General features: G+C 39.6%; 47 protein-coding genes and 1 other RNA gene (2 of these 48 running past the window's edge). 22 read left to right on the top strand and 26 right to left on the bottom strand.

Annotated features, from left to right (window positions below; translation table 11 throughout):
* The 3 genes from H7U17_RS09625 to cas6 all read left to right on the top strand — a co-directional run.
* Window positions 1-128: the final stretch of an AI-2E family transporter gene (locus tag H7U17_RS09625; protein WP_186756491.1), read on the top strand. 955 nt of this gene lie to the left of the window's left edge; the window shows 128 of its 1083 coding nt (coding positions 956-1083); the start codon falls outside the window, past its left edge; it ends in the stop codon at window positions 126-128.
* Between the two features lie 13 nt (window positions 129-141).
* Window positions 142-1239, top strand: coding sequence for a redox-regulated ATPase YchF (ychF, locus tag H7U17_RS09620; RefSeq protein ID WP_186756490.1), 1098 nt, complete (start codon window positions 142-144; stop codon window positions 1237-1239).
* A gap of 111 nt (window positions 1240-1350) precedes the next feature.
* The gene (cas6, locus tag H7U17_RS09615) at window positions 1351-2217 is read left to right on the top strand and encodes a CRISPR-associated endoribonuclease Cas6 (RefSeq protein ID WP_186756489.1); all 867 of its coding nucleotides are present in this window, start codon (window positions 1351-1353) and stop codon (window positions 2215-2217) included.
* 74 nt (window positions 2218-2291) lie between these two features.
* Here the strand turns inward: cas6 and H7U17_RS09610 are convergent, their stop codons facing one another.
* Together H7U17_RS09610 and H7U17_RS09605 are read right to left on the bottom strand one after the other, a co-directional pair.
* On the bottom strand, window positions 2292-3551 hold the full coding sequence (locus H7U17_RS09610; RefSeq protein ID WP_186756488.1) for a type IX secretion system plug protein: 1260 nt from the start codon (window positions 3549-3551) through the stop codon (window positions 2292-2294).
* A 106-nt stretch (window positions 3552-3657) separates the two neighbouring features.
* Complete coding sequence (locus tag H7U17_RS09605; RefSeq protein ID WP_186756487.1) at window positions 3658-5583, bottom strand: ABC-F family ATP-binding cassette domain-containing protein; 1926 nt, start codon at window positions 5581-5583, stop codon at window positions 3658-3660.
* A gap of 99 nt (window positions 5584-5682) precedes the next feature.
* On the opposite strand from H7U17_RS09605, the gene H7U17_RS09600 reads away from it, so the two are divergent.
* Complete coding sequence (locus H7U17_RS09600) at window positions 5683-6867, top strand: PQQ-dependent sugar dehydrogenase (RefSeq protein ID WP_186756486.1); 1185 nt, start codon at window positions 5683-5685, stop codon at window positions 6865-6867.
* A 60-nt stretch (window positions 6868-6927) separates the two neighbouring features.
* Here the strand turns inward: H7U17_RS09600 and H7U17_RS09595 are convergent, their stop codons facing one another.
* Together H7U17_RS09595 and H7U17_RS09590 are read right to left on the bottom strand one after the other, a co-directional pair.
* Window positions 6928-8247, bottom strand: coding sequence for an ABC1 kinase family protein (locus tag H7U17_RS09595; RefSeq protein ID WP_186756485.1), 1320 nt, complete (start codon window positions 8245-8247; stop codon window positions 6928-6930).
* 3 nt (window positions 8248-8250) lie between these two features.
* Entirely contained in the window at window positions 8251-8916 is a 666-nt protein-coding gene (locus H7U17_RS09590) for a TetR family transcriptional regulator C-terminal domain-containing protein (protein WP_186756484.1), read from the bottom strand.
* Between the two features lie 157 nt (window positions 8917-9073).
* Here H7U17_RS09590 and H7U17_RS09585 point away from each other — a divergent pair, with 157 nt between their 5' ends.
* A complete protein-coding gene (locus tag H7U17_RS09585) occupies window positions 9074-10405 on the top strand; it encodes a S41 family peptidase (RefSeq protein ID WP_186756483.1) in 1332 nt (443 codons plus the stop codon).
* A gap of 95 nt (window positions 10406-10500) precedes the next feature.
* Here the strand turns inward: H7U17_RS09585 and H7U17_RS09580 are convergent, their stop codons facing one another.
* The 16 genes from H7U17_RS09580 to H7U17_RS09505 all read right to left on the bottom strand — a co-directional run bounded on the left by H7U17_RS09580 (window position 10501) and on the right by H7U17_RS09505 (window position 26270).
* Window positions 10501-11427 (bottom strand): DUF4249 domain-containing protein, encoded by a 927-nt coding sequence (locus H7U17_RS09580; RefSeq protein ID WP_186756482.1) that lies wholly within the window; start codon window positions 11425-11427, stop codon window positions 10501-10503.
* 5 nt (window positions 11428-11432) lie between these two features.
* A complete protein-coding gene (locus H7U17_RS09575; protein WP_186756481.1) occupies window positions 11433-13772 on the bottom strand; it encodes a TonB-dependent receptor in 2340 nt (779 codons plus the stop codon).
* 353 nt (window positions 13773-14125) lie between these two features.
* Window positions 14126-14731, bottom strand: a complete 606-nt coding sequence (hisIE, locus tag H7U17_RS09570) for a bifunctional phosphoribosyl-AMP cyclohydrolase/phosphoribosyl-ATP diphosphatase HisIE (protein ID WP_186756480.1) — start codon at window positions 14729-14731, stop codon at window positions 14126-14128.
* Window positions 14732-14780: 49 nt separating this feature from the next.
* The gene (gene hisF, locus H7U17_RS09565; protein ID WP_186756479.1) at window positions 14781-15536 is read right to left on the bottom strand and encodes an imidazole glycerol phosphate synthase subunit HisF; all 756 of its coding nucleotides are present in this window, start codon (window positions 15534-15536) and stop codon (window positions 14781-14783) included.
* Between the two features lie 7 nt (window positions 15537-15543).
* Window positions 15544-16263, bottom strand: coding sequence for a 1-(5-phosphoribosyl)-5-[(5-phosphoribosylamino)methylideneamino]imidazole-4-carboxamide isomerase (hisA, locus tag H7U17_RS09560; RefSeq protein WP_186756478.1), 720 nt, complete (start codon window positions 16261-16263; stop codon window positions 15544-15546).
* A 2-nt stretch (window positions 16264-16265) separates the two neighbouring features.
* Window positions 16266-16850: an imidazole glycerol phosphate synthase subunit HisH gene (gene hisH / locus H7U17_RS09555; RefSeq protein WP_186756477.1), complete on the bottom strand. Its 585-nt coding sequence runs from the start codon at window positions 16848-16850 to the stop codon at window positions 16266-16268.
* Window positions 16851-17088: 238 nt separating this feature from the next.
* Window positions 17089-17877, bottom strand: a complete 789-nt coding sequence (locus H7U17_RS09550; RefSeq protein WP_186756476.1) for a phenylalanine 4-monooxygenase — start codon at window positions 17875-17877, stop codon at window positions 17089-17091.
* Window positions 17878-18116: 239 nt separating this feature from the next.
* Window positions 18117-19136 carry a bifunctional 3-deoxy-7-phosphoheptulonate synthase/chorismate mutase gene (locus H7U17_RS09545; RefSeq protein ID WP_186756475.1) on the bottom strand — a complete coding sequence of 340 codons (1020 nt, stop codon included), beginning with the start codon at window positions 19134-19136 and terminating at the stop codon, window positions 18117-18119.
* Window positions 19137-19138: 2 nt separating this feature from the next.
* Window positions 19139-19915, bottom strand: coding sequence for a tryptophan synthase subunit alpha (gene trpA / locus H7U17_RS09540; protein ID WP_186756474.1), 777 nt, complete (start codon window positions 19913-19915; stop codon window positions 19139-19141).
* Between the two features lie 101 nt (window positions 19916-20016).
* Window positions 20017-21195 carry a tryptophan synthase subunit beta gene (gene trpB, locus H7U17_RS09535; RefSeq protein WP_186756473.1) on the bottom strand — a complete coding sequence of 393 codons (1179 nt, stop codon included), beginning with the start codon at window positions 21193-21195 and terminating at the stop codon, window positions 20017-20019.
* 43 nt (window positions 21196-21238) lie between these two features.
* Complete coding sequence (locus tag H7U17_RS09530) at window positions 21239-21865, bottom strand: phosphoribosylanthranilate isomerase (protein ID WP_186756472.1); 627 nt, start codon at window positions 21863-21865, stop codon at window positions 21239-21241.
* A gap of 3 nt (window positions 21866-21868) precedes the next feature.
* A complete protein-coding gene (trpC, locus tag H7U17_RS09525) occupies window positions 21869-22687 on the bottom strand; it encodes an indole-3-glycerol phosphate synthase TrpC (protein ID WP_186756471.1) in 819 nt (272 codons plus the stop codon).
* A gap of 9 nt (window positions 22688-22696) precedes the next feature.
* Window positions 22697-23707, bottom strand: coding sequence for an anthranilate phosphoribosyltransferase (gene trpD, locus H7U17_RS09520; RefSeq protein WP_186756470.1), 1011 nt, complete (start codon window positions 23705-23707; stop codon window positions 22697-22699).
* 83 nt (window positions 23708-23790) lie between these two features.
* Window positions 23791-24360, bottom strand: coding sequence for an anthranilate synthase component II (locus tag H7U17_RS09515; RefSeq protein ID WP_186756469.1), 570 nt, complete (start codon window positions 24358-24360; stop codon window positions 23791-23793).
* 219 nt (window positions 24361-24579) lie between these two features.
* Complete coding sequence (locus H7U17_RS20635; protein ID WP_230981343.1) at window positions 24580-24819, bottom strand: four helix bundle protein; 240 nt, start codon at window positions 24817-24819, stop codon at window positions 24580-24582.
* Between the two features lie 38 nt (window positions 24820-24857).
* A complete protein-coding gene (locus H7U17_RS09505; protein ID WP_186756468.1) occupies window positions 24858-26270 on the bottom strand; it encodes an anthranilate synthase component I family protein in 1413 nt (470 codons plus the stop codon).
* 360 nt (window positions 26271-26630) lie between these two features.
* Between H7U17_RS09505 and H7U17_RS09500 the strand changes: the two genes are divergently transcribed.
* On the top strand, window positions 26631-26858 hold the full coding sequence (locus H7U17_RS09500) for a hypothetical protein (RefSeq protein WP_186756467.1): 228 nt from the start codon (window positions 26631-26633) through the stop codon (window positions 26856-26858).
* Window positions 26859-26866: 8 nt separating this feature from the next.
* On the opposite strand, the gene H7U17_RS09495 is transcribed toward H7U17_RS09500, so the two are convergent.
* Window positions 26867-27160, bottom strand: coding sequence for a hypothetical protein (locus tag H7U17_RS09495; RefSeq protein WP_186756466.1), 294 nt, complete (start codon window positions 27158-27160; stop codon window positions 26867-26869).
* Between the two features lie 137 nt (window positions 27161-27297).
* Between H7U17_RS09495 and ffs the strand changes: the two genes are divergently transcribed.
* The 4 genes from ffs to H7U17_RS09475 all read left to right on the top strand — a co-directional run bounded on the left by ffs (window position 27298) and on the right by H7U17_RS09475 (window position 29310).
* An RNA gene (gene ffs, locus H7U17_RS09490) (signal recognition particle sRNA small type) lies at window positions 27298-27388 on the top strand.
* A 110-nt stretch (window positions 27389-27498) separates the two neighbouring features.
* Complete coding sequence (fsa, locus tag H7U17_RS09485; protein ID WP_186756465.1) at window positions 27499-28158, top strand: fructose-6-phosphate aldolase; 660 nt, start codon at window positions 27499-27501, stop codon at window positions 28156-28158.
* Between the two features lie 228 nt (window positions 28159-28386).
* Entirely contained in the window at window positions 28387-28590 is a 204-nt protein-coding gene (locus H7U17_RS09480; RefSeq protein ID WP_186756464.1) for a fructose-6-phosphate aldolase, read from the top strand.
* A 9-nt stretch (window positions 28591-28599) separates the two neighbouring features.
* On the top strand, window positions 28600-29310 hold the full coding sequence (locus tag H7U17_RS09475) for a cell division ATP-binding protein FtsE (protein WP_186756574.1): 711 nt from the start codon (window positions 28600-28602) through the stop codon (window positions 29308-29310).
* A gap of 1 nt (window position 29311) precedes the next feature.
* Here H7U17_RS09475 and H7U17_RS09470 read toward each other — a convergent pair whose 3' ends face one another.
* Complete coding sequence (locus tag H7U17_RS09470; RefSeq protein ID WP_186756463.1) at window positions 29312-30205, bottom strand: flavin reductase family protein; 894 nt, start codon at window positions 30203-30205, stop codon at window positions 29312-29314.
* A 158-nt stretch (window positions 30206-30363) separates the two neighbouring features.
* Between H7U17_RS09470 and H7U17_RS09465 the strand changes: the two genes are divergently transcribed.
* The 10 genes from H7U17_RS09465 to H7U17_RS09420 all read left to right on the top strand — a co-directional run bounded on the left by H7U17_RS09465 (window position 30364) and on the right by H7U17_RS09420 (window position 48837).
* A complete protein-coding gene (locus H7U17_RS09465; RefSeq protein ID WP_317172723.1) occupies window positions 30364-32247 on the top strand; it encodes a 7TM diverse intracellular signaling domain-containing protein in 1884 nt (627 codons plus the stop codon).
* 291 nt (window positions 32248-32538) lie between these two features.
* Window positions 32539-35622 carry a SusC/RagA family TonB-linked outer membrane protein gene (locus H7U17_RS09460; protein WP_186756461.1) on the top strand — a complete coding sequence of 1028 codons (3084 nt, stop codon included), beginning with the start codon at window positions 32539-32541 and terminating at the stop codon, window positions 35620-35622.
* 22 nt (window positions 35623-35644) lie between these two features.
* Complete coding sequence (locus tag H7U17_RS09455; RefSeq protein ID WP_186756460.1) at window positions 35645-37186, top strand: RagB/SusD family nutrient uptake outer membrane protein; 1542 nt, start codon at window positions 35645-35647, stop codon at window positions 37184-37186.
* Between the two features lie 28 nt (window positions 37187-37214).
* Complete coding sequence (locus tag H7U17_RS09450; protein WP_186756459.1) at window positions 37215-38306, top strand: LamG domain-containing protein; 1092 nt, start codon at window positions 37215-37217, stop codon at window positions 38304-38306.
* A gap of 143 nt (window positions 38307-38449) precedes the next feature.
* On the top strand, window positions 38450-40405 hold the full coding sequence (locus H7U17_RS09445) for a glucoamylase family protein (protein WP_317172722.1): 1956 nt from the start codon (window positions 38450-38452) through the stop codon (window positions 40403-40405).
* Between the two features lie 86 nt (window positions 40406-40491).
* Entirely contained in the window at window positions 40492-42786 is a 2295-nt protein-coding gene (bglX, locus tag H7U17_RS09440; protein WP_186756458.1) for a beta-glucosidase BglX, read from the top strand.
* A 36-nt stretch (window positions 42787-42822) separates the two neighbouring features.
* On the top strand, window positions 42823-43629 hold the full coding sequence (locus H7U17_RS09435) for a carboxylesterase family protein (protein ID WP_186756457.1): 807 nt from the start codon (window positions 42823-42825) through the stop codon (window positions 43627-43629).
* Window positions 43630-43641: 12 nt separating this feature from the next.
* Window positions 43642-45231, top strand: a complete 1590-nt coding sequence (locus H7U17_RS09430; protein WP_186756456.1) for a glucoamylase family protein — start codon at window positions 43642-43644, stop codon at window positions 45229-45231.
* Window positions 45232-45353: 122 nt separating this feature from the next.
* Window positions 45354-47159, top strand: coding sequence for a family 43 glycosylhydrolase (locus H7U17_RS09425; protein ID WP_186756455.1), 1806 nt, complete (start codon window positions 45354-45356; stop codon window positions 47157-47159).
* Between the two features lie 40 nt (window positions 47160-47199).
* On the top strand, window positions 47200-48837 hold the full coding sequence (locus H7U17_RS09420) for a sulfatase family protein (RefSeq protein ID WP_186756454.1): 1638 nt from the start codon (window positions 47200-47202) through the stop codon (window positions 48835-48837).
* 160 nt (window positions 48838-48997) lie between these two features.
* Here the strand turns inward: H7U17_RS09420 and fahA are convergent, their stop codons facing one another.
* Complete coding sequence (fahA, locus tag H7U17_RS09415) at window positions 48998-50242, bottom strand: fumarylacetoacetase (RefSeq protein ID WP_186756572.1); 1245 nt, start codon at window positions 50240-50242, stop codon at window positions 48998-49000.
* A 363-nt stretch (window positions 50243-50605) separates the two neighbouring features.
* Between fahA and H7U17_RS09410 the strand changes: the two genes are divergently transcribed.
* A complete protein-coding gene (locus H7U17_RS09410) occupies window positions 50606-53239 on the top strand; it encodes a valine--tRNA ligase (protein WP_186756453.1) in 2634 nt (877 codons plus the stop codon).
* Window positions 53240-53309: 70 nt separating this feature from the next.
* On the opposite strand, the gene H7U17_RS09405 is transcribed toward H7U17_RS09410, so the two are convergent.
* The gene (locus H7U17_RS09405) at window positions 53310-53972 is read right to left on the bottom strand and encodes a hypothetical protein (RefSeq protein ID WP_186756452.1); all 663 of its coding nucleotides are present in this window, start codon (window positions 53970-53972) and stop codon (window positions 53310-53312) included.
* A gap of 246 nt (window positions 53973-54218) precedes the next feature.
* Between H7U17_RS09405 and proC the strand changes: the two genes are divergently transcribed.
* Entirely contained in the window at window positions 54219-55016 is a 798-nt protein-coding gene (gene proC, locus H7U17_RS09400) for a pyrroline-5-carboxylate reductase (protein WP_186756451.1), read from the top strand.
* A gap of 332 nt (window positions 55017-55348) precedes the next feature.
* On the opposite strand, the gene ilvD is transcribed toward proC, so the two are convergent.
* Window positions 55349-57040 (bottom strand): dihydroxy-acid dehydratase, encoded by a 1692-nt coding sequence (gene ilvD / locus H7U17_RS09395; protein ID WP_186756450.1) that lies wholly within the window; start codon window positions 57038-57040, stop codon window positions 55349-55351.
* A gap of 307 nt (window positions 57041-57347) precedes the next feature.
* Window positions 57348-57671, bottom strand: partial view of an aminotransferase class V-fold PLP-dependent enzyme gene (locus H7U17_RS09390; protein ID WP_186756449.1) — the end only. It continues 1008 nt past the right edge of the window; 324 of the gene's 1332 nt are visible here — the last part of the coding sequence; the start codon falls outside the window, past its right edge; the stop codon is at window positions 57348-57350.

Genomic DNA, 57671 nt, shown 5'->3' with positions numbered 1-57671 from the left:
TCTTTGCGGGAGCAAAAGTCGGCGGTATCATGGGAATGATTTTTGCAATCCCTGTTTACACCATCTTTCGGGTTTCCTTTCAGGAATTCTACAAGGGGTATAAACAATACCGCATATTTAGAAATTAACATATAAAAATAAATGGCATTACAGTGTGGTATCGTTGGTTTGCCCAACGTAGGAAAATCAACTTTATTCAATGCACTATCCAGTGCAAAAGCAGAGGCTGCAAACTTTCCATTTTGTACTATTGAGCCAAATGTCGGGGTTGTAACTGTCCCTGATGAAAGGTTGAGTATTTTGGAAAACTTGGTCAACCCTGAAAGGGTTATGCCTACTGTTATTGAATTTGTGGACATTGCAGGCTTGGTTAAAGGAGCCAGCAAAGGTGAAGGTCTTGGAAATAAGTTCTTGGCCAATATCAGAGAAGTAGATGCTATCGTTCATGTAATCCGTTGTTTCAACGATGACAATGTAGTCCATGTGGCAGGCAGTGTCGACCCAATTTTTGACAAAGAAGTAATAGATACGGAGTTACAACTTAAAGATCTTGAATCAGTAGACAAAAAGATTCAAAGGTTAGAGAAAATAGCTAAGTCAGGAGATGCAAAGGCAAAAAAACATCTAGAAATCCTGCAAATATTCAAAGAAGGATTAAAAGCAGGCAAAAATGCACGTGCCATTGATGTAGAAAAAGAAGACTTAGAAGCCATCCAGGACATCCACCTTTTGACCATTAAACCGGTACTCTATCTAGCCAATGTGGACGAAGCCAGTATCCTTACAGGCAATGAGTATGTAGATAAGTTAAAAGAAAACGTGAAGGATGAAAATGCTGAAGTCATCACCCTTTGTGCAGCCATTGAATCCCAAATTGCTGAGTTTGATGATCCTGAGGAAAAAGAAATGTTCCTAGGGGAATACGGACTGGAAGAAAGTGGACTCAACAAGCTTATCAGAGGAGCTTACTCTCTACTAAACCTTATCACGTATTTCACCGCCGGTGTTCAAGAAGTTAGGGCTTGGACTATCCAAAAAGGCTGGAAAGCACCAGCTGCTGCAGGAGTAATTCACACTGATTTTGAAAGAGGGTTTATTAAATCCGAGGTCATCAAATTAGCGGATTATGAAAAGTTTAAATCAGAAGCTGCATGCCGTGAAAACGGAAAAATTTCCATAGAAGGTAAGGATTACGTAGTCCAAGACGGTGATATCATGCATTTTAGATTCAATGTTTAACATTATTCAGAATTTTATTGTAGTTTTGCCAACATACGGATTACTACGACGTTGTTAATAATATAGTAATCTTCAATATTAAATATTGTTTAACTTTTCATTTTTAATGCCGTGAGAATAAGATTAATATTTTCCTTAAAAAACAAAGGCGCTTATTTACCCTTTCACCACCAGTACATTTTGGCCCAATTCCTTAAAGGTCTAATTGTAAAAGGAGGACGTGAAGAGTTTTTCAACTACAATTACTTCAACTTCTCTGGTCTAAAAGGACAGACCAAAGTAAGTAGAAGCGGCTTACATTATTACTCAAGCTTAGTTACCCTAGTGCTTTCATCACCCAATGAAGACTTTCTTGACTATTTGCTAGAGCAAGTGTTTAAAACGCCTAAAATTGAGTTAGGAAATCTCATCATTTCACCTGAGTACACCGAAAAGGAAGCGGAACCAGAATTGGAGCCTTCAAACAAATTTGTTTGTATTTCTCCATTGGTACTGTTGACGCCAACTTTCAATGATGATTCTGGTAAGCGATTCATTAATCCGGACACGGATGAATTCTCTGATTTGCTTTATGAATCTACGTTGACAAGAATGGAACGTTCTGGTTGGTACACCCAAGAACAAATGGAATCTTTCTACAAGTTCCAGGTAGTTCCTGACATGAATTATGTAAATAAGCTGAAAGAACAGCAAAAGAAATTTGCTAGGATTTACTCTGTGTATGACATGGATGTCAAATATGAAGTAAGGGGTTACACCCTGCCATTTACTTTATACGCGGCTCATGAAGTACAGGACTTTGTGTTCAAGTGTGGGCTGGGAGCATTTACCCATAAAGGATTTGGCATGCTAGACCTTGCCAATAACTCCCCTAGTCAACGTACGGAACCTTATAAGTTCAAGAGAGAGGGTTTTGTCCCTTACAAATCTAAACAGCAGGATGCCTCATCCAAAGATGAGGAAGAAAGCGAAGATTAAGAAAAAGCCCTGATTTGATCAGGGCTTTTTTATTGTTCTGTTTTTTTCAACCAGCTTATCAATAAATCATTTTATTAAAACCTTTTTTTGTTCGCATTGACTGATATGTATCCCAAAAGCTCATCGTACCGGGAACCAAAATCTCTATAATAAACCAAAACATCATATTCGTTTTCAGTCTGGTAATGACTCCCCTCCACGGGCAATGTATCCCATTCCTCTCCTTTTTTAATGGCCAGAAGAAAATCATACCATCCCTGTTTGAGTAATACATCACTTTGATACATTCCCTTTTGGGCATCAAAACTCATTTTCGCTCCATCTGCTTTTCCCCAGTTGCTCAAAGAACCAAAAATATAGGGCTCACCTTCTATATCATCCATTTGAGCATTAAAAGTGACCAATATATATTCACTTTCCAATTTTGGATTTCCTCGCTCCATATTCTCGATAATATACTGCCCATTTAAATCCAAGTACTCCAAATATCCCACATGGGCCCTTGGACTGGCCAATGCCGTTTCAGCGTAAACAACATCATCTTCCATACTAACTGAAGCTAGATTCCTACCTGTTGTCCGCACATACCGAAGATCTACAAATCTAAATTCATTCCCAGCATCGAAGACATTATCTCCATTAAAGAATTGGTATTCCAAAACACTCCTGTCATCTCTAATAAAGGTTGGTTTAGAACCTGTCTTAATATTGTCCCATCGTTGATTTTGCCTAACTACCACCTTTACCGTCCTTGCAGGATCAACCAATTCCCTACCAGCGTAATTCACCTTTATGTCCACCTGTTGGCCTGTGCGTCGATCTGCAGTTTGACTTGGAGGCATCAAAGCTCCACCGACCTTCACCTGGCTATCATATACCATAAAGCGCTTGGTCAAGATCACTTCATCCTTATTCCTATTTCTATAAACCTTCAACAGGTAATTACCGGACTTTGTAACCAAAGGAACATTAAAAATAAAATGTATATACGGGATCCTGGTATTTATAGAATATTCATAATTATTGACATTAAACTCATTATACTGCTTAATATAATCCGCAGGTTTTAAACCGGATAAGGTCCAATCAGCATTACAGTGAATCAAAGCTGCAGAATATCTGTCCGGCTCATAAGCCAAATCATCGAATTCCAATACAAGCCCGGCACTTCCCAGTGGTATTACCGGAGCATTCATTTGCGCCCCTATTCCTTGTCCTTTTCTGTAAAGTTGAACAGACTTAATATTTCCCTCATACACCTTATCTTCTAAAACCTCCTGTGCATGTACCCAAAATGGGAATAGTAATAACAACAGGAACAATTTCTTATACATACTGAGCATAATCTTACTAACATTTAAAAACTTCAAAGCAATATAAAAAATAATGCCAAGTCTCTATTGAAGACTTGGCATATACTCAAGTTCAATGATATTCATCTTAGGAAAGGGCTCCCTGAAGACTTTCAATATCTTCAGCAAGTTTTTCCCAACTTTTGTTCAGTTTTACTTCTTTCTGTTTTAATTCCTCATATGCTGAATTAACCTCCTTCAATTTTCCATCATTTTGAAATATTTCAGGATCGGCAAGTTTTGACTCCAAAAGCACCTTCTTTTCCTCAAGATGCATGATATCTGCTTCCACACTCTCCAGTTCACGCTCTTTCTTTTTGATATCCTTTTTCACCTGATTCAGCTCATTATCATTCTTAGGAGCCTTTGGTTTAACCACCTTTTCCTTTTTAGGACTTTGAACTGGAGCTGCAGCGGCGTCTTGCTGAGATCTCCAATAGGTGTACTCGTCATAAGTCCCTAAATATTCCCTTATCTGATGATCCTCGATATACCATATCTTATTGGCCACACCTTTGATAAAATGCCTATCGTGAGAAACAGTAATAAAGGTCCCCTCAAACTGTTGCAGTGCTTGGATAAGAATATTCACAGATTGCATATCCAAGTGGTTGGTAGGTTCATCAAGTAGAAGAAAGTTTGACTCGGAGATTAAGGTTTTCGCCAAAGCTACCCTCGACTTCTCGCCTCCTGACAGTACCTTGATCTTCTTGAATACATCATCATTGGTAAACAAAAAGCAACCCAAGACATTTCTTAACTCTGTCTCTGACTTATCACTTCCAGCCTGCAGCATTTCCTGCAAAATCTCATTATTGACATTCAATGCCTCCAACTGGTGCTGGGCAAAGAAAGATTTAATAACATTATAACCTTCACTTCTCTCCCCTTCAATAGGCTCTGTTCCGTCAATTATCCTAAGCAATGTTGATTTTCCCTTTCCATTGGCACCGATCAAAGCAATCTTATCTCCTCTTTCTATTCGAGCCGTAGAATTTTGTAGAATCTTAATATCACCATAAGCCTTTGAGACATGCTCTAAAGTGACCACATCCCTGCCGGATTGCTTTGAAAACTTAAATTTAAAATTCACTGCAATCTCATCACTGACCACTTCATTTACCTTTTCCAATCTTTCCAAAGCCTTCACCCTGGATTGAACCTGATTGGATTTTGATGCTTTTGCACGGAATCGTTCAATAAACTTCTCCGTGTCCTTGATCATTTTTTGTTGGTTTTCATAGGCATTCTGCTGGATTTCCTCTCTTTCTACTTTTTCTTTTTTATAAAAGGAATAATTTCCTGCATATGGCGTCAAGCTTTGACGGGAAACTTCCACGGTAGTCTCAATACAATTATCCAAAAATGTCTGATCGTGGGAAACCACGATTACTGCTCCTTCATAAGTTTTCAGATAATTTTCTACCCACTGAATGGACGGAAGGTCCAAGTGGTTGGTAGGCTCATCCAGCATCAATAAAGAGGGCTTCTCCAAAAGCAATTTGGCCAACATCACCCTCATTCTCCAACCTCCTGAGAATGTCTTCAAAGGTCTTTTGAGATCCTCAGTAGAAAAGCCGATCCCTTCCAAAACCTCCTCAGCCTTCGCTTTGATACTATAGCCTTCATTAGCTTCAAACCTTTCCTGAAGATTGGCCAGTTTATTGATAACCTCCTCGGAGTAATCTGTCTCCATCTGCTTAAGTACAGCATCGATCTCATCTTGAAGCTTCAATGTCTCTTTAAAAGCCTCCAAGGCAACATCCAAGATACTATCCTCAGACTGATAGGAAAGCAAATCCTGGTTCAAAAAACCGATGGTACAGTCCTTAGCTTTTTGAATTTCACCTTTACTTGGCTGATAATCACCATTGATAATTTTCAGTAAGGTGGATTTACCTGTACCGTTTAGCCCAACAAGGCCCATTTTATCCTTTGGTTTAATATGCAGAGATGCATTTTCATACAAAGCCCTGCCGCCGATATAATACGATAAATTATTAATGGATAACATGCTGCAAAAATAAGGAATCTCCCGCTTATAAATCAATCTCAGGAAAAAATTCAGCAATTTGTTAACTTATAGCATTATTGAACAAATAGCATACTACTTATGACCTATCAAAAATCCATATTAGGGGCTTTGGCCCTTGGTTTATTGCTTTCCTGTTCTTCAGATGAAAACAAACTACAGCCTATTGATGCCGTCGATGGTTCCAACAGGGTAGATATTTCAAAAGACTCTGCAGAAGTTAAACTTGAAACCATTCAATTACCAGAAGATTTCTCCATCGAGGTTTGGGCCGCTAATGTACCTAATGCCAGGTCCATGACGATAAGCGAGGAAGGAATAGTCTTTGTTGGTAACCGACAAGAAAAACAAGTTTATGCCTTAATCGACGAAAATGGGGATGGTAAAGCTAACTACCGATATACACTTGCTGAAGGCCTAAACTCACCTAACGGAGTCGCCTATAAAGATGGTGACCTTTATGTAGCTGAAATCAGTCGAATCCTCAAATTCCCGGACATCAAAAACAACCTTTCAGACCCTAGTTTTGAAGTGGTATATGATGGCTACCCTACTGAAGGACATCATGGGTGGAAATTCATTGACTTTGGTCCTGATGGAAAATTATATGTTCCAGTAGGGGCTCCCTGTAATATATGCGACCCTGAGGAAGACGTATTTGCCACCATTACCAGAATCGATGTAAAAGCTACTTCTATTGAACCAGAAATTGTAGCACATGGTGTGAGGAATTCAGTAGGTTTTGATTTTCATCCTGACACCAAAAACCTTTGGTTTACAGACAATGGCCGTGACCAAATGGGGGATAATATTCCTGAGTGTGAATTAAATGAAATCACTGAAACTGGGCAGCATTTTGGTTATCCATATTGGCATGCAGGAGATGTAAAAGATCCTGAATTTGGAGATGCAGGAGATGAACAGTCGGCCTATATTGCACCAAAAGCTAAAATGGGACCTCATGTAGCACCATTGGGCATGCGTTTCTATGAGGGAAGTTTATTTCCAGCATCCTACAGCAAATCCATTTTTGTGGCCAAACATGGTTCTTGGAACCGAAGCAAAAAATCAGGCTATGTAGTGAGTAATGTACAACTCAATGGAAGCGAAGTAAGTGGAGAATCTGACTTTGCTTCAGGCTGGCTTGATGATGAAAGCCAAGAAGTTTGGGGCAGACCAGTGGATGTCCAGGAACTCCCTGATGGTAGCCTCCTTATTTCTGATGATATGGCTGGCTGCATCTATAGAATCACCTATAAACAATAATTTCTTTTAAACTAAAAAGGCCAGCAGATAACGAGCTTGTTGGCCTTTTTAGTTTTAACTCTATAATAACCAATCAGGTTTGGTAGTATCAACTTTTGCCCCAAGTTGGTTCAATAAACTATACAAGCCAAAATAGGTCCTGTTTACATATAAACCATGTCTGGAGCCTCTCGCTTGTCTGGATTTTTTGAACATCTTATCATTGGAAACCCTGTCACTCAATTCATAAATCTGGTCAAAATAATTATTGTCCGCAAAATCAAAGTTCTCTTCATGAAATGGCTTACCTATCAAGGAAATCATCTCCTTGAATATCGACTTGAAGAATCTTTTCTCTTCTTCAGTGTCTTGATCAGAAATAAACTCAAGACTATAAAAAATCTTGTCCAATTCTTCTTGATTGGCCACTAATTCCTTCTTAATAAGACTAAAGTATCCCTGATAAAAATCTTCTGGAATCACCTTAACACACCCAAAATCAATAATCCCAAGTTTCCCATCCTCCAAAATAATAAAGTTGCCAGGATGAGGATCTGCATGAACCTGTTTCAATTCATGTACCTGATGATGATAAAAATCCCATAAAGCCTGCCCGATCCTGTTTCTATCTTTTTGGCTAGGTTTTTTCAGAAGCCATTCCTTAATATGATTACCTGTCAGCCAATCCATGGTAATCACCCTTTCACAACTTAACTCCTCATAGTATTGGGGAAAGGCAAGGTTGGGGATATGGGCACATTCGGCAGAAATCTCCTTGGATCTTTTGACTTCCAGTTCATAATCAGTCTCCTCAATTAACCTTTCCTCCACTTCAGCCAAGTAATGACTCAATTCTTTTTCACTGATATTCAATAAACGCAAGGCAAAAGGCCTCACCAATTTCAGATCTGAACTGATACTGTCCGCTACACCAGGGTACTGAATTTTCACTGCCAGCTTTTTGTCTTTTAAAACAGCCTGATGCACCTGACCAATAGAAGCAGCATTGACGGCTGATCTGGTAAATTGATCAAATAAAACTTCTGGTGTTTTGCTAAAATATTTTTGGAAGGTCTTTACTACCAAGGGATAAGACAATGGTGGAGCACTATATTGCGCCATAGAAAACCTTTCTTGGTATGCCCTAGGGAGCATATTCCTATCCATAGACATCATTTGAGCCACCTTGAGCGCACTTCCTTTCAGTTGACTTAAAGAATCATAAATATCTGTGGCGTTATCATTATCCAGTTCTTCCCTGGACAATTTGGGGTCTGCTATTTTTTTTGCATAGTGTTTAATATAGTTTCCTCCTACCTTAGCACCTGTACTGATAAATTTAGCGGCACGCTGTACCTTTCCCACAGGAATCTGTCCCTGCTCTTTTCTTTCCTCTCTCATTTTTTACTTAGACTGGTGAAGAAACTTTGCAAAATCAATAAAGGTGTCCAAAGCACTTTTACCCATCAAATCAAAAGCAAGGTTGACAGATTTCTCTATAGCTTCATCGGTTTTCTCAAAACCTTCAGAGTGATCCTTGATCCAGAATCTAAATATAAAAAGTACCTGTAACCACAGTGCTTCATCATACTTTTCACTGATAAATGGTCTAGAAGCTATTTCTTCTGTTTCTTCTCCCACTTGAAGGATCTCATTTACATATTCCTTAAAATCCTGCCTAAAGCCTCCCAGCTCTTTTGGCAGACTGCTTTTGGGAAGCTTATCTGTTCCGTATAAAGTGAGCAAATAGCTCCTATTATTCTTCAACTCCTCTATCCAAGTATAAAAAAATGCCAAAAGCTTTTCTCGACCACTATACTCATTATACACCTCCTGATTATTCAGAATGGAAATAGTTTCTTTGAAAAAAGTCTGCCAAATAGCTCTTTTAATTCCCGTAAAGCTTGAGAAGAAAGCATAAAAATCCACCTCCTTCATTTTCAAGGACTGGGTGAATTTAAAAACAGAAACTGGCTCTTTTCCATTTTCCAACACATGGTTTTTAAACTGTTCAATGAGCTTGGCCCTTTTGTCTACCTTAGTTGTTTTCTTGGCTGCTGTTTTTTCCATAATTATTTTTGCTTAACTCTATTATTAACACTGAAAGGACTATTGTGGTTTTAACTTTTGTATATTATTCTAAAATTTAATAATCCTTTATCTTAAGGGCTTAATTAAACCAAGCAATAAGAGCGTTACGTTTATACTATTAGCACAGTCCATAGTTATGAAGAGAGTTTTCTATAAGTCTATCCAGTTTTTTTTGCTAGCAATGGTGTTATTTTATACACTGCCATCCTGTAATGAAATGGATGATCCAGTATATATTGAAGACACCGTTAAAACGGCTATTTTCGCCAGTATGCATGAATGGTATTTTTGGAACCGGGAACTCCCTGAGCAATTTTCCCTTGACCGTTCAGAATCTTTACAAGACTATTTGGAAAGCTTAAAATACAAACCCTTCGACCGGTGGTCTTATATTACAACTCCTGAAGATTTTGATAGAGCCTTTACTGGCCAAAATAGCGGTCATGGTTTTGGATGGGCACTTGACGCTGATGAAAACCTGTATTTGGCATTTGTTTATAGAGAATCTCCTGCAGGAATGGATGGCTGGCAAAGAGGCTGGAAAGTCTTAGAAATTAATGGAAAACCAGTTTCAAGTTACAAAGTTGGAAATGGTTATGACTTCCAACTTGGCCCAGGGGAGAGTGGTGTGAACAATAGTTTCACCTTTGAGCTTCCAGATGGAAGTATCACGACGAGGACCATTACAAAAGCGGCCTACCAAGCTAATTCCGTGCTTTATCAAAACATCTATGAAAATGCTGGAAAAAGAATCGGCTATTGGGTGTACAACAGTTTTAAAGCCACTGTTGGACAGTCCCCAACCAAAAGTCTTGAGGTCGAAGAGTCTTTGGATTATTTTGAGGAAGAAAACATCGATGAATTGATCATTGATCTCAGATATAATGGCGGTGGGTCTGTGGATGTGGCTGAACAAATCATGAACAGTCTTGTCCCCAATAGTGCTGATGGAATGACCATGTATACCAACCAGTACAATCATAACAAAACTAAATATGAAAATGCTACAAATTTCAAAAAGATGGGAAGCATTGATTTGGAAAGAGTTTACTTCATCACCTCTGGTGGGTCAGCTTCTGCGAGTGAGCTAACCATTAATTGTCTTACTCCTTATATGGATGTTTATTTGGTGGGGAGCAATACTTATGGCAAACCTGTGGGTGCTTTCCCCATTTCGAACTTCAATAAAATGCTCAAAAAGCATAATATTGAACTGGTACCCATAACTTTTTCTACTGCCAATGCAGATGGTAAAGCGGAATATTTTGAGGGTTTTCCAGTAGATTTTAAGGCAATGGACGAGGTCAACAAAAACTGGGGAGATCTTGAAGATCCTCGGCTAAACGCTGCCATTTACCATATCAGCAATGGAACTTTCCCTGCTGCTGACCGTAAATTGGTAAAGCAGCCTAGCTGGCTGATGATTGATGATTTTGAGGGACTTGAAAAAGAATTCCCAGTCTATTAAAACCAAACCACACATAAATATGATAAACACAGATGGTATTTTCTATCTTGTTAAAATCGTATCAAATTTATATAAAAGTTTTGATCTAATTTCATCTATTTGAATCGGTAACTGAATACACTTTGTCCAGTGACCACACCTAGGCCATTTTCAACATTCGTATAGACTTGAACAGGCTGAGCAAAGGGATCTCCATTATTATAAGACTGTAAACCAAAAGTATTATAAAAACGAAAATAAGATTCTGACACAGAGTATAGGATAAAATAAATTTCTTGATTAACCGCATCCCCTCCATTATGATCATATCCTCTCAGAAAACTGCCAGATAATTTCAAGTCAATTTTTGCGGTTTCCCCTGCAAAAAGTTGATCGTTAAACATAATTCCAGCACCTGAATTATATTCCTTTTGATATACTGGATTTTTCGGCTCCATATAAACAAATAATTCTTGGCTACCCGAGTTTCCATTTCCGTAATCATATTCCCTAATAATTCGTGTTAGAATAACGTAATAGTTATCTTCCTCCGCAGGATCATCAAATATGATAGTTACACCTTCCTGAGGGTCATTGTTTTCAGAACTTCCCTCCTCATTAAACTTCACTTCTGCTATCGGAACCATTTTGGGTACAACTACCTCACTAAATACTGGATCATATCCCTCTGCATTAACCCTAACTTGATAACGCTCATTTTCTTCTAATATAATATCATTACTAAAGTAAATTCCCTCTTCCTCTTTATACTTCAAAATTACTGTTTTGTCATTATTCGAAAGAATAACCTCTGCATCGGTAACCGGTTTAAAGTGCAAAGAGGTGTCCAGAATTGACTTACTGTAAGTAAGCCTAACCTTAGGGATACTGTCGTTGTATAAGTCAGCATGAACAACTAGATTGGCACTTTGCTCAGGTAAATCCCAGGCTATCTCTTTTTCACAACTCACCAAACTCACCCATAGCCCCAAAAGAATTGTTAAGCGGTCTATCTTTATAAATTGGAAAAATATTCTATTCATGATTCTTAAAATTTAATGCCGTACGTTACCGATGGAATCATTGGAAATAAACTGTATTGATATAGCTTTCTAACTCTTGCTTTATCATACCCAAAATCCATGAAGAAGGGATTCATTCTATTATAGGCATTATAAATAGCCAAGGTCCATTTTCTCTCGCCCCATTTTTTTGTTTTCCACCAGCTGAAGCTCAAGTCCAGTCTATGATAAGCGCGATTTCGGAAATTATTTCGAGACTCGTAATACCTTACTTCATTGGAATAGGCCCATCTTGAATAACTGGAACGAGGGGCTTCATACATTTGGGTAGGGAGAGATATAGCATTCCCTGTTCCGTATACCCAGGCTAATGAAAAATCTTTATTATCATTCCATTCATGCGTAATTGCTAGACTGACATCATGTCTTCGATCATATTTGTACGGAAACCACTCTCCGAAATTAATCTCATCCATACGTCTTTCACTTTTAGAAAGTGTATAACCTAACCAACCCGAAATCCTCCCTATTTTCTTTTGTATCAATAACTCTAAACCATAACTTCTTCCCTCTCCAACAGCTACCTTTTCTTGCCAATCTTGATCAACATTTAAATAGGTAGAGCCATCCTTATATGCTATCAAGCCATCCATATTTTTATAATAAGCCTCTATGCTTAACTCAAAACCATTAATATTTTTCACGGCTCCTAAGCCAAACTGCATCGCTTCTTGGGGGCGTATATTCTCTGTAGAGGGCACCCATAAATCCGTCGGAAGTCCTAAACCTGCATTGGTCAACAGGTGGATATATTGCCTCATCGTTACAAAAGAAGCTTTTATGGAAGTACTTGGATTCACTAAATACCTAGCAGCAATTCTAGGTTGTAGGGATTGATAGTTCTTTTTACCTGTTATAAAACCTGAATAATGCAAACCAAGATTTGCTTTTAATTTGCCAGAAAAGTTGATATCATCTTCCGCATATATGGCATATTCTGTCGAGTTCAGGGCAGTAGTGCCTTCTATAGTTGCTGGATCATTATTATCCTTCGTCACGTAAACACCTGGTGAAAACTTATGGAAGGTCATATTCCCTCCAAAACGGATATAGTGATCAGGATTCGGAACATAATCATAATCAGCCTTGAACGCCCAATCTCGAATACCAGAAAAATAATTTTCAGAATAAGTCAGCGAATTAGTCTCGTTATTTCCACTAACATCTTCTCTATAAAAACTAAATAAATCAAAATTGTATCTACTGAATGTAAAAGTATAATTACTGAATAAGCGCTTATTAATGATATTATTCCATCTCAATGCAGAAATTAAATTTCCCCACTTCAAGCCAAATTCATCTTCATGGCTTTCTTGAGTACCGCTATAAGTACTACCAGAATATTTATAATACGCCTTATCTTTTCCCCCGTAAACACTGAAATACAACCTGTTCTTATCATTGATTTTTCGATTGACCTTACCATTAAGGTCATAAAAATAGTATCCCGGATTTTCCTTTCCATTGCTTGATGCGATGATTAATGGTCTAGCCAAAAGGTCTAGATAGGTTCTTCTTGCTGACACCAGAAATGAGGATTTTTCTTTTTCTAAAGGACCTTCCACTGTAACTTTAGAGGATATCAGTCCTATGGAACCTTCCCCCTTTACTTTTTCCATATTCCCTTCTCTCATGGTAACGTCCACTACTGAAGACAACCTCCCTCCATACCTTGAAGGAAAGCCTCCTTTTATCACCTCTACATTGTTCAATGCGTCCGCATTAAATACCGAAAAGAAACCAAATAAATGGGAGGCGTTATAAACGGGCACTCCATCCAATAGAATCAAATTTTGATCAGGACCTCCTCCTCTTACATAAAGTCCACTAGCTCCCTCCGTTCCCGATTGAACACCCGGCATGAGTTGAAGGGCCTTTAAAACATCGACTTCCCCCATTAATGCAGGTAATTCCTTGATCTGCCTCACAGGAACATTGATGCTCCCCATTCTAGTAGTTTCCTGAATTTGGTCGACTTCTGCCGATACAACTACTTCATCTAAATCAGCTTCAGGAACTAATAAAACTTGAATTGTTGTATCCTGGACCTTTCCTAGCTGAATCCTTTGTGTTTTGAAACCTACATAACTTATGTACAAATCCACACTATCTCTCTCACTAGTGTAACTGAAGTAACCATATTTATTGGTTACTGCACCTTTTTGAGCAAGCTTGTCATAAATATTTACACCAATTAAATTTTCTTTGGAGCCACTTTCCCGGACCGAACCACTAATCGTAAAACCCTGGGAATAAACAACATGAACAAGAAAAAAAGCACACAAAAATGCATAAATTATTTTCATAACTATAAAAAACAATATTCTTCAATGACAAATATATCCACACTTGTAAAAGTTCAATAGACAATTTCAACTTAAGGCTTCTTTTTCCTTTAAATGAAAAAATCATTGCCACAAAAAAGAGAAGTCATCAAAATTGAACAAATGATTGAGTTCTATCAACTAAAAACTTTCCCAAAAGAAGAAAAACACAAACAAATACCCAAAAATTAAATGTTAAAAAACATAAACAAAACACCGTTTTGCTATTAAAAATAAACCACAGATTTAAAGAATCAACACAAACAAAACCTAATCATCTGTGCCCATCCTTGTAAATCTGTGTTTAAACAGGTTAAATAAGATAGATCAATTTATTATTTCTGATGCCTCTTGATCAAAACATCAATCACCTCGTCCAATTCATATCCTTTGGCCTCTAATAATACCAGATAATGGAAAAGTAAATCGGCAGCCTCTCCCATAAATAGCTCTTTATTATCATCTTTGGCTTCAATCACAATTTCCACAGCCTCTTCCCCTACTTTTTGGGCTACTTTATTGATCCCCTTTTCGAATAGAGAGGCAGTATAGGATTGATCACTTGGATTGTTTTTCCTGTCCTTGATAATTCTTCGTAGATGGTCTATAAAAGCAGTTTTTGAGGAATTTTTCTCATCAAAGCAAGTATCTGCCCCTGTGTGACAAACCGGCCCAACAGGATCCACAAAAATCAATAAGGTATCATTGTCACAATCCACCTTAATATCTTTTACATTCAAGAAATTACCAGAGGTTTCTCCCTTAGTCCAAAGTCTTTGTTTGGTACGGCTAAAAAAAGTAACCTTTCCGCTTTCCTGAGTCTGATTTAAGGCCTCTTCATTCATATAGCCCAGCATCAACACCTTATTGGTATTCGCATCTTGAATGACTGCTGGTACCAATTCGTTTACCTTTTCAAAATCGATTTTTAAATTCTCCATTATATATTGAGCTCCATTAAAAAGCCCAGCGTTTTATTTTCTGTTTTATTTAAAGTCTGGTACTAACCCCTTCTCCAGAGAGATAGGATTTCAGGTCAGGAATAGCAATTTCTTTAAAGTGGAAAATACTGGCTGCCAAGGCCGCTTCAGCCTTCCCTGCAATATATACATCTTTGAAATGCTCCATATTCCCTGCCCCTCCAGAGGCAATCACAGGAATACTCAAGGCTGAAGAAATCTCACTGGTAAGATCATTGGCAAATCCAGCTTTGGTACCATCGTGATCCATACTGGTCAATAATATCTCCCCAGCACCTCTATCGGCCACTTCTTTAGCCCATTCTTGGGTTTTCAATATAGTTGGTTTTCTTCCTCCATGGGTATGGACAAAATCAATCCCATCAATATTTCGAGTATCAATGGCCACGACAATACATTGACTCCCAAATTCAGCCGCCATCTCATTGATGACCTCAGGCCTTTTTACTGCTGCCGAATTAATACTGATTTTATCCGCTCCTGCATTCAAAAGGACTTTCACATCCTCCACAGTAGAAATCCCTCCTCCTACAGTAAAGGGAATATTGATCGCTTTGGCCACTCTTGTCACCAAGTCTACCAATGTTTTTCTTTTGTCCACCGTCGCTGTAATATCCAAAAACACCAGTTCATCAGCACCCTCATCAGAATATACCTTGGCCAATTCTACAGGATCTCCAGCATCCCTAAGATCCACAAAGTTAACCCCTTTTACGGTTCTACCCTCCTTAATATCCAAACAGGGAATGATTCTTTTAGTCAGCATAATTTCCTTATTTAACGAATGAGGCCAATTGTTCCAGTGAAATTCTACCTTCATAAAAGGCCTTCCCCACTATTGTCCCATAAACGCCTATTTTCTCCAATTCTTCAAGATCCTTCATCTCTGCCACACCTCCACTGGCAATCAACTGAATACCTGGAATCTCCTGAAGAATTTCCTTGTACAAATCCACAGAGGGCCCTTGAAGCAAACCATCTTTGGCTACATCGGTACAGATCACATACTTGATCCCCTTGGCATGATAGTCTTTAATAAAGTCCACCAAATCAGCCTCGGTAGTTTCTTCCCAACCACTGATGGCTATTTTTCTATCCTTGGCATCTGCCCCCAAGATGATTTTCTCAGATCCGTGACTCTTAATCCAGCCTTCAAACAACTGAGGGTTCTTTACAGCAATACTTCCTCCGGTCACCTGACTTGCTCCAGCATCAAATGCCATTTGAATGGTTTCATCAGATTGAACACCACCACCAAAATCCACCTTCAATTGGGTATTGCTGGTAATATTTTCCAGTACGGCCTTATTGACAATGGTCTTGGCTTTGGCTCCATCCAAATCCACCAAGTGCAAGCGTCGGATTCCCGCTTGTTCAAATTTCTTCGCTACCTCTAAAGGGTTGCTGGCATATTCCTTTTTCTGCCCATAATCTCCTTGGGTCAAACGGACACATTTGCCCCCAATAATATCTATAGCTGGAATTATTTCCATGATTACAAATTCAAGAAGTTGGTTAATATTTTCTCTCCGGAAAGACTACTCTTTTCGGGATGTGCCTGCATGGCATAAAAGTTATCTTTATGTAAAAGGGCACTGAAATCATTAAGATAATGCGTAGTAGCAATGGTATATTCAGGATGAACCTCTGCAAAATAACTATGCACATAGTATACATAGTCATTGTCATCAAGTCCCTTTAATAAGGGGCTCTTAAGGTTTTCCAGATTGTTCCAGCCTACATGGGGTACCTTATCCAAAGGAGGAAACTTTTTAACTCTAATAGGGAAAACACCTAAGCAAGGCGTGTCATTTTCCTCTGAATATTCGCACAACAACTGCTGTCCCAGACAAATACCAAAGAAAGGCTGCTTCAAATCTTTAATCAACTGATCCAGATTCCTTTCTTTAAGATACCTCATAGCAGAACTGGCTTCTCCTTGACCGGGAAAAATCACCTTATCTGCTTTTTTGATTTCCTCAGGATTATCAGTTAGTGAAGCCTTGACCCCCAATCTTTCCATGGCGTACAATACTGACTGTACATTTCCGGAATTGTATTTAATAATGGCTACATCCATCTATCTCAATCTACTTTAAAGCTAAATAGACCTCAAACTCCCAAAGGGATCTGTTGAGGTCTATACTTTAGGTTGTTAATATTTCTAGCTGCTTTCAACAGCTTTTTTGCTTCATTTTTTAAGAACATCAAAATTAAACAATATTCCCTATAAATGAAGGTATTCTCGACTTGATTTGGCTGTTTTATCCTTTTTCAGAACTTTTCAGGAAAGCTTGAGCAAATCACCTTTTCTTAATTCAATCATTTATCGACCGATGAATTGCCAATTCTTCCAACAACACACTTTCAATCTCAGGCAAGGACTTATACAATTGTTCATAGCTTTCAATCACAAAGTATTTGTCCTGGAATTTATCCTTCCAATAAGCCGTCTGCATAATCCTTCTCACATCATAATCTATATGTGCAGGCTCATCAGAAAGACTAAACTTGGTTTCTCCTGCCGAGCTTAGGATACCAGCCCCATAAATTCTCAAAGCTCCGTTTTCCCTGATCAGACCAAATTCAATGGTAAACCAGTAAATTCTGGAAAGCAATTCTACTGCCCACTTATTATCGATATGCTTCAAGGCAATCCCCCCGAGATTTTCCAAAAAATCCACATAGGATTGGTTGGTCAGCATGGGCATATGGGCAAAGGCATCATGGAACATATCTGGTTCTTCCAAATAATCCAATTGCTCCATTTTCCTCAACCATGTTGAAGAGGGAAACCGCTTGTTTTTTAGTAGTCCAAAGAACAAATCATCATCAATCAAACCCGGAACTACCTGTACGCCCCAACCTGTTGAATCTCCCAGAATCTGATTGACCTCCTTAAAGTTGGCAATGCGGTCTGGACCAAAATTAATTGCTTTCACCCCATCCAAATAAGCCTGAGAAGCCGCATTGGGAAGGTTGACAATTTGCCTTTCATATAGGATTCTCCACACCTCAAAATCTTCTTGGGTGTAAGCATCGTAATCCTGCTCCATTTTTTTTAATCGTGGATCTTGAAAGACCCAATCCGCTGATTTTTCAGTCATATTATATCTGGGTTAGTTCCTACTAAATTTACGTTATTTTTCAAGCCATGTTTAAAACAAAAAAGCCTAATCCAAATGGATTAGGCTTATAAATTTATTCCTCAAAGTAAAGCATATAGCCCTACACCTAATCCCAGCTGGAAAAGAAGTGATAATAATGGCTATAATATTTTACTGCTTGATTTTCGAACATGATGCTCAAAGGTAACTTTTCATTTCAATAAAACAAAATCAAAGACTTACAACAAGTCAAATGTTTTTCTCATGGCAAATATTTTCCTTATTTGATCTGTCAACTGTGCACTTTGGGCAAAGTTCAAAGTCTGTTGCCCATCGGAATAGGCCTTTTCCGGCACTTCATGAGCTTCATAGATTATTCCATCAGCACCTGCCATTACTCCTGCTAATGCCATTTGATGTACAAACTTACGAATACCAATACCGTGTGATGGATCAACCACCACAGGCAAATGGGACTTATCTTTCAAAATAGGAACAGCATTCAGATCTAAGGTATTCCTACTGGCCTTTTCATAAGTTCTGATTCCCCTTTCACAAAGAATCAACTTTTCATTCCCTCCTGAAAACACATATTCAGCAGATTGCAAGAGTTCTTCTATGGTGCCAGAAATCCCTCGCTTGATCATCACAGGTTTATCCACTTTGCCCAATTCGTCCAACAAATTAAAGTTCTGGGTATTTCTCGCCCCTACTTGGAAAACATCCACATAATCCAACATTTCTTCAATTTGAGAAACCTGCATCACCTCAGTGATGATTTTGATCCCAGCTTCACTGGCCAGTTTATGCCATAATTTCAGGCCATCAATCCCCAACCCTCTAAAGGCATAGGGACTGCTCCTTGGCTTATAGACCCCACCACGCATGATCTTGATATCATTGGCTTTAAGGTGGTCAATTACTTTGACAATCTGCTCTTCGGTTTCAATGGAGCAAGGTCCTGCCATGATGGCCATATCTCCTTCTTTGATAAATACGCCATCACCAAGATCAATCGAAGTTGGTTTTACTTTCCACTTTCTGGAAACCAATTTATAGGCATCAGAAACAATATGAATATCCTGAATCCCCTCATGATGGCCAAACCTTCGAATATCAAAATCAGAACTACCTATCCCTACTAAATAAGTACCCTCTTGAGTTTTCACCTCAGTTATTTTATAACCTATCTGACCTATCTCATTGATTAGACTTTCGGTTTGGCTTTCAGAAATATCAGGTTTTAATTGAATAATCATGGTTATCCTTGTTTTACTGCTTGAATGTATTTTTTAATGTCCTGCTGAAGATTTTCCGCATTTTGTAAGACTTTGATAAATGCTGAGCCTATAATGGCACCATTGCTAAATGAAGAAGCCGTGGTGTAGGTAGCATGATCGGAGATACCAAATCCTATTAAACGTGGATTTTTCAAATTCATGGCTTTCACCCTATCGAAATAAGCCACCTGTTCATCACTAATTCCAGATTTTGCCCCAGTGATACTATGGGAAGACACCATATAGATGAAACCATCTGATTTTTGATCGATCTCCTTGATTCGTTCTTCACTGGTTTGAGGGGAAACTAGGAAGGTATTCCTCAAATCATATTGATCAAACAATTCTTTATATTCATCCAAATACTGCTGCATAGGTAGGTCAGGAAGAATCAAACCATCAACACCAACTTCTTGGCATTTTTTGCAGAAAGCTTCCATTCCATATTGCATGATAGGGTTCAAATATCCCATCAACACAACAGGAAGAGAAACTGTTTCCCGCATATCTTTCAACTGCTCAAAAAGTTGCTTCATGCTCATACCATTATCCAAGGCCACCTTATTGCTTTCTTGGATGGTAGGACCGTCTGCCACAGGATCAGAATAAGGCATGCCGATCTCAATAATATCGGCACCTGAAGCTTCCAATGCTTCCATTATAGGCAAAGTATCCTCCAGCTGGGGAAAGCCTGCAGTAAAGTAAATGGAAAGTACCCCTTCCGTTTTTGTTTTAAATAATTGATCTATTCGGTTCATTTTTTTTAGTTATTGGTTAGTGGTATTTTATTGAAAGGCTTCACTTAGCTAATACTTACGCGCTTCAGTCATCAGACTTCAAACTTCGTAATTCCTACTTCCTAATAGCCTCCCCACTTGATATAGGTATCCAAATCTTTGTCTCCTCTACCGGATAAATTGACCACGATGATATCTGAAGCATCAAACTTGATTTGCTTCAATGCAGATAGGGCGTGAGCAGATTCGATAGCTGGAATAATCCCTTCTAATCTGCTAAGCTCAATACCGGCTTTCATCGCATCTTCATCATCCACTGCATAAAATTCGCCTCTTCCTGAATCAAATAAATGGGCATGAACCGGCCCAATCCCAGGGTAATCCAAACCTGCAGAGATGGAATGCGGCTCTACCACTTGTCCATCCACCGTCTGCATCAACAAGGTTTTACTACCATGAAGTACTCCAGGAGTCCCCAAAGCTGTAGTAGCCGCCGACTTTCCTGATTTGACACCAAGTCCACCTGCCTCAACGGCCGCCAATCTCACCTCTGGCGTATTATAATAATGATAGAAAGCGCCCGCAGCATTACTGCCACCACCCACACAGGCAATAACTATATCAGGGTTTTCTCTACCTTCTTTTTCTTTAAGCTGATATTTGATTTCTTCGCTGATAACGGACTGGAACCTGGCTACCATTTCCGGATATGGATGTGGTCCTACCACAGAGCCAATAATATAATGGGTATCCACCGGATTGCTTATCCATTGCCTCAAAGCCTCATTGGTAGCATCCTTTAAGGTTTTACTTCCTGATGTGGCAGGCACAACTTTGGCTCCCAGAATCCGCATACGCTCCACATTAGGCTTTTGACGTTCCATATCAATCTCTCCCATGTAAACCGTACAGTCCATCCCCATAAGCGCACAAACAGTGGCGGTAGCCACACCATGCTGACCAGCGCCAGTTTCAGCTATAATTCTCTTTTTGCCCAGTTTTTGAGCCAAGATAATTTGTCCAATGGTATTATTCACCTTATGGGCTCCAGTATGGCACAGATCTTCTCTCTTCAGATAAATCTTTGCACCATATTGCTTGGAAAGTCGCTCCGCAAAGTACAATGGAGTTGGTCTTCCAACATAATCCTTGAGCAGGCTGTGAAACTCCTTTTTGAAGTCATCCGACTCCATTATTCGCTCATAATTATTCTTGAGTTCTTCAACATTTGGATAAAGCATCTCTGGAATATATGCCCCACCAAATTTACCATAGAACCCTTTTTCATCAACTTTTATCATAACGCTATTTCTAATGCCTTCTTGGCAAGCTTTATTTACTATACTAATTACTTTTCAATGCCTCCACGAATGTCTTGATCTTCTCAACATCTTTCAGAGCTGCTTTGATTTCAAACTTTGAATTAATGTCCACTCCAGCCAGCTGAGGTACTTTCATGGCCAATTCCTTAATTTTCTCAACATTATCCCCATCAATACCTCCACTTAGCAAAAATGGTTTTTCTAAGGGATAATGTTCCAATATGGACCAATCGAACTTTTTACCTGAACCACCATACTGTTTTGTCTGGGTATCAAAAAGAAAGTACTTCACATAGGGTTCAAGTGCTTTCAGTTCATCCCAATCAATACTTTCTTCTACCCTGAAAACCTTAATGATCTTTGCTGAAGTAATTCCCTTCAACTCCTGCAAGTACTCAAGCGCTTCATCTCCATGTAGCTGGATATATGATAGATTAAACTGATCAGCTATCTTCTTTACTTCCGCCAGTGGTCTGTTGACAAAAACACCCACCTTTTCTACGTCGGCAACTTCCAATTCAGGACTTGAAAGGCCAACATAACGAGAAGATTTTGGAAAAAAGATCATTCCCATTAAATCTGGAGAAACTTTATCCAACAATTCAGACACATTGCTGGGCTCACGCATCCCACAAACTTTCACCAACATAATTTACGCTTTCTGACTATGAAAATCAGGACTTAAGTCCTTGAATTTATTCATGAAATTTAACGCAGCCTGATGTGGTCGAATGGATTTCATAAAGTTCTCACCAATCAAAAACCCATTAAATCCAGCAGCAGCCAAATCAACCAAAGTCTGGGGATCAGAAATACCACTTTCAGAAATTTTCACAAACTCATCAGGGATCTTATCCACCAAGCCATAAGAAGTATCCAATGAAACATCAAAGGTCTTCAAACTTCTATTATTAACTCCTACCAAATCCAAATCTGGATTGACAGATCTTTCCAATTCTTCCCCATCATGCACCTCCATTAACACCTCCAGGCCAAGGGATTTGGCAAACTTGGCCAGTTCAGACAATCTTTGTGGTTCCAAAGCCGCTGCAATCAACAATATGCAATCGGCTCCAATGGATTTGGCTTCCACCAATTGATATTCATCGACGATAAAATCTTTTCTTAAAATCGGACAGAAATTAAACTTCCTTGCTGTAATAAGGTCTTCATTTTTCCCTCCAAAAAATTCCTGATCAGTTAAAATGGATAAGGCGGAAGCCCCTGCCTGCATATAGCCTATGCTTGTTTTTTCAACTGTGGCTGTCCCGTTGATCAAGCCTTTGGAAGGTGATTTTCGCTTAAATTCAGCGATAATCCCAGTCTTATCCTCACGTAGAATATATTTCTTCATGGAGACAACCTGATTATCGAAAAATATACTTCTTTCCAACAATTTAGTAGGCACCAAGCTTTTTCTCTCAGCCACCTCTTCTTTTTTATGGGCTATTATTTTATCTAAAATATTCATATTATTTCCTTAAGCTAATGAAATAGATGTTTTCGGATTCACTAAAGCGTTGAATTTCTTTAAAGCAGCACCACCTTTCAAAGAGGCTTCTGCCCTGTCAATTGCATCTTCAAAACTCAGTTTTTGGTCAGCGGTATAAAGCGCAGCAGCAGAATTGGCAATAACTACGGCATTTTGCTCTTTGCTGCCTTTTCCTTTGAGAATATCCATAAAGATTTTTGCCGATTCTTCAATGGTCTCCCCCCCTTTTATACTTTCTGCCGAAATTTTTGGTAGTCCAATATTTTCAGGGTCAAATAATTTTTCTCCCCTGTTTGAAATCATTTTAAAATCACCTGTCAATGAGATTTCATCATAACCATCCAAAGCATGAAGAATACTGAATTTCACATCGTTATTCTGATAGAGATAGCCATATAACCTGGCTAGCTCCAAACTAAAAACCCCTACAAGCTGTTTTTTCGGAAAACTGGGGTTAACCATGGGACCGAGCATATTAAAAAAGGTTTTTACGCCTAACTCTTTTCTAATAGGCCCTACATTTTTCATTGCTGGGTGAAATAATGGGGCATGCAAAAAGCAAATCCCAGCTTCATCCAAGTTTTTACGAATAACGTCCTTATCATTGGTAAACTGATAACCGAAATTGGCCAACAGATTCGAGGAACCACAAATAGAAGAAACACCATTATTACCATGTTTGGCTACATTTTGACCAGCTCCGGCAACCACAAATGAAGACAGGGTAGAAATATTAAAAGTGTCTTTCCCATCTCCACCGGTCCCGCATAAATCCATGGCATCATACTCCCCTATTTCAACAGGAATACACTGTTCCAACATGGCTTCCCTAAATCCGCTAAGTTCATCCACTGTGATACTTCGCATCATAAAAACTGTCAAGAATGCTGCCATTTGGCTCTGATTATATTGCCCAGAAGTGATATTTTTCAAAACCTCTTTGGCTTGTTCCTTCCCAAGGGTTTGGTGCTCAATTAGGTGATTTAATATTTCTTTCATGATAATATTCCTTTGGAACAGTGTTCCTTTATTTTAGTGGTTGTTTTTCAATTTATTATTAATAAACGATATCTGGCGCAAAATCATCCCTCAATCCAATTCAGAACCATCTGCTTTCCATGTTCTGTAAGTATGCTTTCAGGGTGAAACTGCAGGCCTCGCACCTTATATTCTTTGTGTCTGACTGCCATTATTTGACCATCGGGGGTCTTGGCAGTGACTTCCAATTCATCAGACAAAGTACTTTCATCGATCACCCAACTATGGTACCTCCCTATTTTGAACTTCTCAGGAACTCCATTGAAAATCATATCTTCCTTGATAACCTTCACTTCAGAAGCAACTCCATGAACCACCTCTGTTAGGTTATTTAAGCCTGCCCCAAAAGCCTCTCCAATGGCCTGATGTCCCAGGCAAACACCCAAAATATCCTTTTTGTCCGCATATTTCTTTAGTAATTCAGGCATAATTCCTGCATCAGCGGGTACGCCGGGGCCTGGAGAAAGTAAAATTTTATCATACTCATCCACAGCTTCTAAGGATATCTTATCGTTCCTATATATATCCATTTCATCCCCAAAACCCAATTCACGCACTATATACACAAGGTTGTAGGTAAAAGAATCGTAATTATCGAGTACTAATATTTTCATGTCCAATTATTATTGTAAGATTGGAATATTGTAAAGTTGAAAGATTAACCTTCATTCAATTTCCTACCTTCTTATTTCTTATTTTTATTTTTTTTCAAACTCTCTTAAGTAACTGACAAAGCCTTTAATTTCCTTTGAAATCTGAATAAGGCTTTCTCTAAGAGAAATATAATCTTTATCCGAAATCCGCGCAGCCTTATTCAACACTTAAGCCTGGCTTCATACTTCTCCTGCAGAACCTTTAGCATAAATGAGAAATCTTACAAAATCTTTATTATTGTTATACTCAAAACCCTCTGCTATATTATTTGAAATAGAAATTGCAGCTGCAATTAACTGATCTCTTGATTTAAAATCTTCAGAAAGTGGGGTTTTATCAGCTATTTGATAGACATCAACCCCTATCTGAGCAGCATGTCTCCAAACATCCAATTCTTCAAAACAGCTGATCTTTACCATAATCTTCCAATCTTAAAATTTTTAATTTTAGTCATAAATCAAACCTCCTCAGCTGCTTTTAATGCAACCCTCAAGGCTTCTAATTTATTGGCCACTTCTTGTAGCTCGCTCTCAATGGAGGATTTAGCAACCACTCCAGCCCCAGCTTGGAAACGTAGTTTATTATTTTCGGAAACAAAGGACCTGATCAAGATTGCATGGTTAAAGTCTCCGTTAAATCCAAGGAAACCAATCGCACCTCCATAGAATCTCCTACTCGTACTTTCCAATTCATCAATTAATTCCATGGCCCTGTACTTCGGTGCTCCAGATAGAGTGCCGGCAGGAAATGTATCAGCCACCAACTGTAATGGATTAGCTTCTTCTGGCAAAACGCCAGTAACTTTCGACACCAAATGGATGACATGGGAATAATATTGGATTTCCTTAAAGACTTCCACATCCACCGTCTCTGAAGACCTGCTAAGGTCATTCCTGGCAAGATCCACCAACATAACATGCTCAGAATTTTCCTTTGGATCATCGTAAAGCTTAGTCGCCAATTCAGCATCTGCTAAATCATTACCTGTACGCTTAAATGTACCTGCAATAGGATAAATAGTAGCCTTCCTGCCTTTTACCACAATCTGTGCTTCTGGAGAACTGCCAAAAACCTTATAAGAGCCGTAATCAAAGTAAAACAAATAAGGGGAGGGATTTACTGACCTCAACGCCCTATACACATTGAATTCATCACCTTTGAAACCAGTGGTAAAAGACCTGGAAAGTACTATCTGAAAAACATCTCCCCTAAAGCAATGCTCCCTACCTTTGCGAAGGATGTCCAAAAATTCATTATCCGTATAATTGGACACTTCAGGTCCGTCAAGCTGGAAGGAATAACTAGGGATATTTTTATTATTGAGCAGGGTCTCAATTTTTGAAATACTGCCTTCCCCTTCACCATTAATATGATGGTCAAAAATATGTAGCTCATTTTTAAAGTGATCCACAACAATCACATTTTTATAAACTGCATAATAGGCCTGGGGAATCTCAGACTCCTGCGTATTATCTAGCTTTATATCCTCAAAACTCGAAACGGTATCATATTGCATATACCCAAAAAGCCCATTAGAGATGAATTTAAAATCATTTTCTCCATCCTTAAACTTTCCGGAAAAGCGCCTTAAATCATCTACCAGTTTTTCTCCCTTCTCCAGTTGATAGGCCAACTTCTCCCCTGAGGGCAAGGTTTCTTTTACCGTCTTGCCATCAAAAGAAAAAGTAGCCATTGGGTTAAAGCAGATATAAGAATAACTGTTATCCTGTCCATGATAATCAGAACTTTCCAGGAGAATGGGATTCTTAAACTTATCCCTAACCTGAAGATAAATACTCACTGGCGTGATGGTATCTGCCAGCAACTTCTTGTATCGAGTTTTGATCTTAAAATTTTGTGTTTTGCTCATGGTTAACTTTGAAAATAAAATAAAAAAGGCTTACTGGGAATTCCAGCAAGCCTCATTATATGTGGTTCTATAACTCTCTAATTTTAGGCAATAGCATGCTGTTCTTCCGCTTTCAGAAGTTGAGTATGCCACCACCAATATTGAGTATGTTTTTGTTTCATATTTTTTACGATAGGCAAATATATAAAGGCATTTCATATTAAAAAAAATATTTATCCCAAAAAATTCTACCAATGACAATAATTAATAAAAAAACTCATTGTTGGTTAAATCAACCCCATAGAATGGAAGGGACTGATATAATCATCTTAAATATTAAAATTAGCTTAACTTTGCACATCTAAAAAACAACTCATTCTCATGGCTAATTTGGCAAAATATTTCAAAAGGACATTTGATGACTATAAAGTCCTGGTTCAAGTCAATCCACAAGACTTTACTGGAATAGAACTGATCATCCACCCAGATGGTAAAATAGAAAAGACCACCATGGAATTCGATGAAGAAATCTATGATGATCTTGAAGTAGATGAGTTTGAATCCTGCAGCCCATTAGAATTTAACTTATACCTAAAAGGATTGGGCTGATAAGTAATTTAATTGGCCTCTATATTATTTGTACCAGGAGGAACTTGCCACGCTTTTGGCAATTCCTTCTCTTCCAATTTGATTAGCTTCCCGTTCTCAAAAGTAAATAAAACATAAAAATGCTCGTCCCTGACTAACCTATAGGTCCTTTGACCGTCTTCTAATCCACTGAGTACAGCCTCGTCATGCATCTTCACAAAATCTCGTTCCTCCATCCCGAGTTCGTACTTAGGTTGTTTATTAAAAACGGCACAGCCCCCTAAAAACAAGCCCAAAAATAATATTGCAATAACCTTTTTCATAATACAGTTCTTTAGTTGCCTGGTCTTAAATCAATAATGCTGCCATTTTTTTCTTTTGATTCATAAGCGCTTAGCCTATCTTAAAAGATATTTATTACCGAGATTTTGCAAAGGTAAGTTTTTGACGTACCTTTGTATTCAAGCGGCACGACCAGCTCCTGTCAACTCCCCCAGGTCCGGAAGGAAGCAAGGGTAGACGGTTGTAGCGGTGCGATGCCGCTTCTTTTTTACCTTGATAATTAAGTGTTAAAAAAACATTTAAACATTTTTTACCCGACTTTCAAAATATTCGGCTAACTTTGCAAGCCAAATTCATACATAACCAAAACCGTTTACAAATGAAATTCTTTATTGACACTGCCAATCTTGATGAAATCAAAGAAGCCTATGACTTAGGTGTTTTGGATGGAGTGACTACCAATCCTTCATTGATGGCCAAAGAAGGCATCACAGGTGAAGAGAACGTAAAGGCTCACTATAAAGCGATTTGCGATATAGTAGATGATAAAGTTAGTGCAGAAGTGATATCTACCGATTTTGAGGGGATGATCAAAGAAGGAAAAGAACTAGCTAAAATTGACGACAAAATCGTAGTTAAAGTACCTATGATCAAAGATGGTGTAAAAGCCATCAAATATTTCAGCAACGAAGGAATTAGAACCAACTGTACCTTGGTATTCTCTCCAGGCCAGGCCATCCTTGCGGCCAAAGCGGGAGCAACCTACCTTTCTCCTTTCATCGGAAGATTGGATGATATTGCTTTTGACGGTTTAGAGTTGATCGAACAAATCGTACATATCTACCAAAACTATGGTTTTGACACGCAAGTGTTGGCCGCTTCAGTTAGACACACTATGCACTTGATAAAATGTGCTGAAATCGGAGCTGATGTGGTTACATGCCCATTAAATGTAATTACTGGTCTATTGAACCACCCTTTGACTGACGCTGGATTGGCTAAATTCTTGGCTGACCACGCTAAAGCAGCAGGCAAATAAGCATTATATTTTTCCACCAACCATGCGCTTTTCTCCATTGGGAAATCAGTGAGGGTTGGTGGTTTTTGTTTAACACATCATGGCATGGCGGAAAGTCATGCCATGCTTGTTTTAAGAATTAGATAATAAAATAGGGATTGGACATTTTTACCTTTATTTGACAGAATATTTTTATCTGAACTCCTTATCATTTAAATTTCGCTTTTAAAATTGGTTCAAAATCCATCTATGTATATCATCAAGGTAAAAGGCAAAGCAAAAATTCCTGACTATATTCAGATCAGGGATGAAAACTTTGTTCTCGTCGCCTACTTCAGGGCTGACCGTCCACTAAAAAACCTTGAAAAGTTTGGTTTGGAAGGTAAAGAAGAAGAAATGGGAAAATTGATCAAAGAACTTCCTTTTGGCAAATTACAAAAGTTAGAATTGTAAATCTATATCATAATGTTCTCTAGTGAACCCGTTGTACGATTAAACAAAGCCTGTATATTTCAGGGCATCACCGCCATTTTACAGGATGTATCTTTTGAAATAGAAAAGGATGAATTTGTATTCCTCATAGGTCGAACGGGAAGTGGAAAAAGCTCCCTGCTGAAAACCCTATATTCAGATTTACCACTTAAAATGGGAGAAGGCCATATCGCAGGTTACAACCTCAAGGAAATCAAGTCCAAAGATGTTCCTTACCTCCGTAGAAAACTAGGAATAGTATTTCAAGATTTTCAACTGTTCAATGACCGTACGGTAGCTGAAAACCTATATTTTGTTATGCGAGCCACTGGCTGGAAAGAGAAATCAAAGATGAAAACCAGAATGGTAGAAGTCTTGATGCGTGTAGGTCTTGGTGGTTCTGCCACAAAGATGCCCCATCAATTATCTGGAGGGGAACAGCAACGTGTGGTAATTGCCAGGGCATTGCTGAACGAACCCTCTATTCTACTAGCCGATGAACCGACAGGAAATTTAGACCCTGAAGTGGCAGATGGTATTTTCAAACTGTTCCAGGAAATCAATAAACAGGGCACTGCTGTCTTAATGGCTACACATAACCATGAATTACTCAAGAAATACCCCTACAGAATATTAAAATGTGATAAAGGCTTCCTACTGGATTCCAAAACTTCAGACATATTCGAAAAGGATCAAATATAGATCAATAATGTTGAAGCAATACATTCCAGGCTTCCATCACCTTTCCATCATGTAGCAAAGCTTGAGCATACTGGTGCAGATGAAATAGAAGACTTTCCTCATCATTTTGGAACCTGATCCGCATTTCTTCCATATCAGCATTATTACCATATTGAAACACTTCTTCCTCGCTGGGCAATTTTTCAACATTGCCTAACCTTCCGAGGTCATTCCCTGTCAAAACTGAACTCAAGCGAATCCTTCTAGGAATCTGATCCACTCCAATCCCCCTGTTCTTGATAGGTTTTTCTATCTCAAAAAGTGCATCACCACTGGCCCTACAGTACCAGTTGCCTCCCATTCTCGCTACAGCATCCAGTTTATTTGGATCTATCTTCCCATCATGCCCCATTATACTCTCATCAATATGTGCAAGAATAATTTCACAGATCACCAAATTGGCAGCTCCACCCTTATCCCCCATTTCCATCACTTCAATTACCTTACACTCAAAAGAAACAGTTGATTCTTTCACCCTAGGAGGACTCACCAGGTCGGAAGGAACAGGCGTAAGACCGGATTTAACAAATTCATTTACTCCCTTTTCATATTCTGTACTGCTCAAAGACATTTGCTGAACCATACTATAGTTCACAATATTAACAACAACTTCATGGACTTCCTTTACATTGTCCAAACTGTGTTTGGTAGTATTATCTCTCACCCTTCTGGCTGGTGAAAAAATCAAAATAGGGGGATTAGAACCAAAGGCATTAAAAAAACTAAAAGGACTTAAATTAATCCGCCCCTCAGAATCAATAGTACTTACAAAGGCAATAGGCCTGGGAACAATTGCTCCAAGCATATAGCTATGAAAGTCTGCTACTGAAATATCCTTGGGGGTTATTGTCATCATTTTCTGACTCATTGAATATCACATTTGCAGGTTATAATTATTTAGGTTCTAAAAGCAATTTATAAATATTTACCTTTGCTTTATAAACCTATCGATAATTGATTGTATTTTCTACAAGAACTGCTTTCTATTTATCAAAAATAACCTTGCTGCAAACTGTGAGAAAACTAATTTATTTAATCTTCCTATTGGCCTTTATTTCCTCGCATCAGCTCTATGCGCAAAGGATATCAGGAAGTTCCACTTTAAAAATCGATGATAATCTTAAGGAAAGAATTTTCTCCATTTCTCAATTGGAATTTTTCGAAGACACAAGCAACCAGCTTACTTTTAAAGAAATCATCAAACCGAAATTTCAAGACAACTTCAGAATAAGACCCTCATTCAATAAAAACAAGTTTGACATCAACCATACCTATTGGGTTAAACTTTCCATCGACAAAACACCAGAAAGCAAAAAAAAATGGCTGATGGAGTTTTATGATCAAACCATGGATTCAGTGGAAGTTTATACTCCTCAGGATGATGGCACCTATAAAAAAATCTTGATGGGAGATGCCATTCCTTTTGGCACCCGGGATTTCAAACATAAAAACTTTGAACTCATTTTAGAAAATGCCAGTGAAGGGATATCCAATTATTATGTAAAAATCCGCTCTAGCCAAAAAGCTGATATTCGAATAGCAATACGGTCTGTAAACCGATTCATTTTCTATGCCCTGAATGAGTATTTTGTTTATGGGATATTTTACGGAATGATTGCCATCATAGGCCTTTATAATCTCTTAGTCTATGCGGCTGTCCGTGAAATCAAATACCTCTATTATACCTTTTACTTGGTCAGTGTAGGTATTTATGCCATGTGTGTAGATGGTATCGCCTTTCAATACTTATGGCCCAATTTCCCAGGATGGAATCAAATTGCTAATGGCGTTTTCAATTATTCTATTGTGGTCTGGGCTATTATGTTTTCCATCAAATTCCTGAACACAAAGTATCGAACACCAAAGCTCCACTATGCGCTATTGGCAGTTTTGGGAATAAAATCCTTACTCTTTCTTATAGGACTGTCATTTGATCAGAAACTTTTTGAAATCAAGTATTATGATATTATCCCATTCTTTTTGATTTTCTCTACCAGTATCTATATATGGAAGCAAGGTTATAAAGTAGCCCGTTTCTTTGTATTTGCATATGGAGTACTATTTGTTGGAGTAGTGATAAAAGTCTTGGTAAATGCAGCTATAATCCCTCATACGACCATAGTGTATTACAGTCTGCACATTGCCTTCCTTTTAGAAATGTTACTGCTAACCTTTGCTTTGGGAGATCGAATTAGAATCCTAAAGGACAACCGGGACAGGGCTTTAAAAAGAACCATAAAGCAGATTGAAATCAATTATGCACTAAAAGAAAAAGTAAACCGTGAGTTGGAAATCAAAGTACAGGAAAGAACCCAGGAATTAGAACAGAAAAACAGTTTGTTGGAAGAGTACAACCACCAACTCATGGAGAAGGATGAGGAAATTAAACGAATAAATTCACTTTTAGACAAGGACAACTGGAAGTTAAAAAGTAGCATCAAGGCTTCTTTCCAAGCTAGACTAACCAACCAACTACTTTCCTATGAAGAATTTCAACGGATTTTCCCTGATCAATCCGCTTGCTTAAGGCACCTAGAAGAATTTAAATGGGGTGATGGTTTTATATGCCGAAACTGTAAATACACAAAAAGCGCTAAGGGACCAAAACTCTTTTCCCGTAGATGTAGTCGGTGTGGACATATTGACTCAGTTACAGCTGGCACAATTTTTCACGGAGTTAAATTCCCATTAGAAAAGGCCTTCTATATTGCCTATGATATTATTGCCAACACTGAAAAACAAACCTTAGAACAACTATCAGAACTGCTGGATATACGTAAAAACACAGTTTGGAATTTCAGAAAGAAAACCAAGCAGCATATTAATGCCCTCAACCTTGATTCTCCGCACTGGTATGACATTTTGATGATGGAAGAAGAGAAAGAAAAATCGAAATAAACCTTTCGTTTATAGCATTAAACCAATTTGATTTCAATTGAATACCAACCTATAGTATTATAGTGTGATATTAAAGCACAAAAAAGGCTCTAAAAACCAATAGAGCCTTTTTTCCATGATACTAAACCGTTAATTTCCACTCTAATTTCAGACTTTATTCCACCCCCAATTAACTAAGATTTCACATTTTTTAACGTAGATTTTTTTTCTTTCCTCTACCTTTTCACTCTCAAACAGCATCAAATGCAAACGTTTGAATTTTATCCATTTTAAACCCAAAACCAAACACTTATGATTAAGTCTTTACGCATAAGTAAGGAATCATGGAAACCCAAAATCCCTAAGCTAGGAAAATTATCCATGGTGTTATTATTGGTCTTCGCAGCCACAATAAGTTTAGCAACCGCTCAAGACACAAATGTTACAGGAACAGTCCTCGATCAAGGTGGCGCCCCCATCCCTGGGGTGAACATCCTCGAACAAGGCACCAGCAATGGAACCGTCACCGATTTAGATGGTAAGTATTCAATTACTGTTAGCTCTCCAGATGCAACATTAAATTTTTCGTTTATTGGTTTTGAATCCCGGCTAGTCGAGCTAAATGGAAGAACCCAACTTGATATCACCCTTCAAGAGGAACTTACAGGACTCGATGAAGTCATTGTGATCGGTTATGGTGCGCAGAAAGAAAAGGAAATGACCTCTGCCATTACTACTTTGAAAACAGAAGACCTGGTCAAAACGCCAAGTTCTAATGCCATGCAATCCCTTCAAGGTAAAGTAGCTGGAGTACAAATCGTCAGCAAAGGTGCTCCTGGAGCCTCTCCCACAGTAAGGGTAAGAGGTATTGGTTCCTTTGAAGGAGGGGGAGCACCATTATACGTGGTGGACGGAATGTTCTTTGATAATATCGACTTCCTCAACTCCAATGATATCAAAACCCTCTCCGTACTGAAAGACGCCTCTGCCTCTGCCATCTATGGGGCAAGGGCCTCCAATGGTGTTGTACTGATTGAGACCAATTCAGGTGAATATGAGCAAGAAGCCGAGATCGTCTATGATGGATATTATGGTGTCCAAAATCCTCAAAACGTCCTCAAAATGGCCAATAGCCAGCAATTTGTACAATACATCAACGAAACGGGGTCTGCACCTGACATGGAGTTTATTGACAATGCCATGCAGGCTTACGGGAGAAGCCGCATAGATCCAAATATTCCAGCCGTAAACACAGACTGGTACGATGAGATCATGAGTCCTGCTGCTATTCAAAATCACACCTTGACCTTTTCAGGGGGTAGTACCAAGACACGTTATTCAATTGGAGGCAGCTATTTCAAACAGGACGGTTTGCTCAATGAAACCAGAAATGAATATGAAAGGGTAAATATCCGCGCCAATATCGACTCTAAGGTCAAAGAATGGATCACTGTGGGTGGTAACTTTACCTTCAGTAATGCCAAACAGTATATAGGATCAAACGCAGCTTGGTTCAATGCCTACTTTGCGGTTCCTATTCTTCCCAAATATGATGAAGACTTTGGTACATCCCCAGTTCCCTTGTCCAATGCACAGCGACTTGGGTATAGGGGAAGACAGAATCCTTTTTACCCCCTACTTTATAATGACAGCAGGAACAAGGTCAATAAAATCAATGGGAACCTCCATGCTGAATTGACTTTCATACCAAACAAACTAACCTTCAGATCTGCCTATAATTACAAGTTGGATATGATCAATGCGAGGAATGTTAACTTCGCCTATAACGACGGCGTCCTTAATCCACTTTCTAGCCTTTCCAGATCCAGCAGCTTGTATTTTGACCAAATCGTGGACAACTACCTTACTTATAAAGACTTCTTTGGTGACCATGGTATTACAGCTACTTTAGGACAATCCTTTAGAAGTGAAACCTTTGAAGTACTCAGTGGAAATAGAAATGACCTTGATCCCAATCCTACTTTTGGCAATGAAGAGCTTTGGTACCTGAACAATGGACAAGCCAATGATATCAATACAGTATCTGATGGCGGTAGTCGAATATTTTACCTATCCTTCTTTGGAAGGTTAGCCTATAACTATAAAGAAAAATACCTGCTTTACGCCACCTATCGTCAGGACAATTATAATAAGTTCCAAGTAGACAGTGAAGATTTCTTCACCTTTGGTGCTGGCTGGGTCGCTACGGAAGAAGATTTCTTTGATGTAAATGGTATTGATTTCCTAAAATTAAGAGCTTCTTGGGGTCAACTAGGAAACGACGGCATTAGTCCATCCGTGGGCCAACCAACACTGCAAGGGACAAATAACGCATTTAACGATGTACGTGTACCTGGTTTTAGGTTAGATCCAACTTATGACCTCATCGATAAGATAGAAACTACGGAAGAAACCAACTTTGGACTTACGGCCAAGTTCTTTCAAAACAGACTGTCCCTAGAAGCAGATTATTACATCAGAAATACACAAAGCTTAGCCGTAACAGTATTGCAACCTTTGTTCAGAGGCGCAGTTCGTAGAAGCGTTGGTGAGATCAGAAACCAAGGCTTGGAATTGTCTCTAAATTGGGAAAACCAAGTTACTGATGACTTTTCCTATTATATAGGTGGCAACTTCGCTACGCTAAAAAACACGGTCAGAAGTCTAGGAGGGCCTGAATATCTTAATGCTGGTCAAGCAGAGTTTCGCCAGCGCTCCATCGTGGGTCAGCCCTATCAGGCATTCTTTGGATATGAAGTAGAAGGTGTTTTTCAAAACGAAGCTGACATCACCAATAGTGGCTATTCAGAGCAGTTTTTAACCGAAAACGACCTTGACCCAGGAGACTTGAAGTTTAAAGATCAAAATAATGATGGTGTCATTGATGACCTGGATAGAGTGGTATTGGGTTCATACTTACCAGAGCTCACCTACGGAGGTAACCTTGGTTTCAGATACAAGGACTTTGACTTTTCGGTACTGATTCAAGGACAATCCGGACATAGCATCCTCAACAGAAAAAGAGGTGAAATGATCTTCACCAATGACACTAACATCGATGCAGATTTGGCCACCAATCTTTGGAGAGGAGAAGGAACATCTAACAAATACCCTTCTGCTGCCGGTCTACGTAAAGGATGGAACCAAAACTTCAGTGATTATTTCGTGGAAGATGGCTCTTTCTTTAGGGTCCAAAATGTGCGCATGTCTTATTCATTACTAGACAAAGAAGTAGCGGGAGTAATCATGCCAGAAACACGAATCACCTTGACAGCTGAACGTCCATTGACCATTTTCAACTATAATGGTTTCAACCCAGAAGTAGATAATGGCATTGACCGACAGACCTATCCTATCCCTGCTGTATATACCGTGGGATTAAATGTCAAGTTCTAAAATCAATAACCCAAGAACAGTCATGAAAATATTTCAATATAAACTGATTAAAATGGTCACAGCATTATCTCTGGTGGCCACCTTTTCCTGTAGCGAATACCTAGACGCTCCTCTGGAAGACCAGATCCTAGCGCAAGAAACGGATTACTCTCAATCCCAAAACATGGTATTGTTGCTTAATGGAGCCTACGCAGAGCTCTATGGATTTCAATGGGAGACCTTTCCCCTCATCTCTGTAAGAGGCGATGATGCCAACCCTGCAGGTGATCAAGAGCCCCTCTTCAAAACAGACACCTATGATTATGACAGGAGCTTCTGGATTTATAACTCCACATGGCTAAACATGTACTCCGATATCATCTACTGGAACGGAGCCATCGAGGAGATACAAAAATACCAAGAAGCAGGCGCTAGCGCCTCCAATGCCAGTCAATACATTGCAGAAATCAATGTAATGAGAGGCTACAATCTTCTTCAGCTGGCCAGATTATGGAATAATATCCTGATCCCTGTAAGTTCCGATCCCAATGCGCTTTATGAGGTAGACCTTACGCCTTTTAATGAGGTCATGCAGTACATCTCTGATTTGATGGATCAAGCCATGCCCAACCTGCCCAATGTTCATCCTAACCAACGATCAGACATCCGAGGAGGAATCACCCGATATACGGCATTGGCTATAAAAGCATTGGCCAATTTGGAAATGGAAAACTACCAAGGTGTTGCAGATGCCACGGGAGAAATCATCAGCAGCGGAGCATTCATGTTGGAAACGGATTATTACCAGTTGTTCAAAATCCCAGGAAAACTCAACAACGAAAACATCTTGGAATTCCAATATTCGGATTATGGTGCTGAAAGTGGTACTTCTGATAGGTTCCCTTGGCAAGTATATGGCCCACAGGCTGTAGGTTGGCAGCCTGCCGTAGCCGGATCAAGTGGCGGATGGGGCTTCTGGGAACCTACCGAAAAATACATCAAGTTTATGCTTGACCGAAATGACAGAAAGCGACTTGAAACCACCGTATTGTTTACGCCCGATGGAATAAGTGATATAGAGTCAGATCCAAATTATGCAGATCTACCCAATTGGATAACCAACACTACACCTGATGGAGACACCTTTGGGAATGCTCCTAGGTATAGATTCCTTAGCGGCAAACATTACCTACCTACCACCCAACTGACACAGGGAAGATTTAATTATGGTGAAAACAAAAACATGATAGCTATCCGATACGCTGAAATTCTATTGATTCATGCTGAGGCATTAGTCAGTGGAGCTTCAAGTAGTGTCATGTCAGCAGATGAAGCAATTAATGCCGTAAGAACAAGAGCAAACTTAGGAATGCTAAGCGGAGTAACCTTGGATGATGTCCTAGATGAAAAATTTGCTGAATTTGGCATGGAATGGGGCGTTCGTTTCTTTGACTTGGTAAGACATGACCGCACAAGTGAACTTAACTATGGCGACAGAACCTTCCAAGAAGGTGACAGATACCTACCCTATCCACTTGACCAACAAGACATTCTTCCGCAGCTAAAAGAAGCTAGCAACCAATAAGTATCGGTAGAACACAAACCCAAAAGACATGAAATTAACTTCTAAAATAATTATTGCAGGTCTGATGGCAACGAGTTTTGCCTGTAAAGACGGTTATATTGACGATATCAACCAAGTCCCTGCAGGACCAGACGAGGCCAGTCCTTCAGTCTTGATCAATTTCCCTGAAGAAGGCCCACTAACCTGGGTTCCTCAGGAAGTGATGTCCATCAATATTGATTTTGAAGTAACTGATGATGTGGAAATCCAAGATATCTCGGTCACTTTAGATGGTGAAAATATTGGCAACTATTCTGATTTCAAGGATTATAGAAGAACGGCCGTTAAACTACCTTATGATAATATCACAAATGGCGAACACACCTTGATAGTTACAGCCAATGACCTGTCTGGAAAGACAACTACAAGCACAGTCGTTTTTACCAAACCAGAGTTTTACGTCCCTCAGTACGAAGGAGAGATATTCTATATGCCATTTGATGACGAATATCTGGAATTGGTCAGTGTTAGTGATGCCACCATGGTGGGAGACCCCGGTTTTGCAGGAGAGAGTGCCTCAGGATCCAATGCCTATGCAGGTGCTACGGATTCCTACTTAACCTTCCCTACTACAGATTTGACCAATGATGAATTCAGTGCATCACTTTGGTATAAGGTCGATGCAGCTCCAGATCGTGCAGGTATTCTGGTCATGGGTCCACCTGATACGGCCAATCCTGACTCCCAAAACAATCGTACTGCAGGCTTCAGGCTTTTTAGAGAGGCTGCAGGAAGTAACCAACGTATAAAACTAAATGTTGGTAATGGGGCCGGTGACAACTGGTTTGATGGGGGGAGCGCTGCTGATATCAACCCTAATAACAACGAATGGGTACATATCGCCTTTACCATTTCCGGGACAGAATGTGCCGTATACATCAATGGTACTGTTGTGAGACAAGGTACTTATCCAGGCATTTCTTGGGAGGGTTGTGACATCCTTTCCATTGGTTCTGGGGCACCACGTTTCACAGGCTGGGGACACCTTTCTGACAATAGCTATATTGATGAGCTACGTATCTTCAACAGGGCCCTTTCCCAGTCAGAAATTCAGACCATAATGGATGACGAACAACCATAAAATTTCATAAATCAAAGGAGGGCTTATCTTATAAGCTCTCCTGCTCTAGGTTTATGATATTTCAAAATCTTGTACCCCTTCTTGTTTTCAAGTATTCAAGCAATAAAACAGATAAAAAAAACGGCCAGCCCGTTAAACCCAAAATGATGAAACCCTCAGTTTTCTTGGCATTTTTTGTCCTTTTCATTTCCTGTAAAGAGGATGAACCACTAGCGACTTTATTGCTTACTGAAGCCAGCGTGGGAGATAAAACCCTTTCCCCACAGGAAACCAATGAAAATATCGCTATAGACAGAACTATTAGCCTAACTTTTTCACTAGCTATTCAAAGAGAAAGTATAGATCCAGCCATTTCATTAACCAATAAAGATGGAATTCCTGTCAACTTTAACACAAACCTTATTGATAATAAAACCATCTCGATCAGTCCTATTGGTGTCTTGGAAACCAGCAGCAACTATCTTCTATCCATCTCCTCAGATTTGAAAGCTTCCAATGGAGTTAATTTTTCAGGAACCACAATAGAATTCACTACTATACTGGGTTCGCTGGAAATTACCAGTGGACAGCTTTCCGATGGAGATACTACTCGCACCGGCCGGATTCAAAATATCCCTGTAAACTTCAACATGGAATTGACCTTTAACAAGCCTTTGGCCCCGTCCTCTCTGCAAACAGCCCTTTCCCTTACTGGCCCTGGAAATCCTATTTTACAGTTTGAGTTGATGGAAAACGATCAGAAACTAGTATTTTCTACAATAGCTCCTCTACAGCACCTTGCCCAATATTCTTTGAAAATCAACAACCAGCTCAAGGGAGCTAATGGTGAAAATTTCACCGGCACAAGCAGTTCTTTTTATACTCAAATAGATGAAACGCCCAAATTCCCACTACTTTCTGACCAAGATTTGCTCACAAAAATACAGGCCCAAACTTTCCGTTATTTTTGGGACTTTGCTCACCCAAACAGTGGACTGGCACGAGAAAGGAATACTTCCGGAAACACAGTCACCATCGGCGGTTCTGGATTTGGCATAATGGCCCTAATTGTAGGGGTGGAAAGGGGCTTCATCACCAGGCAAGAAGCCATAGAAAGATGGAATAAGATTATTGATTTTTTAGCATCTGCGGATCGTTTCCATGGCGTATGGCCTCACTGGATGCATGGCAAAACAGGAAAGACCATTCCTTTCAGCACCAAAGATAATGGAGGAGACCTGGTCGAAACAGCATTTATGATCCAAGGATTGCTTACAGTAAGAGCCTATCTCAACGCCAATAACGCTGATGAAAAAATCCTGATCGATAAAATCACCCAGCTATGGGAAACTGTAGAATGGGATTGGTATACCAAAAACAACAGTGATGTACTTTACTGGCATTGGTCGCCAAATTACGAATGGGAAATGAACCTCCCCATTAGAGGATACAATGAATCATTGATCGTCTATGTGCTTGCCGCATCTTCCCCGACACACCCCATAGATAAAGCAGTCTATGAGACAGGATGGGCCAGAAATGGTGACATCAAAAACGGCAACTCATTCTATAGCTATGAACTTCCATTGGGCAATGATCTTGGAGGCCCTTTGTTCTTTGCCCACTATTCCTTCTTGGGGCTTGATCCCAGAAACCTTTCCGATCAGTACGCCAATTATTGGGAACAAAACCAAGCGCATAGCCATATCAATCAAGCATATTGCATCCAAAACCCAAAAGGTTTTGTTGGCTATACCGAAGCAACCTGGGGTCTGACTGCCAGCGACAACCATAATGGGTACAACGCTCATTCCCCTTCCAATGACCTGGGAGTCATCACCCCCACTGCGGCACTATCTTCTTTTCCCTATACGCCTGATGAATCCATGGCTGCCTTGAAGTATTTCTACTATCAGCTTGGAGATAAAATATGGGGAGAGTATGGCTTTTATGATGCCTACAATATCACTGAAAACTGGTATGCAGACAGCTATTTGGCCATTGATCAAGGCCCTATAATTCTAATGATTGAAAATTATCGGACTGGATTGCTTTGGGATTTATTCATGAATAATGCAGAGATCCAATCTGGCCTGGACAAACTGGAATTCACTTATTGAAATACAATTCGATAAGTGGAAATAAGACAAATCAAATAACAGCAAAATATTGCTTGTAAGATATGGAAATAATGAAATATAAAACCATGAAAAACCTTATTCTCCTAGCTTTGGTTGCAGGAGGCATGATAATGGCCTGTACTCCATCCCAAGAATCACACGATCTACAAGACATCTATCTCCACAAAGCCGATTCCGTATTAGCTTTGATGACCTTGGAGGAAAAAATTGGTCAGCTTAATCTTCCCGCAGCGGGAGATTTCACTACTGGCCAAGCTTCCAGTTCCAATATTGCTGAAAAAATTAAGGCCGGAAAAGTCGGAGGGCTGTTTAATATTAAAACGGTAGAAAAGATCAGGGATGTTCAGCAGGTTGCTATTGAAGAAAGTCGTTTGGGTATTCCTTTGCTGTTTGGGATGGATGTGATCCATGGTTACGAAACTATCTTTCCCATTCCCCTTGGGATTTCCTGCAGTTGGGATATGGATCTAATAAAGCACTCTGCCCAAATTGCTGCCAAAGAAGCCAGCGCTGATGGGATCAACTGGACCTTCTCCCCTATGACAGATATCAGTCGTGACCCGCGTTGGGGGCGCGTATCTGAGGGAAGTGGAGAAGATCCTTATTTAGGAGCTCAGATAGCAAAGGCCATGGTTCATGGCTATCAAGGTGATGACCTTAGCAAAAATAACACGATCATGGCCTGCGTGAAGCATTTTGCCCTTTACGGTGCCCCAGAAGCAGGACGTGACTATAACACCGTAGACATGAGCCGCCAAAGGATGTACAACGAATATTTCCTTCCCTATCAAGCAGCCGTTGAAGCAGGTGTAGGTACTGTTATGACTTCATTCAATGAAGTGGAAGGCATACCGGCCAGTGCTAACAAATGGCTGATGACGGATGTCTTGCGCAAGCAATGGGGTTTTGATGGCTTTGTGGTCACCGATTATACTGCCATTAATGAAATGATTGACCATGGCATGGGCGATCTGAAAGCCGTGTCAGCATTGGCTTTAAAAGCTGGTGTAGAAATGGACATGGTAGGTGAAGGCTTTCTCACCACTTTAGAAACATCACTTGATGAAGGAACTATCACAGAAGCTCAAATTGATAATGCTTGCCGCTTGATTTTAGTGAAAAAATTTGAGCTTGGACTTTTTGATGATCCCTATAAATATTGTGACACCGAACGAGCTGAAAATGAAATCTTCAATGCAGAAAACAGACAAATTGCCCGTGAGATCGCTGCTCAGTCTTTTGTTTTGCTAAAAAACAAAAACGAAGTTCTCCCGCTAAAGAAAAAAGGCACGATTGCCCTTATAGGCCCTATGGCTGACAATGCAGAAAATATGACAGGTACCTGGAGTGTAGCAGGCAGGTTCAAGGAGTCTGTATCTCTCATGCAAGGTATCAAAAATGCTGTAGGCAATGATGTCAATATCCTGCATGCGAGAGGAGCCAATATCGTTGCTGATTCATTGCTCGAATCAAGGGTAAGTGTGTTTGGAAAACCTACTTACAGAGATAATAGATCAGAAGAGGCTTTGATCAAAGAAGCGCTAGAAACAGCTAAAAATTCAGATGTCATCATCGCTGCTATGGGGGAATCAGCTGAAATGAGCGGAGAATCATCCAGTAGAAGTTCCATTGAATTGCCCGAGAATCAAAGAAGGTTGCTAAAAGAGCTGGTTAAAACCGGAAAGCCTATTGTCATGGTAATGTTTACAGGAAGGCCTCTTGCTATTAAGTGGGAATCTGAGCATATCCCTTCTATCCTGAATGTATGGTTTGGTGGCAGTGAGGCAGGAGATGCCATAGCTGATGTGCTCTTTGGAGATGTCAACCCTTCTGGAAAACTCACCACTACATTCCCACAAAACACGGGACAAATCCCTATTTACTATAACCATAAGAATACCGGTCGCCCTCTACCTAAAGGGCAATGGTTTCAGAAATTCCGCTCCAATTACCTAGATGTATCCAATGAACCGCTCTACCCATTTGGCTACGGCTTAAGTTATACGAATTTCGAATATGGCGACCTTAATATCAGCAACAAAGAACTTTCAGGCAGAGAATCCCTAACTGCTAGCATCAGGCTCAGCAACAGTGGACAGTATGACGGTGCTGAAGTAGTACAACTTTATGTACGTGATATGGTGGGCACTATAACTCGACCGGTAAAAGAATTAAAAGGTTTTCAAAAAGTCTTTTTGAAAGCTGGGGAATCTAAAGAAATATCTTTTGAGCTGACCAAAGAAGACCTGAAGTTCTATAATCACAGCCTTGACTTTGTTTTTGAACCCGGTGAATTTGAAATTATGGTAGGTACCAATTCGAATGAATTAAGCACAGAAAAAATCAACTGGAAGGAATAGGCTCCCCAAACCCAATTAGAATCTAAAAAATTGACAATGAACAAAACTAGGATACACTTCTTATTGATCATGCTCATCTTGAACTCACTGGGTTCAAATGAGCTACTGGCCCAAGATAAATCTCTTTTTGAAAAGCGAGTCTTTGTAAATCAAAAAGGTGATTCTCTTTTATACCGTATTCTTTATCCTGCAAATTATGAAAACGGCAAAAAGTATCCCTTAGTATTTTTCCTCCATGGTGCAGGGGAAAGAGGCAATGATAATAAAAAACAACTTACCCACGGGGCAAACCTATTTCTTGACCCAGAGAACAGAGAGAAGTTTCCTTCCATTGTGGTTTTCCCTCAATGCCCAGAAGACAAATACTGGATTGATGTCAGCATTCGGAAAGAGTTGTTTGGGAAGGGAGACCCTAACTTCAGTCAATCTATTGATCAACCTTCCGAGCAGTTGGATTTGGTCAATGAGCTTTCCAAAATGATAATCAAAACGGAAAAGGTAGACAAAAAACGTCTGTATATTATGGGCTTGTCCATGGGTGGTTTTGGCACTTTTGAAACCCTTGGACGGTGGCCTAAAAAATATGCCGCAGCGGTGGCAATCTGCGGAGGTGGCAACCTTTCACTGGCAAAAAAATATGCTCCACACACAGCCATATGGATCACTCACGGAGGCAAAGATGATATTGTCCCTCCTGTTCTTTCCAAAAGAGTATATACAGTATTAAAAGAAGAAGGAGCAGATGTCAAGTACACACTGTATCCTGAAGCCAACCATAATTCATGGGATCCCACATTTGTGGAGCCAGAACTATTGCCTTGGCTTTTTTCAAAACATCATTAATTCCTCAAATTCATGAAGAAAATAAGACTTTCATTTTACTCAATGCTATTGTTTGTATTTACGATATGGGGATGTTCTTCAGCGGACAAAACCATTGACAGTCCCGTTCAAGCAAAAGGCTATGACCGACACGTTGAACTCCACTGGCCTAAACAAAGTGGAATAACTCAATATGAAATTTGGGTCAGCACTGAAAACAATAATTTCAGTAAAAGAGCAACTGTTGAAGACACCATATACATGGACTTTGTAAATGACCTGGGCAATAATCTCACTTTAAAATATAAAGTGGTAGGCCTGGAGGATTCTGGTAAAAACACTGAAGTAGGCTTGGCAATGGCCACTACCAAAGACTTCACTGATGAAGAATTATTAGATATGGTCGAATTTTATACCTTCCGCTATTTTTGGGAAGGGGCAGAACCCATTTCTGGAATGGGGCCAGAAAGAATCCACATAGATGGCGACTACCCCCAAAACGATCAATCGGTAGTTACAACCGGAGGTACAGGATTTGGCATCTTCGGCATCATTGCGGCCATTGACCGTGGCTGGATAAATAGAGAAGAAGGACTCAACAGATTTGATAAGATGGTTACCTTTTTGGAAAATGCTGATCGTTTTCATGGCGTTTGGCCCCATTGGATTTATGGAGAAACTGGCAAGGCGAGATCATTTAGCGACAAGGATAATGGAGGAGACTTAGTGGAATCAGCATTCCTGATGCAAGGGCTATTGGCCGTCAGAGAGTATTTTAAAAATGGCAATGATGCTGAAAAAACACTGGCCAACCGAATAGATACACTTTGGAAAGAAATGGAATGGGACTGGTATACCCAAGGTGGCCATGATGTTCTCTACTGGCATTGGTCCCCTACTCATGAATGGGAAATGAACTTCCCCCTAGAAGGCTATAATGAATGTTTAATCACCTATGTTTTGGCAGCCTCCTCTCCTACACATGGAATTCCAGCCTCTGCTTATCACAAAGGCTGGGCGCGTAGCGGTGGTATCAATACAAACCAAAAAGCATATGATTATTCTTTGCAGCTGAAACATAATGGAGCAGAAAAAATGGGCGGCCCTTTATTCTGGGCACATTATTCCTACTTGGGACTCAATCCTAAGGGCTTGACTGACCAATATGCCAATTACTGGGAAGAAAATAAAAATCACACATTGATAAACCGGGCATGGTGTATCGATAATCCCAATGGATTTAAAGGTTACGGAGACGATCTCTGGGGATTGACCGCCAGTTATACAGTGACCGGTTATTCGGCCCACCGTCCTGGAGCTGATCTTGGCGTCATTTCGCCAACTGCCGCACTTTCTTCCATCCCCTACACTCCAGAGGAATCTCTCAAGGTCATCAAAAACCTTTATTATAATTATGGAGAAAAGGTCTTTGGCCGTTATGGCTTTTATGACGCATTGAGCCCGGAAAATGATTATTATCCTCAGCGTTATCTGGCAATTGACCAAGGACCAGTAGTTGCCATGATTGAAAACTACCGCTCTGGGCTGGGTTGGAAATTATTTATGGGAGCTCCAGAAATCCAAGCAGGGCTGAAAAAACTTGGCTTTGAAAGTAATCCTTGAAGATGAATATGGTATGATGACTTGCTACTTGACTTAAGATCTTTCTCTTCAATAAAAAATAACGCATGGTAAGTAAACGGTGATTCCGATTTTAAACCGAGAGGTTAAAAAAGACAAATAACATGAATAAGTTAAGCTTAATAATTGCTACCTTACTATTAACGCTCAGTTCCACTATACGAGCCCAAGAAATAGTTCCCCAAACCTATTGTAACCCGCTGGACATTGATTATACCTATATGGTTTATAATTCAGCCAGAAACATTTCTTATCGTTCCGGTGCTGATCCTGCGGTAGTTGAATTCCGCGGTGAATATTACATGTTTGTCACCCGTTCCTTTGGGTATTGGCATTCCACTGATCTAGTGAATTGGAATTTCATCAAACCTGCCCAATGGTTCTTTGAAGGATCAAATGCCCCTACAGCTTTTAATTACAAAGACTCTCTGATTTACTTTGCTGGTGATCCGGCAGGATATGGAAGTATTCTCTATACCGATGATCCAAAGGGAGGAAAATGGACGCCTACAGCTTCAATCAGCAATAATATCCAAGACTCAGAGTTGTTTATTGATGATGATGGGAAAACCTATCTATACTGGGGTTCCTCCAACGTACACCCCATTCGAGTTAAAATGCTAAACAAAAATGATCGTTTCCTAGAGACAGGCGTCAGAAAAGATTTGATCAACCTTGTTGAGGAAGAGCATGGCTGGGAACGCTTTGGGGAGAACAATTTTCACCCTACACTTAAAGAAGGCTATATGGAAGGGGCTTCCATGACCAAGCACAATGGCAAATACTATTTGCAATATGCCGCACCGGGGACACAATTCAACGTTTATGGTGACGGCGTTTATATAAGTGATTCCCCAATAGGCCCTTTTACCTATATGAAAAACAACCCAATGAGCTTTAAACCCGGAGGCTTCACCAATGGAGCTGGACATGGCATTACTGTAAAACAAACCAATGATCAATATTGGCATTTCGGCACCATGGCCTTGGCTTCCAACTCCCATTGGGAACGACGCCTTTGCATGTTCCCAACCTATTTTGACAATGAGGGGCTGATGCATTCAAACACCCATTATGGTGATTATCCCCGTTATGCTCCCAATCACCCCACAAAAGCTGGTGAGCACTGTGGGTGGATGTTGCTTTCCTACAAAGGGGAAACTACCGTTTCCTCCTCAAAGCAACAAATTAGAAAAAGCACCTCAACAGATGATGAAATTGAAATAACTGAAATGCCTTTGCAAAAAAGTGATGATGGGGAAATTTTATCAAAAGTACTGACCGATGAAAGTCCAAAATCATTTTGGGTGGCCGAAGCTAATGATGATCATCAGTGGGTAGAAATCGAAATGTTGCAGCCTGGTAAAATATATGCTTTTCAGTTAAACTTTCATGACCATGAATCAGGTATTTATACACGCACCGAAGGGTTAAGGCACTGCTTTACAATCGAAGTTTCAGAAGACGGTAAAAACTGGAACACAGTGATAGACAGAAGCAACAGCTACAAGGATTCCCCTAACGCATACATTGTACTTAACCAGCCTGTGAATGGAAAATATGTTCGCTATAACAATATCAAAGTTCCGGGAAACAATTTTGCCATGTCTGAAATCAGGGTGTTTGGGACAGGCTTTGGCAAGAAACCTTCAGAGGTAAAGGACTTTACCGTACAAAGGGAAGATGACAGAAGAGATGTTTCTTTGTCTTGGAAGCCTGTTAAAGGAGCTCAAGGTTATAATATTAGATGGGGAATTGCTCCTGACAAGCTTTACCAATCCTGGTTGGTGTATGACACCACCGAACACTTCATGCGTTGTCTTGACCGAGACACCAAGTATTACTTCTCCATAGAATCTTTTAACGAGAATGGTATTTCTGAGAAAACAGAAATTATAATACTTGATTGAGTATTATAATTTCCACTGTAACGTATTAACTGACTTTGAAATGGATAAATTTAGATATTACAATCAAATACTGCTCACTACAGTATTTACCTTGTTTTTCTTTTCCACTTGCAAGGAAAAAACCAAAGAGCAGAAAAGACCTAATATTGTATTTATCATGAGTGATGACCATGCCTACCAAGCGATCAGTGCTTATGATGATAAATTGATTGAAACGCCCAATATTGACCGCATTGCCGATAAAGGAATGCTTTTCACCAATGCATCGGTAACCAATTCTATCTGTGCGCCTTCACGTGCTACCATCCTTACCGGTAAGCATACGCACATACATGGAAAAATTGATAATGTTTTTCCCTTTGATACTACCAATATAACCTTCCCGCAGGTTTTACACGATAATGGCTACCAAACTGCTATGTTTGGCAAACTTCACTTTGGCAATAATCCAAAAGGATTTGATGAGTTTAAAATCCTTCCAGATCAAGGTGATTATTATAACCCTGAGTTTATTACCAATAAAGGTGACACCACCGTAATGGGCTATGTAACCGATATCATTACCGATTTGACCCTGGACTGGTTTGATAACCGGAGAGAAGAGGATAAGCCGTTCATGTTGTTTTATCTTCATAAGGCGCCTCACCGGGAATGGCTTCCTGCCCCGCGTCATTATAAGGAATTTACCAAGCGTACTTTCCCTGAACCAGCTACTCTTTTCGATGATTATGAAGGTAGGGGAACGGCTGCTCGTGAAGCAGAAATGAATATCGGAGAACATATGACTGTTTCGGCAGACAATAAAATCTACCCTGAAATCGCAAAGGAACTAGGGGTTGAGGAGCCTTCGGAATGGGGATTTAATGTCTTCAAAAGGAAATATTCCAGATTCACTCCTGAACAAAAAGCTGAATGGGATGCTGTCTATGGACCAATCAACGAGGAGTTTAAAAAACAATACCCCTCCATGAATGAAGAAGATTTCATGAGATGGAAATACCAAAGGTATATGCAGGATTATCTGGGATGTATAGCTGCAGTAGATGACAATGTGGGCCGCATTTTGGATTACCTTGATGATAATGGACTAAGCGAAAATACCATTGTCGTATATACCTCAGATCAGGGTTTCTATCTTGGAGAGCATGGTTGGTTTGATAAGCGATTCATTTATGATGAATCCTTTAAAACACCATTATTGATAAAGTGGCCTAAAAAAATTAAAGCTGGAACTGAAAGTAGTGTGATGGTCCAAAACCTTGACTTTGCTCAAACATTCCTTGAGGCTGCAGGTCTAGAAGCCCCAACAGATATGCAGGGCGAAAGTCTCATGCCATTATTAGAAGGTCACCCCGAGAAATGGGCCCGTGAAGGCGTATATTACCATTACTATGAATATCCTGGCTTCCACATGGTAAAGCGCCACTATGGAATAGTAACGGAAGACTTCAAATTGGCACATTTTTACTACGATATCGATGAGTGGGAACTATATGACCGCAAAAAGGATCCTAGGGAAATGAACAATGTCTATAACGATCCCGCATATACCGAGGTCGTTAGAGAACTCAAAGAAAAGCTCAAAGAACTCAGAGTCAAATACAAAGATTCCAAAGAGCTGGATCAGCACTATATGCAGATGTATAGAGATAGAGGTATTATCAAAAGCGATCAATAAATTAGTATCCGAAACAATATGCTGATTTAAAATTGATTTTTGAGGACCTGATTCTTAAATACGGAAGCCCTGGTAATCCATTAAATAAAACCGGGAACCATTTTAAATAATGGTTCCCGGTTTTTCTATCTAAGAACTTAATTTTCTTCACTGCTATCATTTATTTTGCTGGTTTCACCTCGGTACTCACCTCTCCAAAACCTACTCTGATCCCATCATTTTCTGCAAAACCCCTCATTTTCACTGTATCCCCATCTTCAATAAATTTTCTTTCACTGCCATCTTCCAATCTGATTGGCCTTGTTCCTTTCCAGGCCAACTCCAACATAGAACCATAACTATTTTCTGTAGGACCTGAAATGGTCCCAGAAGCATATATATCCCCAATATTGATATTGCAACCATTAACTGTTTGGTGAGCTAATTGCTGTACGGTGTTCCAATAAAGGTATTTATAATTGGATTGACATACGAGGTTTTCCACGCCATTTTCTGGCTGGATATAAACTTCCAGCTTCAAGTCAAAAGCACAATCACCTTCATATTTTAGGTAAGGCAATAATTCTTCCTCTGGTTCAGGAGAAGCCGTTCTGAAAGGCTCCAAAGCTTCAATAACCACTACCCAAGGAGAAATACTGGAAGCAAAGCTTTTCCCTAAAAATGGCCCTAAGGGCACGTATTCCCAAGCTTGAATATCCCTGGCTGACCAATCATTGAAAAGCACAAAACCAAAAATATAGTCCTCTGCCTCTTCTGTCGAAACACTTTCTCCCATTTTAGTTGGTTTTCCTGTAATAAAGGCCATTTCCAGCTCAAAATCCAATCGTCTTGTTGGTCCAAAAGCTGGTCTGTCCATATTGGGATCTTTGTATTGACCTTTGGGCCGAACGATCGCTGTTCCTGAAGGTATAATAGAAGAAGCCCGACCATGGTAGCCCACAGGCAAATGTTTCCAATTTGGCAATAAGGCGTTTTCTGGATCACGAAACATTGCCCCTACATTGCTGGCATGTTCTTTACTGCTATAAAAATCTGTGTAATCACCAATTCTAACGGGCAAGAGCATCTGAGCTTCTTTTCTATTGACCATCACTTTTCCTCTAATTCTATGATCTTTCAGCTCGGGATTATCATTCATCAACAGTTCCTGAACCCTTTCCCTAACTTTACGAGTAATAGACTTTCCCAATGCGATAAAATCATTGAGGTTATCTTTCAAGAAAATTTCATCTGGAAGATCAATTCCCGAGAAAAATTTCTTCTCCTGTAGAATGGATAGATCAACTATTTTATCCCCAATAGCAATGCCCGCCCTTGGAGTTAAACGTTTGTTTTTAAAAACCCCATATGGCAAGTTATAAATGGTGAAATCCGACTTTTCAGGAACCTGAACCCAACTTGACATAGCTGTAAAACCCTCTTTTTTCATATTACCAAAAATCGCTCTATTACAAAGTTAAAGTATCCGAGCAGGACAAAATTGATGCTACTTTTTGTTTCCATAATCAATTAGCCCAAGCCCAATCCTCCTTAATTTACGAACACTTCAACAAAAACCCTACCTATTTTGGACAGCCTACCAACTTAATTTAGCAATGCCACCAAACCATAACATCCATACAAAGTCCTCAATTATCAAAGAAAAAGAAGTAAAATAAACAAGGTAATCACCTTATTGGGGGATTTTTAATGCCTTCAAAGATATTTATATTATTTTTGCGCACTGGGAAATAATTCCAATTCTACATTACAAATCCTAAAAGCAATTATGTCGCTATCTACAAAATATAATCCAGCCGAAGCCGAATCGAAATGGTACGAATTCTGGATGGAAAATAAATTGTTCAGTTCTAAAGTAGATTATAATAAAGAGCCTTATTCTATATCCATGCCCCCTCCAAATGTGACAGGGGTATTACATATGGGACATATGCTTAACAACACCATTCAAGATGTGCTTATCAGAAAAGCCAGAATGGAAGGTAAAAATGCCTGTTGGGTACCTGGAACTGACCATGCTTCTATCGCAACAGAGGCCAAAGTAGTGGCCATGCTTAAGGAAAGAGGAATTGATAAAAAATCCATTAACAGGGAGGAGTTCCTGAAATATGCATGGGAATGGAAGGAAAAATATGGCGGAATCATCCTTGACCAACTGAAGAAACTGGGAGCTTCATGTGACTGGGACAGGACCAAATTCACCATGGATGCTGACCTTAGTGATGCTGTAATCAGCGTATTCGTTGACCTGCACAATAAGGGTAAGATCTATCGTGGTATCAGAATGGTCAACTGGGATCCCCAAGGAAAAACAGCCCTTTCTGATGACGAGGTAATCTTCAAAGAAGTAAACTCAAAGCTTTATTATATCAATTATAAAATTGAAGGCAATGAAGATGAGTATTTGACCATTGCTACCACACGTCCTGAAACAATCATGGCCGATGTGGCTATCTGTATCAATCCCAACGATACCCGCTTTGAGCATTTAAAAGGGAAAAAAGCCTTAATTCCTTTGATCAACAGAGCTATCCCTATTGTAGAGGACGACTATGTGGACATGGAATTTGGTACTGGTTGTTTGAAGGTAACACCAGCCCATGACGTAAATGACTATGAAATTGGTCTTAGACATAAACTTGAGGTGATAGACATCATTAATGATGATGGAACCTTAAATGAAAAAGCACAAATCCTAGTTGGTGAGGATCGTTTTATAGCAAGAAAGAAAATTGCTAAAATGCTGAAAGAAGCAGAGCAATTAGAAAAAGAGGAAGACTATACTTCCAATGTTGGTCATTCAGAAAGGACGGATGCTATCATAGAGCCCAAATTATCACTTCAGTGGTTCTTGACCATGGAAGACATCACCAAGCCTGCACTTAAGGCCGTGATGGATGATATCATCAAGCTTTATCCGCCTAAGTTCAAAAACATGTACCGTAGCTGGATGGAGAATGTCAGGGACTGGTGTATCTCCCGTCAACTATGGTGGGGACATCAAATCCCTGCCTACTACCTTCCAAACGGGGAATATGTAGTAGCCAAAACGGCCGAAGAAGCATTGGAAATTGCCAATGAAAAATATCAGGAGAACTATAGCCTTGGAGACTTGAGGCAGGATGAAGATGTGTTGGACACTTGGTTCTCTTCTTGGCTATGGCCAATCTCTGTATTTGACACCGAGGTTTTCTCTACTGGTGAGAAAAACGAAGATCTAAAATATTATTACCCTACCAATGACCTGGTAACCGCACCAGAAATCCTTTTCTTCTGGGTGGCTAGAATGATCATCGCCGGCTATGAATATATGGGCGAAAAACCATTCAACAATGTTTACCTAACAGGTATAGTTAGGGACAAACAAGGTAGAAAAATGTCCAAATCCTTGGGCAACTCACCTGATCCCCTGATGTTAATCAAGGACTTTGGTGCTGATGGAGTACGTACGGGTATGTTATTCAGTTCTCCGGCAGGTAATGACCTTCCTTTTGATGAAAAGCTGGTTGAACAAGGCAGAAATTTCTCCAATAAAATCTGGAATGCCTTCCGTTTGATCCAAGGATGGGAAGTGGATTCCAATATTTTGGAGCATAATAACCATACCGCTATTAACTGGTTTGAAAACCGCTTCAACCAGGCCTTGGCTGAAATCGAAGATCACTTCAGCAAGTTCAGGATTTCTGATGCCCTGATGAGCACTTACAAGTTGGTTTGGGATGACTTCTGTTCTTGGTACCTTGAAATGATCAAGCCAGAATACCAAAAACCAATTGACCTTGAAACCTATGAGAAGACCATTGGCTTCTTTGAGGATATCTTGAAGGTATTGCATCCATTTATGCCGTTTATTTCTGAAGAGTTATGGCATCAAGTGAAAACCAGAGAGGTAAAAGATGCCTTGATTGTTTCCTCTTGGCCAAAACTGGGTGAATATGATGAAAAATTGATCAATGATGCGGCTCAAGTATTCGAAGTAGTTTCACAAATCAGAAATATCAGGGCTTCAAAAGGCATCTCACCAAAAGAGGCATTTGAGCTTAGTATCAATACCCAAAACCAGGAGCTTTATCAATCCTTTGAAGCTATCTTGAAAAAATTGGCCAACCTTAGCCAACTTGGATTTGCTGAAAAAGTGGATGGAGCCTTAAGCTTTGTGGTGAAGTCTGATGAACTGTTTATCCCACTTAACGAGCAAATCGATGTGGAAGCAGAGAAAGAAACCCTGACCAAGGAATTGGAATATACCAAAGGCTTCTTGAATTCGGTAATGAAGAAACTCAGCAATGAACGATTTGTAAATGGTGCTCCTGCTCAGGTAGTGGAAAATGAGAAGAAAAAGCAGGCTGATGCAGAAGCAAAAATAAAAGCCTTGGAAGAAAGTTTAGCCAAATTGGTTTAAACTCATATTCCCTTCAAAATCATATCAAAGCCAGTCTATTTCTAGAGACTGGCTTTTTAGTTTATTCATTTCAAAAGCTATAGGTAAGCGGAACTGCTAAACCATAAAAGGTAAAACTCGCATTATCCCCACCCGAAAAAACAGCATTTAAATTCGGGTTAATTCCCAATCTCCCGAATTTGGCATAAAAACCTATGGAGCTCAATCCCCCCAATCCAAATGAAGTCCTCCTATCATAAACATCCATATAGGGTTCTTCTATACTATTAAAAATCGCAAAAACCTCTTTATAACTGAACACCCCTATCGCAAACTCAGATGTAAGACCAAAATGCTTCCCTTTTAACTTTGGACTAACACCTGCATACACGCCTCCACCATTTAGCTTATAATCGTAAGAATTAGTCCTCTGAGGACTCCAATTTGTACTTCCGTAACTCGATGAACCTCCCTCTATTAATGAACCAAAAATAATATCCAAATACGGCAACTTAGTTGGAAGTGTAAATTTTAAATTCACCCCTTGCAGAATTTCATTATCTGGACCTGTTGAGCTTCTTTTGAAATTATAATAATTATCCTCGTTCATACTGTTGGAATGCAGAAAGGGGCCAAATGAAATCTCCATTCCAGTGTCTGCACCTTGTGCAAAGGCACCACTATAGGATATCAAGATACTTGCAGCTAATAATAGGAATGAATAAAGTGTAGAGTGCTTTACTTGGTTAATCATAATAAAATTTTAATACATCAAACAATCAGACCTTAAAAGTATATCAGGTCCATCTTTTTCAAGAAAGCCCAAAACTAATACAATCCTACTGAAAAACTCAAATCAATAAATCAAGTTTTTCTTTATCAAGTCAGAAATCAGTATAATTCAATCACATATTTTTTTATAATGACATCATCAACATTCAAAGGATTGGTTTATTTTTACAGCACAAAAGCATCATTTACCATTTCAGCTTTAAGCCAAATGAAAAATTTAAAAATAGCCGTTATTGGTTGTGGAAACCTTGGCCTTTCCATAGTGAATGGCTTACTGGACACCGAGGGATTCGATGCCCAAAACCTCTTTGTTACCAAAAGACATCCAGAAAACCTTTTCTATTTACAGCCTAAAGGTGTTACTGTCACAGCAGACAACCAGGAAGCCGCCCAAAATGCTGACCTGGTAGTCTTGGGTGTCAAGCCTTATAATATCCCCCATATCCTAAAAGAAATAAAACCTGTCCTTAATCCTAAAAAACAGGCCATCATCTCCTTGGCCACAGGAATCACCCTGGAGGACATGTATCAATATCTACCCCAGGAAACCAGTATTTTCCGTGCCATGCCCAATATTGCGGCTGATATCCAGGAATCCATCACCTGTATTTGTGGAAAAAACGGGAATGGAGCAATTGAAGCCAGCATCAAAGAGCTGTTCAACAGTATTGGTATTTCCATTATGATTGAAGAACATTTGATGGAGGCCGCCACTGTATTGGGAGCCTGTGGGATTGCCTATGTACTTCGCTTTATGCGTGCTATGACCCAGGGAGGCATACAAATAGGCTTTGATGCACAAACTGCCAATACCATCGTAAACCAAACGGTCAAAGGTGCCGCAGAATTGATCATCAAAAAAGGTATCCACCCAGAAGCAGCTATTGACAAGGTGACCACGCCAAAGGGCTGCACCATCGTAGGTCTGAATGAAATGGAACATCATGGCTTCAGTGCCGCTATGGTCAAGGGGGTTCTGGCTTCCTTCAAAGACATTGAAAAATAAATTGGTCCAGAAATTTCTTAGTCGTTTTATTTGTTTCTATTCTAAGATCAGGCTAAAAATTGAAGAGGCAACAATATTATGATTATAATCTGCATCCTTTATTTAACTCTCATTATGGTTTGGCCACAGATGTATACTGATTAACACAGATTTGATTATTTGCATCTATCTGTGTTAATCTTTTTCATCTGTGGTTTAAAATAATTTCATATTAATTGGATAAAAAAGTTTAGGCCTGATTGAACCTAAAACACCTAAAGAATAATAAAAAAAGCTCGGTCCCTTTTTAAGGCACCGAGCTTTTTAACTTATCAGGCAGCTTTTATAGTCTACTAGAACAAATCAGTCTTCAATATCGCCCCATTACTTGCATTGGTCACCAAGGCGCGGTACTGACCTAACCACCTTGATGTCAATGGCTTTTTGACCGGTACAAATTCAGCTTTTCTTTTCGCTATTTCCTCATCACTCAAATTCACCGATAAAATATAATTGTCCACATCGATATGGATTTCGTCTCCATCTTTAAGCAATCCGATCATTCCTCCTTCAGCAGCCTCTGGAGAAACATGCCCAATAGAAGCTCCTCGGGTGGCCCCACTAAATCTTCCATCAGTGATCAAAGCAACCGAACTTCCAAGCCCCATCCCCATAATCAAACTGGTAGGACTCAACATCTCCTGCATCCCGGGACCGCCCTTTGGCCCCTCGTAACGAATCACCACTACATCACCTGCCTTCACTTTTCCACCTCTAATTCCTTCAATCGCTTCTGGCTGCCCATCAAAACAAACTGCTTTTCCGGTAAAGACCCTTTCTCCAGTAATTCCTGCTGTTTTGATCACAGCACCTTCTTCAGCCAAATTACCGTAAAGAATGGCCAAGCCACCCACCTTGCTGTAAGGATTATCGATAGTGTGGATAATTTTGGTATCCTTGATATAAGCATCTTCTATTTTTTCAAAAAGTGTTTCACCTGTGATCGTCAAATTATCGATAAGTACCTCATCACCTCTTTTGGTCATCTCCTTCATCACGGCGTTTACACCTCCTGCCCTATTGATATCCTCCATATGGACCGTACTAAGGCTTGGGGAAATTTTAGCAATATGGGAAACCCTTTGGGAAATCTTATTGATATCTTTCAACTGAAAATCCACTCCTGCTTCCTGAGCAATCGCCAACATGTGCAAGACGGTATTGGTACTTCCACCCATGGCCATATCTACTGCAAAAGCATTTCTAACGGCATTTTCATTCAAGATATTTCTAAGCTTGAATTTCTCCCTTGAAGCCTCATCTTTGGCAATCTCACATACTCTTCTTGCTGCTTTCCTATAAAGTTCCTCTCGTTCTTTGGTCAAGGCCAAAATGGTTCCATTTCCAGGCAAAGCAATTCCCATAGCCTCCATCAAGGTGTTCATGGAGTTAGCTGTAAACATCCCCGAACAGCTCCCCCCACTTGGACAGGCATTACATTCAATATCCTTTAGTTCCTCATCACTCATGTTTCCTGCTTCATGCTTCCCTACCGCCTCAAAAGCCGTGGCCAGGTCAATTGGTGTTCCATCTTTGGTATGCCCTTTGGTCATAGGGCCGCCACTGACAAATATGGTGGGCACATCTACCCTTAGTGCACCCATGATCATTCCTGGAACAATTTTGTCACAATTAGGAATAGCAATCATCGCATCCAACTTATGAGCATTCATTACCGTCTCCACAGAACTAGCAATAAGCTCTCTACTTGGCAATGAAAATAGCATACCATCATGTCCCATCGCAATCCCATCATCTACTCCAATGGTATTAAACTCAAAAGGAACACAACCATTGGCCTTAATTTCATCTTTTATGATTTGACCAACTTTATTTAAGAAAAAGTGCCCTGGAATAATCTCTACAAAGGAGTTGGCCACCCCAATGAATGGCTTATCAAAATCATCATCTTTCAATCCTGTGGCCCTGAACAATGATCTATGAGGGGTCCGTGAATGCCCCTTTTTTACTTCATCACTTCTCATGATAAACGCTATTTCTAATTTATGTGACAATACTTTTGCGGGCCAAAGATAGTTAATCTTCCGCTTTAAAACTGCTTTACAGTGCGCTAGTTTTTCAGTTCTTCTATCAAGCATAAAAATATTCCTCCAAGCCTGACGTAACAGAAAAGATCTTCGGTTGTTTAAGCAAATTTCATTGCTGATTCTATAAAAACATTCTGGAAGAATAAAAATGGTGGCAATTTTGGACCAGTGTCCCCAAGCTTCCAGAAAGCTGGAAATGAGCCATTATTTCTTCTAAAATCGATCAATCATCCTAAATAGTTAATTAAGCTGAAGCAATCTTAGCAAGCACCGCTATACTTTTATCCACTTCCTCTATAGTATTCCCCACAAAGGGCGTCAATCTAGCATAGGAAACCGGATAAGGAGAATTACTGGCTATAATTCCATGTTTATGAAATTCTACAACCGTCTCTTCTGGTCCTAATCCATTTACTTGGAAACAATTAATTCCAGCAGAGAGCTTCGGATCTATTGGACTTATCAAGTCCACTCCTTCGATATCCTTTATCCCCTCCTTAAGTCTCATACTCAATTCAGTGGTACGTTGATGAACCTTATCCCTTCCGATTAATTCTTGCAGCTCAAA

Origin of the sequence: Echinicola salinicaeni (assembly GCF_014280965.1) — a bacterium.
Lineage (GTDB): Bacteria > Bacteroidota > Bacteroidia > Cytophagales > Cyclobacteriaceae > Echinicola > Echinicola salinicaeni.
Note: the sequence above shows the minus strand (reverse complement) of the source record. Positions and strands in the feature narration are given on the sequence as shown.

Excerpts from the sequence above, each read along its gene's own strand:
- H7U17_RS09585 (WP_186756483.1), top strand. The coding sequence starts at position 9,074 with ATGAAGAGAGTTTTCTATAAGTCTATCCAGTTTTTTTTGCTAGCAATG.
- trpD (WP_186756470.1), bottom strand. The coding sequence starts at position 23,707 with ATGAAAGAAATATTAAATCACCTAATTGAGCACCAAACCCTTGGGAAG.
- H7U17_RS09425 (WP_186756455.1), top strand. The coding sequence starts at position 45,354 with ATGAATAAGTTAAGCTTAATAATTGCTACCTTACTATTAACGCTCAGT.
- H7U17_RS09505 (WP_186756468.1), bottom strand. The coding sequence starts at position 26,270 with ATGAGCAAAACACAAAATTTTAAGATCAAAACTCGATACAAGAAGTTG.
- H7U17_RS09530 (WP_186756472.1), bottom strand. The coding sequence starts at position 21,865 with ATGTTGGTGAAAGTTTGTGGGATGCGTGAGCCCAGCAATGTGTCTGAA.
- H7U17_RS20635 (WP_230981343.1), bottom strand. The coding sequence starts at position 24,819 with ATGGTAAAGATCAGCTGTTTTGAAGAATTGGATGTTTGGAGACATGCT.
- fahA (WP_186756572.1), bottom strand. The coding sequence starts at position 50,242 with ATGTCAAGTTGGGTTCAGGTTCCTGAAAAGTCGGATTTCACCATTTAT.
- fsa (WP_186756465.1), top strand. The coding sequence starts at position 27,499 with ATGAAATTCTTTATTGACACTGCCAATCTTGATGAAATCAAAGAAGCC.
- hisH (WP_186756477.1), bottom strand. The coding sequence starts at position 16,850 with ATGGATGTAGCCATTATTAAATACAATTCCGGAAATGTACAGTCAGTA.
- H7U17_RS09590 (WP_186756484.1), bottom strand. The coding sequence starts at position 8,916 with ATGGAAAAAACAGCAGCCAAGAAAACAACTAAGGTAGACAAAAGGGCC.
- proC (WP_186756451.1), top strand. The coding sequence starts at position 54,219 with ATGAAAAATTTAAAAATAGCCGTTATTGGTTGTGGAAACCTTGGCCTT.
- bglX (WP_186756458.1), top strand. The coding sequence starts at position 40,492 with ATGAAAAACCTTATTCTCCTAGCTTTGGTTGCAGGAGGCATGATAATG.
- H7U17_RS09610 (WP_186756488.1), bottom strand. The coding sequence starts at position 3,551 with ATGTATAAGAAATTGTTCCTGTTGTTATTACTATTCCCATTTTGGGTA.
- H7U17_RS09435 (WP_186756457.1), top strand. The coding sequence starts at position 42,823 with ATGAACAAAACTAGGATACACTTCTTATTGATCATGCTCATCTTGAAC.
- H7U17_RS09430 (WP_186756456.1), top strand. The coding sequence starts at position 43,642 with ATGAAGAAAATAAGACTTTCATTTTACTCAATGCTATTGTTTGTATTT.
- H7U17_RS09420 (WP_186756454.1), top strand. The coding sequence starts at position 47,200 with ATGGATAAATTTAGATATTACAATCAAATACTGCTCACTACAGTATTT.
- H7U17_RS09545 (WP_186756475.1), bottom strand. The coding sequence starts at position 19,136 with ATGATTATTCAATTAAAACCTGATATTTCTGAAAGCCAAACCGAAAGT.
- trpC (WP_186756471.1), bottom strand. The coding sequence starts at position 22,687 with ATGAATATTTTAGATAAAATAATAGCCCATAAAAAAGAAGAGGTGGCT.
- H7U17_RS09455 (WP_186756460.1), top strand. The coding sequence starts at position 35,645 with ATGAAAATATTTCAATATAAACTGATTAAAATGGTCACAGCATTATCT.
- hisF (WP_186756479.1), bottom strand. The coding sequence starts at position 15,536 with ATGCTGACTAAAAGAATCATTCCCTGTTTGGATATTAAGGAGGGTAGA.
- H7U17_RS09495 (WP_186756466.1), bottom strand. The coding sequence starts at position 27,160 with ATGAAAAAGGTTATTGCAATATTATTTTTGGGCTTGTTTTTAGGGGGC.
- H7U17_RS09600 (WP_186756486.1), top strand. The coding sequence starts at position 5,683 with ATGACCTATCAAAAATCCATATTAGGGGCTTTGGCCCTTGGTTTATTG.
- H7U17_RS09460 (WP_186756461.1), top strand. The coding sequence starts at position 32,539 with ATGATTAAGTCTTTACGCATAAGTAAGGAATCATGGAAACCCAAAATC.
- H7U17_RS09470 (WP_186756463.1), bottom strand. The coding sequence starts at position 30,205 with ATGATGACAATAACCCCCAAGGATATTTCAGTAGCAGACTTTCATAGC.
- H7U17_RS09550 (WP_186756476.1), bottom strand. The coding sequence starts at position 17,877 with ATGACTGAAAAATCAGCGGATTGGGTCTTTCAAGATCCACGATTAAAA.
- H7U17_RS09450 (WP_186756459.1), top strand. The coding sequence starts at position 37,215 with ATGAAATTAACTTCTAAAATAATTATTGCAGGTCTGATGGCAACGAGT.
- trpA (WP_186756474.1), bottom strand. The coding sequence starts at position 19,915 with ATGAACCGAATAGATCAATTATTTAAAACAAAAACGGAAGGGGTACTT.
- H7U17_RS09580 (WP_186756482.1), bottom strand. The coding sequence starts at position 11,427 with ATGAATAGAATATTTTTCCAATTTATAAAGATAGACCGCTTAACAATT.
- H7U17_RS09605 (WP_186756487.1), bottom strand. The coding sequence starts at position 5,583 with ATGTTATCCATTAATAATTTATCGTATTATATCGGCGGCAGGGCTTTG.
- hisIE (WP_186756480.1), bottom strand. The coding sequence starts at position 14,731 with ATGGAGAATTTAAAAATCGATTTTGAAAAGGTAAACGAATTGGTACCA.
- H7U17_RS09515 (WP_186756469.1), bottom strand. The coding sequence starts at position 24,360 with ATGAAAATATTAGTACTCGATAATTACGATTCTTTTACCTACAACCTT.
- H7U17_RS09595 (WP_186756485.1), bottom strand. The coding sequence starts at position 8,247 with ATGAGAGAGGAAAGAAAAGAGCAGGGACAGATTCCTGTGGGAAAGGTA.
- H7U17_RS09405 (WP_186756452.1), bottom strand. The coding sequence starts at position 53,972 with ATGATTAACCAAGTAAAGCACTCTACACTTTATTCATTCCTATTATTA.
- H7U17_RS09480 (WP_186756464.1), top strand. The coding sequence starts at position 28,387 with ATGTATATCATCAAGGTAAAAGGCAAAGCAAAAATTCCTGACTATATT.
- H7U17_RS09575 (WP_186756481.1), bottom strand. The coding sequence starts at position 13,772 with ATGAAAATAATTTATGCATTTTTGTGTGCTTTTTTTCTTGTTCATGTT.
- H7U17_RS09500 (WP_186756467.1), top strand. The coding sequence starts at position 26,631 with ATGGCTAATTTGGCAAAATATTTCAAAAGGACATTTGATGACTATAAA.
- ychF (WP_186756490.1), top strand. The coding sequence starts at position 142 with ATGGCATTACAGTGTGGTATCGTTGGTTTGCCCAACGTAGGAAAATCA.
- H7U17_RS09410 (WP_186756453.1), top strand. The coding sequence starts at position 50,606 with ATGTCGCTATCTACAAAATATAATCCAGCCGAAGCCGAATCGAAATGG.
- hisA (WP_186756478.1), bottom strand. The coding sequence starts at position 16,263 with ATGGAAATAATTCCAGCTATAGATATTATTGGGGGCAAATGTGTCCGT.
- trpB (WP_186756473.1), bottom strand. The coding sequence starts at position 21,195 with ATGATAAAAGTTGATGAAAAAGGGTTCTATGGTAAATTTGGTGGGGCA.
- H7U17_RS09445 (WP_317172722.1), top strand. The coding sequence starts at position 38,450 with ATGATGAAACCCTCAGTTTTCTTGGCATTTTTTGTCCTTTTCATTTCC.
- ilvD (WP_186756450.1), bottom strand. The coding sequence starts at position 57,040 with ATGAGAAGTGATGAAGTAAAAAAGGGGCATTCACGGACCCCTCATAGA.